Annotated in this window: 44 protein-coding genes and 2 pseudogenes (1 of these 46 running past the window's edge); 22 read left to right on the top strand and 24 right to left on the bottom strand. The window is 38.2% G+C overall.

Features of this window, described 5'->3' with window-relative positions; genetic code table 11:
- Positions 1-131, top strand: the 3' portion of a protein-coding gene (locus QSH13_RS09695; protein ID WP_109395975.1) for an iron ABC transporter ATP-binding protein. Its footprint begins 625 nt before the window's first position; only the last 131 of its 756 coding nucleotides appear in the window; its start codon lies off the left edge, out of view; it ends in the stop codon at positions 129-131.
- Positions 132-195: 64 nt separating this feature from the next.
- On the opposite strand, the gene QSH13_RS09690 is transcribed toward QSH13_RS09695, so the two are convergent.
- Complete coding sequence (locus QSH13_RS09690; protein ID WP_196543840.1) at positions 196-750, bottom strand: TetR/AcrR family transcriptional regulator; 555 nt, start codon at positions 748-750, stop codon at positions 196-198.
- 85 nt (positions 751-835) lie between these two features.
- On the opposite strand from QSH13_RS09690, the gene QSH13_RS09685 reads away from it, so the two are divergent.
- Entirely contained in the window at positions 836-2323 is a 1488-nt protein-coding gene (locus QSH13_RS09685) for an MFS transporter (protein WP_286039100.1), read from the top strand.
- A 73-nt stretch (positions 2324-2396) separates the two neighbouring features.
- Here QSH13_RS09685 and QSH13_RS09680 read toward each other — a convergent pair whose 3' ends face one another.
- The 4 genes from QSH13_RS09680 to QSH13_RS09665 all read right to left on the bottom strand — a co-directional run bounded on the left by QSH13_RS09680 (position 2397) and on the right by QSH13_RS09665 (position 9188).
- Entirely contained in the window at positions 2397-3908 is a 1512-nt protein-coding gene (locus QSH13_RS09680) for a basic amino acid/polyamine antiporter (RefSeq protein WP_109395978.1), read from the bottom strand.
- Between the two features lie 84 nt (positions 3909-3992).
- On the bottom strand, positions 3993-6365 hold the full coding sequence (locus QSH13_RS09675; RefSeq protein ID WP_109406739.1) for an Orn/Lys/Arg family decarboxylase: 2373 nt from the start codon (positions 6363-6365) through the stop codon (positions 3993-3995).
- Between the two features lie 96 nt (positions 6366-6461).
- Positions 6462-7922: a basic amino acid/polyamine antiporter gene (locus QSH13_RS09670; protein WP_109406738.1), complete on the bottom strand. Its 1461-nt coding sequence runs from the start codon at positions 7920-7922 to the stop codon at positions 6462-6464.
- Positions 7923-8402: 480 nt separating this feature from the next.
- Positions 8403-9188 carry an AraC family transcriptional regulator gene (locus tag QSH13_RS09665; RefSeq protein ID WP_109395981.1) on the bottom strand — a complete coding sequence of 262 codons (786 nt, stop codon included), beginning with the start codon at positions 9186-9188 and terminating at the stop codon, positions 8403-8405.
- A gap of 445 nt (positions 9189-9633) precedes the next feature.
- On the opposite strand from QSH13_RS09665, the gene QSH13_RS09660 reads away from it, so the two are divergent.
- From QSH13_RS09660 to QSH13_RS09645, 4 genes are all read left to right on the top strand, one after another.
- On the top strand, positions 9634-12054 hold the full coding sequence (locus QSH13_RS09660) for a DMSO/selenate family reductase complex A subunit (RefSeq protein WP_286039101.1): 2421 nt from the start codon (positions 9634-9636) through the stop codon (positions 12052-12054).
- Positions 12051-12692 carry a DMSO/selenate family reductase complex B subunit gene (locus tag QSH13_RS09655; RefSeq protein ID WP_109406736.1) on the top strand — a complete coding sequence of 214 codons (642 nt, stop codon included), beginning with the start codon at positions 12051-12053 and terminating at the stop codon, positions 12690-12692. The genes QSH13_RS09660 and QSH13_RS09655 overlap by 4 nt, the downstream gene beginning before the upstream one ends.
- Positions 12689-13588, top strand: coding sequence for a dimethyl sulfoxide reductase anchor subunit family protein (locus QSH13_RS09650; RefSeq protein ID WP_196543844.1), 900 nt, complete (start codon positions 12689-12691; stop codon positions 13586-13588). Before QSH13_RS09655 ends, QSH13_RS09650 begins: the two co-directional genes overlap by 4 nt.
- 79 nt (positions 13589-13667) lie before the next feature.
- On the top strand, positions 13668-14237 hold the full coding sequence (locus tag QSH13_RS09645) for a molecular chaperone TorD family protein (RefSeq protein WP_196543845.1): 570 nt from the start codon (positions 13668-13670) through the stop codon (positions 14235-14237).
- Positions 14238-14336: 99 nt separating this feature from the next.
- On the opposite strand, the gene norR is transcribed toward QSH13_RS09645, so the two are convergent.
- Entirely contained in the window at positions 14337-15851 is a 1515-nt protein-coding gene (norR, locus tag QSH13_RS09640) for a nitric oxide reductase transcriptional regulator NorR (protein WP_286039102.1), read from the bottom strand.
- Between the two features lie 92 nt (positions 15852-15943).
- On the opposite strand from norR, the pseudogene QSH13_RS09635 reads away from it, so the two are divergent.
- Positions 15944-16018 (top strand): annotated as a pseudogene (locus tag QSH13_RS09635) (iron-sulfur cluster repair protein YtfE); the annotation flags it as partial.
- A 57-nt stretch (positions 16019-16075) separates the two neighbouring features.
- Here the strand turns inward: QSH13_RS09635 and QSH13_RS09630 are convergent.
- Positions 16076-18283 carry an extracellular solute-binding protein gene (locus tag QSH13_RS09630; RefSeq protein ID WP_109395987.1) on the bottom strand — a complete coding sequence of 736 codons (2208 nt, stop codon included), beginning with the start codon at positions 18281-18283 and terminating at the stop codon, positions 16076-16078.
- A gap of 345 nt (positions 18284-18628) precedes the next feature.
- Here QSH13_RS09630 and QSH13_RS09625 point away from each other — a divergent pair, with 345 nt between their 5' ends.
- The 3 genes from QSH13_RS09625 to QSH13_RS09615 are packed head-to-tail and all read left to right on the top strand — an operon-like array spanning position 18629 to position 21464.
- Positions 18629-19450 carry an MBL fold metallo-hydrolase gene (locus QSH13_RS09625; protein ID WP_109395988.1) on the top strand — a complete coding sequence of 274 codons (822 nt, stop codon included), beginning with the start codon at positions 18629-18631 and terminating at the stop codon, positions 19448-19450.
- Between the two features lie 13 nt (positions 19451-19463).
- Positions 19464-20711 carry an MFS transporter gene (locus tag QSH13_RS09620; protein WP_261191330.1) on the top strand — a complete coding sequence of 416 codons (1248 nt, stop codon included), beginning with the start codon at positions 19464-19466 and terminating at the stop codon, positions 20709-20711.
- A gap of 39 nt (positions 20712-20750) precedes the next feature.
- Positions 20751-21464 carry an MgtC/SapB family protein gene (locus QSH13_RS09615; protein ID WP_109395990.1) on the top strand — a complete coding sequence of 238 codons (714 nt, stop codon included), beginning with the start codon at positions 20751-20753 and terminating at the stop codon, positions 21462-21464.
- A 105-nt stretch (positions 21465-21569) separates the two neighbouring features.
- Here the strand turns inward: QSH13_RS09615 and QSH13_RS09610 are convergent, their stop codons facing one another.
- Entirely contained in the window at positions 21570-22517 is a 948-nt protein-coding gene (locus QSH13_RS09610; RefSeq protein ID WP_286039496.1) for a DUF3427 domain-containing protein, read from the bottom strand.
- Positions 22518-22621: 104 nt separating this feature from the next.
- On the opposite strand from QSH13_RS09610, the gene QSH13_RS18555 reads away from it, so the two are divergent.
- Positions 22622-22798 (top strand): DNA cytosine methyltransferase, encoded by a 177-nt coding sequence (locus tag QSH13_RS18555; protein ID WP_109406732.1) that lies wholly within the window; start codon positions 22622-22624, stop codon positions 22796-22798.
- Between the two features lie 123 nt (positions 22799-22921).
- On the opposite strand, the gene QSH13_RS09605 is transcribed toward QSH13_RS18555, so the two are convergent.
- The 8 genes from QSH13_RS09605 to QSH13_RS09570 form a co-directional block, all read right to left on the bottom strand.
- Positions 22922-24901: an acyltransferase family protein gene (locus QSH13_RS09605; RefSeq protein WP_286039104.1), complete on the bottom strand. Its 1980-nt coding sequence runs from the start codon at positions 24899-24901 to the stop codon at positions 22922-22924.
- A gap of 101 nt (positions 24902-25002) precedes the next feature.
- Positions 25003-25719, bottom strand: a complete 717-nt coding sequence (locus QSH13_RS09600; RefSeq protein WP_286039105.1) for a hypothetical protein — start codon at positions 25717-25719, stop codon at positions 25003-25005.
- Positions 25720-25900: 181 nt separating this feature from the next.
- Positions 25901-26791, bottom strand: coding sequence for a dihydrodipicolinate synthase family protein (locus tag QSH13_RS09595; RefSeq protein WP_109406729.1), 891 nt, complete (start codon positions 26789-26791; stop codon positions 25901-25903).
- Positions 26792-26963: 172 nt separating this feature from the next.
- Positions 26964-27851, bottom strand: coding sequence for a MurR/RpiR family transcriptional regulator (locus QSH13_RS09590; protein WP_109395996.1), 888 nt, complete (start codon positions 27849-27851; stop codon positions 26964-26966).
- A gap of 188 nt (positions 27852-28039) precedes the next feature.
- A complete protein-coding gene (nanQ, locus tag QSH13_RS09585; RefSeq protein ID WP_185901455.1) occupies positions 28040-28513 on the bottom strand; it encodes an N-acetylneuraminate anomerase in 474 nt (157 codons plus the stop codon).
- 10 nt (positions 28514-28523) lie between these two features.
- The gene (locus QSH13_RS09580; protein WP_109395998.1) at positions 28524-30017 is read right to left on the bottom strand and encodes a sodium:solute symporter family protein; all 1494 of its coding nucleotides are present in this window, start codon (positions 30015-30017) and stop codon (positions 28524-28526) included.
- Between the two features lie 51 nt (positions 30018-30068).
- Positions 30069-30938 carry an N-acetylmannosamine kinase gene (gene nanK / locus QSH13_RS09575; protein WP_109395999.1) on the bottom strand — a complete coding sequence of 290 codons (870 nt, stop codon included), beginning with the start codon at positions 30936-30938 and terminating at the stop codon, positions 30069-30071.
- Positions 30935-31633 (bottom strand): N-acetylmannosamine-6-phosphate 2-epimerase, encoded by a 699-nt coding sequence (locus QSH13_RS09570; RefSeq protein ID WP_109406726.1) that lies wholly within the window; start codon positions 31631-31633, stop codon positions 30935-30937. Before QSH13_RS09570 ends, nanK begins: the two co-directional genes overlap by 4 nt.
- Before the next feature lie 924 nt (positions 31634-32557).
- Between QSH13_RS09570 and QSH13_RS09565 the strand changes: the two genes are divergently transcribed.
- A complete protein-coding gene (locus QSH13_RS09565; protein ID WP_286039106.1) occupies positions 32558-33874 on the top strand; it encodes a sodium-dependent transporter in 1317 nt (438 codons plus the stop codon).
- A gap of 73 nt (positions 33875-33947) precedes the next feature.
- Here the strand turns inward: QSH13_RS09565 and QSH13_RS09560 are convergent, their stop codons facing one another.
- From QSH13_RS09560 to QSH13_RS09545, 4 genes are all read right to left on the bottom strand, one after another.
- Entirely contained in the window at positions 33948-35318 is a 1371-nt protein-coding gene (locus QSH13_RS09560) for a class-II fumarase/aspartase family protein (RefSeq protein WP_109396002.1), read from the bottom strand.
- 11 nt (positions 35319-35329) lie between these two features.
- Positions 35330-36886, bottom strand: a complete 1557-nt coding sequence (locus QSH13_RS09555) for a PTS transporter subunit EIIC (RefSeq protein WP_109396003.1) — start codon at positions 36884-36886, stop codon at positions 35330-35332.
- Between the two features lie 333 nt (positions 36887-37219).
- Positions 37220-37960 (bottom strand): MurR/RpiR family transcriptional regulator, encoded by a 741-nt coding sequence (locus tag QSH13_RS09550; protein ID WP_109396004.1) that lies wholly within the window; start codon positions 37958-37960, stop codon positions 37220-37222.
- Positions 37961-38156: 196 nt separating this feature from the next.
- Positions 38157-38402, bottom strand: a complete 246-nt coding sequence (locus tag QSH13_RS09545; RefSeq protein ID WP_109396005.1) for a DUF2543 family protein — start codon at positions 38400-38402, stop codon at positions 38157-38159.
- 124 nt (positions 38403-38526) lie between these two features.
- On the opposite strand from QSH13_RS09545, the gene QSH13_RS09540 reads away from it, so the two are divergent.
- Positions 38527-39234 (top strand): RluA family pseudouridine synthase, encoded by a 708-nt coding sequence (locus QSH13_RS09540; protein WP_286039107.1) that lies wholly within the window; start codon positions 38527-38529, stop codon positions 39232-39234.
- A 10-nt stretch (positions 39235-39244) separates the two neighbouring features.
- Here QSH13_RS09540 and QSH13_RS09535 read toward each other — a convergent pair whose 3' ends face one another.
- On the bottom strand, positions 39245-39727 hold the full coding sequence (locus QSH13_RS09535; protein ID WP_109396007.1) for a cold-shock protein: 483 nt from the start codon (positions 39725-39727) through the stop codon (positions 39245-39247).
- Between the two features lie 103 nt (positions 39728-39830).
- Complete coding sequence (locus QSH13_RS09530) at positions 39831-40364, bottom strand: DUF2058 domain-containing protein (RefSeq protein ID WP_109396008.1); 534 nt, start codon at positions 40362-40364, stop codon at positions 39831-39833.
- A gap of 185 nt (positions 40365-40549) precedes the next feature.
- Here QSH13_RS09530 and yajD point away from each other — a divergent pair, with 185 nt between their 5' ends.
- The 9 genes from yajD (at position 40550) to QSH13_RS09485 (ending at position 57053) form a co-directional block, all read left to right on the top strand.
- Positions 40550-40897: an HNH nuclease YajD gene (gene yajD / locus QSH13_RS09525; protein WP_069369463.1), complete on the top strand. Its 348-nt coding sequence runs from the start codon at positions 40550-40552 to the stop codon at positions 40895-40897.
- A 687-nt stretch (positions 40898-41584) separates the two neighbouring features.
- Positions 41585-43291: a ShlB/FhaC/HecB family hemolysin secretion/activation protein gene (locus tag QSH13_RS09520; protein ID WP_286039108.1), complete on the top strand. Its 1707-nt coding sequence runs from the start codon at positions 41585-41587 to the stop codon at positions 43289-43291.
- A 79-nt stretch (positions 43292-43370) separates the two neighbouring features.
- A complete protein-coding gene (locus QSH13_RS09515) occupies positions 43371-54080 on the top strand; it encodes a hemagglutinin repeat-containing protein (RefSeq protein ID WP_286039109.1) in 10710 nt (3569 codons plus the stop codon).
- 8 nt (positions 54081-54088) lie between these two features.
- Positions 54089-54454, top strand: coding sequence for a ribonuclease toxin immunity protein CdiI (gene cdiI, locus QSH13_RS09510; protein WP_109400734.1), 366 nt, complete (start codon positions 54089-54091; stop codon positions 54452-54454).
- Positions 54455-54685: 231 nt separating this feature from the next.
- Positions 54686-55570 carry a tRNase toxin domain-containing protein gene (locus QSH13_RS09505; RefSeq protein ID WP_196544851.1) on the top strand — a complete coding sequence of 295 codons (885 nt, stop codon included), beginning with the start codon at positions 54686-54688 and terminating at the stop codon, positions 55568-55570.
- Between the two features lie 16 nt (positions 55571-55586).
- The gene (locus QSH13_RS09500) at positions 55587-55814 is read left to right on the top strand and encodes a hypothetical protein (protein WP_196544850.1); all 228 of its coding nucleotides are present in this window, start codon (positions 55587-55589) and stop codon (positions 55812-55814) included.
- 103 nt (positions 55815-55917) lie between these two features.
- Entirely contained in the window at positions 55918-56124 is a 207-nt protein-coding gene (locus QSH13_RS09495; RefSeq protein WP_286039110.1) for a MafI family immunity protein, read from the top strand.
- 106 nt (positions 56125-56230) lie between these two features.
- Positions 56231-56719 (top strand): VENN motif pre-toxin domain-containing protein, encoded by a 489-nt coding sequence (locus tag QSH13_RS09490; protein WP_286039111.1) that lies wholly within the window; start codon positions 56231-56233, stop codon positions 56717-56719.
- The gene (locus QSH13_RS09485) at positions 56691-57053 is read left to right on the top strand and encodes a YibL family ribosome-associated protein (protein ID WP_286039112.1); all 363 of its coding nucleotides are present in this window, start codon (positions 56691-56693) and stop codon (positions 57051-57053) included. The genes QSH13_RS09490 and QSH13_RS09485 overlap by 29 nt, the downstream gene beginning before the upstream one ends.
- A 184-nt stretch (positions 57054-57237) precedes the next feature.
- On the opposite strand, the pseudogene QSH13_RS09480 reads toward QSH13_RS09485, so the two are convergent.
- Both QSH13_RS09480 and QSH13_RS09475 read right to left on the bottom strand, forming a co-directional pair.
- A pseudogene (locus tag QSH13_RS09480) lies at positions 57238-57432 on the bottom strand (hydroxyacid dehydrogenase); the annotation flags it as partial.
- A 73-nt stretch (positions 57433-57505) separates the two neighbouring features.
- The coding region (locus tag QSH13_RS09475) for a transposase (RefSeq protein WP_249718557.1) at positions 57506-57671 on the bottom strand (166 nt) is incomplete at its 5' end.

Below are 57671 nucleotides of genomic sequence, written 5' to 3'. Positions count from 1 at the left end.
TGCGTAACGGACAACTGTATTATCACGGTTCACCAAAAGAGATCATGAAAGCGGATATTATTGAAGATATTTTCGATACACCCGTTGACGTTAAAGAGCTCGATAATAAACTCATTGCTATGTATTACTAATTCCATTTAGCTCAATTATCTTCAATAAAAAGCATGTTGTTCTTCTCATTAACAACATGCTTTTTTATTGCCCTTTCTCTTGCTGAAGTAACTCTGAATCAATATCTTCAAAGATAGATTGCCATTCATTATCATCGATATCCATTAATCCAAAATAACGCAATAAAAAGGTACCTTCTGTCGCTAAAAATGCCAATCGAGCACGTTTTCCGGCTTCTGTTGTCGTATCTACACCTGCTAATCGTTGCTGATACCACTCTTTTGTACTTTGTAAATATTCAGGCGTTTGTAGCAATGCAGCCATCAAACTCGCGCCTTTGGCAAAAGAGACTTTATCGTGATGATGTGTGGCGTGAATATGTGCAGTGACTCGATTATCAGGTGAGTTATTATCTTCAACGATTTTTTTAAATTGCGTTTCATAACTGCCTTCCCAGTGTTCAAACATGGCATCAATCATTGCCTCTTTACTGCTAAAACAGTATTGAACCCCTCCTTTTGAGATCCCCATTTTTTTGGCAACAGTATCAATCGTTAATGCAGCTGCCCCTTGCTCCATCACAATGTCGAAGATAGCTTCTAACAATTTTTCTCTATCAATGGTTCTTTGACGCCCCATAAAAAACCCCTTTTCAATACGACCGTATGGATTTATATTGTAGCCGTTAATAAAAATAATACACATAAAAATAACTGAGATTTCTATGATAAAAGATTATAAACGTTGGATAGTATTACTTCTGGTATCTAGCATGCTGTTTCTCATTGTTGTAGATGTAACCGTGCTTTATACCGCATTGCCACGTTTAACTCATGATTTAAACGCAAGTGCATCAGAAAAACTTTGGATAATGAATGCTTATCCATTAATTGTTGCCGGATTATTACCCGCAGCAGGTATGCTCACAGACAGAATAGGTCATAAAACATTATTTATTAGTGGATTACCGCTATTTGCGCTCGCTTCATTGTGTGCCGCATTTTCACCCACAGCAACCTCATTAATTGCTTCTCGAGGTTTTTTAGCTGTGGGGGCAGCAATGAGTATGCCAGCAACACTATCAATAGTGCGTCAAGTTTTTAGCGATCCACAAGAGCGCGCTATTGCCATTGGTATTTGGTCTGCAGTTGCATCTGGCGGTGCAGCTTTAGGGCCCTTAATTGGCGGTATTTTATTAAATAACTTCTGGTGGGGTTCTGTCTTTTTAATTAACGTCCCTATTGTTCTTTTGGTGTTGCCGTTTTCTATTTGGCTTATCCCTAAGTTTTCAGGACATGGTGATCATAAAATTGATTATTTAAGCTCAGTACTCATTTTAGTGGGTTTGATCAGTGCCATTTATGCCTTAAAAGAGATAGGAAAACCTTATACACAGTGGAGTGAAGCTACGACTGCCACCCTTATTGCCGTCGCCTTTCTCACTCTATTTACTCTACGTCAACGTAAACAAACTCACCCAATGATTGACTTTAGGCTATTTAAAAATCGTTTTTTTAGTATTGGTATTTTAATGGCTGTACTTTCTATGGTGATCATAGTGGGCATTGAATTATTGCTTAGTCAACGTCTACAGCTTGTTGCCGGTTTTACCCCACTTAACGCAGCGCTGGTCATTTTACCTATTCCTATTGGTTCTGTACTTGCTTCGCCATTGGCAGGTTATTTCTTGGTGCGTTTAGGTGAAGTTCGCTTAATTATTGCTGGATTTATGCTCACTTTAGTGGGAAATCTGTGGTTAATTGCCGTTTATCAAACAACATCACCCATGGTGTTAATGGGTAGCTTATTCTTAATTGGCTTTGGTTTAGGTATTATTTTTACCACCGCATCGACGTCAATTATGTTGAGTGTTGCCGATAGGCAAGCAGGAATGGCCGCATCAATTGAAGATGTCGCTTATGAGCTAGGTAGTGTGATTGGTGTGACATTTATGGGCAGTTTGATGAGTACGGTATATACCTTAAAACTGGTATTACCTAATTCATTAACCGTTGATGAGGCGGTATATGATAGTTTAGATGAAGCGCTTATTGTGGCAGAAAAATTGCCAATTGACGTGGCTTCTCTTGTAATATCCCAAGCAAATTTAGCCTTTGAAAATGCCTTTTTCGTCGTATTAATCGCCACAGCAATTATTACAGCACTTAGTTTGATTTTTTTACCTTATTGCTTACGTAGCACAGTAAGATAAAATGCACTTAATGATAAATAACCTCACGCAATATAATGGTGCGTGAGGTTATTAACTGCAATATTAAGTGATATTAAAGCGTAATAATTCCTTTCATTAATAACCCTACTACGACGACATCAAGCAATAATAAAATGGCTAAATAAAGTATCTCTTTTGCTTGGAAAATAGGTTTATTATCATGTTTTTCTTTACGTGACCAAATAAAAATGGGCAATCCGCAAGTTAACAAAATAGGCACTAACGCCACATACTGAATTTGGCTTGCATACAAAATAAAGAGACAGAAAATAACACCTAATACACCACTCAATAATGCTAATTGTCTTCCCGTTTTTGCATATTGATCATATTGGCGATTAATACAAATCTTGGTGATATAAAGTGTTGTAGTAATATAGGCAGGAACAACCATTAACGCGCTAATGTTATACATTGTATTCCACGCATTATTAGAAAAATAAACTAATAGCATTGCCGCCTGCATAACAATACTACTTACCCACAATGATGTATTTGCCGCTTGATTTTTATTCGTACGAGCAAAGACCTTAGGAAATGCGCCCTTTTGACCTGCAACCATTGGGATTTCAGCACATAACATTGTCCATGCTAACCACCCCGCTAATACAGAAATAATCAACCCAACATTCATTAGCCAATCTCCCCAATTTCCAACAACTTTCGCTAATACACCCGCTGTTGATGGATTACTTAATTGAGCTAATTGTGTTTGAGGCATAACACCAAAGGGTAATACTGATAATAGAATATAAATAATTAATGCCAATAAAAATCCTAATAAGGTTGCTTTACCCACATCTTTCTTATTTTTTGCTCTACCCGATAAAACAACAGCACCTTCCACACCAATAAATGACCACAATGTTACCGTCATCGGTGCCAAGATTTGTGACATTAACGATACAGGCTCTGACTTATTACCAACAGTGCTCATGATTTGAGGAGATGTTCCCCAAAAATTACTAAATAATTGGTAATAATCAATAAGAACACCAAGCACAATAACAAATAAAATCAATGGCACTAATTTAGCAATGGTTCCGAGTGTATTAACAAAGCCCGCGACTTTCGTTCCTGATAACACTAAAAAGTTATAGCCCCAAATTAAAATAGAACCACAGATAATCGAATTTAAGTTATTACCGTCAGTAAAGACACCGGGGAAAAACTGATCAAATGCATCCATCAAGATAACGGCAAATGCCACATTACCAAATGCAGTCATTAACCAATAACCCCAAGCCACATTAAATCCAATAAAAGAACCAAAACCCTCTTGTGCATACATATATACACCTGCCTGAAGGTCGGGTCTTAAATCCGATAACAAGCGAAATGCATTAGCAATAAAATAAACGCCAATACCCGCAATAATCCATGCAATAAGCACAGGACCTATTGCTGAGCTTGCTGCGGTATTTTGTGGCAAGCTAAACACACCACCACCTAACATTGAACCTACAACAATTGCAATGAGTGCCAATAAGCCCAATTTTGCACCACTATTTCCCGTTGTATTCGTGGCGTTACTTGATGATGTTATTTCAGATTTGTTCGCCATAAAAAACCTCTTATCTCCAGATAATCCTATCTGGCACTTTAATCAGTGCCAGATATTTTGATAAAATTGTTATCTCGTTATTGATTATTGACGGCCTTTCTTAATAGCAGAAACATGGCGTTTAAATTTTATATGTGAAGGCAACACTTTCGCCTCGCGTTCATCTTCAACAATGGCTCTAACCCAAAAATCTCCGTTTTCATCTACATTAATTCCCTGAATTTCATGCTCAAATCCTGGGAATTCTTTATCAAAGTTCTGTAATGCTTTAAGGTAACCAATAATACCTTGATCCCCTTTAGGTAGGCGTTCACCAGGCATAAGTACAGGAATTCCTGGTGGGTAAGGGACTAACATAGTCGCAGAAATACGGCCTGAAAAATCATCTAGAGGGATATGCTCTGCTTTATAACGAACCACTTTTTGGTAAGCATCAGCAGGGGACATTACAGGTGTAGGGTCAGTATTTACCGCCTCACTAATATGTTTCATTAAATCCAACTCATCCATCTTATTGTGCATAGTTTGGCAAAGTTGTTTTAATGTCATTTTTGCATATTTAGGAGACGCTTCTTTAAGTGATGGGATTGCTTCTGTCGCTAACGCATTTGAATCATAGAGTTTTTTAAAGGTGAGTAAACTTTCTAATAGTGTTCCCCATTTTCCTTTTGTCACTCCGACAGAGAACAGAATTAAAATGGTGTAATCTCCTGTTCTTGCGATCTCAATACGACGATCATCTAAAAATTTCGTGATGATATAACCAGGAATACCCATTTTTTGGTATTGGCCATCCGCGGTAATTCCGGGGCAAGTTATCGTCACTTTCACAGGATCTAGCATACTGTCGCTATCGGCAATATCTTCATCAGAAAAACCATGCCATTTATCACCCGCTTTTAATGTCCAGCAATCTGACTCTTGGCTTAACAGATCAAGAGGCGCTTGCTCAAAACTGTGGCTTTCACCTGTTTTCGGATCACGAACTTGGGTCGGTTGTAATACATCAAAGAACCACTCTGATTCACCATTCTGTTCTTTTAATTGACGTTTGACAGAGACAACCGCCTTACGAAAACCAATGGCTTCTTCAATCGATTCCTGTACTAAAGATAGACCTGATTCACCTTTCATCATACCAACAGCAACATCAATAGAAGCAATAATTGGGTAATAAGGCGATGTTGTGCCATGCATCATAAATGAGTCATTAAAGTCATCAAAATTTAAAGGTGCACGATCACTTTTCTTCACATGGATCATCGATGCCATAGAGAGTGATGGCAACATTTTATGTGTTGATTGCACTGCAAAAATGGTAGGACGGTTTGGCATATCCTCAGCAACATCCATCGCAAAACGATTTTTATACAGAGGATGAAAACGCGCATAAGCATACCATGCTTCATCAAAATGAATACGAGGTACACTGACGGCTAAATTCTTTACGACATCATTGACATTGTAACAAAAACCATCATAAGTACAGTTGGTAACCACGGCATAAGTAGGCTCCGTACTAACGGCACCTTCTGCTAGCGGGCTCTCTTTTATCAGTTGACTAATACTTGCTTGTGATAATCGTTTGGTTGGAATAGGGCCAATTAATCCATATCCATTACGTGTTGGTTTCAAATAAACAGGGCGTCCTTGTGAAAGCGTCAAACCATGATTAAGCGATTTATGGCAGTTTCTATCAACGACTACGATTTCATTAGCGCCTACAGCACCTTGAGCAACAATACGGTTAGAGCCTGATGAGCCAGACACACCATAAAATGTCCAATCAGCACCGAATAGCTCTGCGGCAATTTCTTCTGATGTTTTTGATGGACCGGCATGAATAAGATAATCACCCATTTCAGCCGTAGCGACACCAATATCCGCCCGCATCATATTTTCACCAAAGAAATTAATAAACTCGATGCCAATAGGATGTTTCAAATATGCCATACCGCCCATATGCCCAGGGCAATCCCAGTAATAATCACCATCCTCAGTGAAATTTTTTAATGTTTTAAAATAAGGCGGTAAAAGGCTTTCTGCATAGCGATGGATTAACGTATAAATGCGATTCGCCGTAAATGTAGCTGTTTCTGAATAAAGATAGATATATTCGCTAACTTCTTTGAGAATATTGATAGAGACATTATCTGTAATATTTTCTTCGGAGATTAATAATATCGGTGTATCTGAATTTCTCTGTCTGAATAATGAAATAAAACCTTCGGCTTCTATATTCATTTTGGGATTGTTATTATCCCAAAAAATACCAATAGCACTATATTTTGGGCTTTCTTTTATATATTTAATGCCATGATGAATATTATCTGCAATTTGGGCTACAAATCCACGTTCAGCAATTGCTTTTTGTAAAGATGTTAATGCCTGTTTAGCCGGGCTATCTTCTTTTAGCCCAGATGAAGAGACAAATAATACATTATGATTAAATTTCACGGACACCTCCATAGGTATCAAATACCTATATTTATTAGGTTTACATTACTCATTTTACTTCACAAAAAATAAGTTAGTCATTTCACAATAATCAAATTAAAATTTAATAAAATCATTCAAATATAAAATAATAGTTAATATGTCCAGCATGATAATAAAAATAAAGAACATGCGTTCTGTGGGCGTAAATATCACTTTTTTCTCTTGGTATCGAGACCACACAAAGAGGGGAATACCCAAAGTCAGTAAAATAGGAACCATTGCTAAATACTTTATTTCACAGGCATAAAACATAAATAGACAAAAGGCTAATCCAATAAAACCACTAACCAAGGCTGAGATTTTTCCTTTATCTGCATATTTAGAAAAATCACCTGATAAGCAGAGTTGTAATAAATATGCAGAAGAAGTTAAATAAGCAGGTAAAACCATTAATGCGGAAATGGCTAACATTGTTAACCAAGCATTATTGGAGAAATAAACAACAAAGACGACTAACTGCATAAATAGGCTACTGACCCAAAGTGATACGCTAGCAGCGCCATTTTCATTTTTAGTGGCAAAGGCTTTCGGGAAAGTTCCATTCTGAGCCGCGGCCATAGGAATTTCAGCACAAATCATTGTCCACGCTAACCAACTGGTTAATACGGAAACCAAAACGCCGATATTAATTAACCATTCCCCCCAATCTCCTGACACTGTTTTTAATATTCCTGCCGTAGATGGGGTTGGTATCATGCTCAATGTTTTTTGAGATAAAACACCAAAAGGTAATATTGAAATAAAAATACAAATAATAAGTGAGACGATAAAGCCGATCAAAGTGGCTTTACTCACATCTTTCTTATTTCGAGCGCGTCCAGATAACGCAACAGCGCCTTCTACACCGATAAAACACCACAAAGCAACATCGAGTGGCGCTAATATTTGTTCTGAAATAGAACCCAGATTATCAGCGGGTATAGAGGCAGAATTTCCCCAAAAATTATTGGTGAGTTCTTCATAATTAAGAAAATAAACGAGAATAAAAACAAAAATACTTAAAGGAATTAACTTAGCAAATGTACCAATAATATTAATTGCACCCGCTAGCTTTGTACCAGATAAAACAAGGTAATTAAATCCCCAGATGAGAATGGAGGCACCAATAATAGAAGGAATATTATTTCCCCCCTTAAAATCACCAGGTAAAAAATAATTTAAAGTATCCATAACCATAATAGCAAAAGCAACATTGCTAAATATGGTCATTAACCAATAGCCCCACGCCACAATAAAAGCGACAAAAGATCCAAATCCTTCACGAGCATACATATAAATACCCGCTTGAAGATCTGGACGAACGTCAGATAGCACCATAAAAATGCGAGCAATAAAATACATACCAAAACCACAAATAAGCCAAGCAACAATAACTGGACCGACTTCCGATGTTGCAGCCATATTTTGTGGTAGACCATCAACACCACTGCCTATCATTGAACTAATGACGATAGCAACAAGTGCAAGCAAGCCTATTTTTTGGCTTGTATTGTTATTAGAAGCACCCTTTGACATATTATTATTAACCCTATTGCAACAATAATTTTATTAAAACTATTAGTTAATTTTTAATTATAGTTAAATATAAAAATGATACAGGTTTTATCCTATATATCACTGTAATAATGATGTGTATAACCTATTTAAGATGAACAATCGTATACTATGTGATAATTATTTAATCATCTTGCGATAAAAAATAACAAACAAAAAAACTAAAAAATAGATATAAGTCAAAAAAAATACTCACATAAGAATAATTATAATTTATTCATTGTGTTAGACATAAAAAACTAATTATTATTAATCTTATTAAGATGATTATAATTGTATATTTAAACCTTTATAAAAAAGTCACCATATAAAAAATTCAAGTAGTTAAAGACAAAAAACCTTATTTAAAAATAATCTACATAGTTAATATTACTTACGTATTAATATGTAGATATTTATATTAAGAATATACTTTTTAAATAGGTGTTCTTAATTTGGATATTAAAAACAATCTATATTTAATCCATCCATACTAAAGTGAGAAGGCGATTGCCCCATCTGCTTTTTAAACATCGTTGAGAAAGAGCCAGCGCTGTTATAACCCAAATCAAAAGCAATTTCGGTGATCCCACGACCGGATAAGATTTGTGTTAATGAATTCAACAAACAGACTTGTTGTCGCCATTGTGAAAATGACATCCCTGTTTGTTGACGGAAAAAACGACTAAAAGAGCGCTCACTTTTATGTAATTTATCTGCCCACTGTTGAGGTAAAGAATCTATTTTAGGATCACGAATAAAATCACGGCATAATTTCGCTAATTTACTGTCTTGCGGAATAGGTGCAAAAAACGGTAACGGTTTTGCTTTCGCTAATTCACATAAAATTAGCTGCATTAAAAAGCCATCTCTCCCTTTTTTATCATATTCTGCGGGCACATCTACCGCTTCAAGCAATAGTTGACGAAAAAGAGGAGAAACACTGACCACTTCACATTGTTTGCTATGACGAGGTGCTGCTGAAGGCTCAATATACAAGCTTCGGGTGCTCACATCTAACATACGAGTTTCATGCCCAGTTTCTGGCGGGATCCAAACGCCACAAGACGGTGGAATAACCCACTCACCATCATCTGTACTCACTTCAATTAAACCTGTGGCAGGGTATAAAAACTGAGCTCGGCGATGTTGATGAGTTTCTAACAACGTATTGGGCAAATAGTCTGTACCCAGCGCAATAACATCTCGGTCAAGTGAATCAACGCTTTTTAAAGGTACATTTCTCACAATTTAGGTCGCTCTCTTTCTATTTTCGTTCTTTTAATATAGCAGTTATCCCACACTCTACACACCAGCAAATAATGACCTATATAATTAAAATCGCTATATATTTAAATAAACAATGCAAGTGACTTATATGAAATTTCAACCTTCTTGATATCTATTTAATAAATTCTATTAACAATCAAAAAACGCGCTTTTAACACACCTCGGAAATAGGCTGAAATTCAAATGTCATTGTCTGGTTTTAGAATGTTGGCAAAAGATTAATCAACTACTATCCCTCTCGCAGAGGTGATTTAGAGCACTCTGCAATTATCTATGCATTCAATAATAATGCAGCGGATACCAGACATTCCCTTTATTCATAGCCTAGAAAAATCACGCACATTCTTTATATCAAGTATCGGGTATATCGGGATCCGCCTATTATGTTTAAGGTAGAGTTCATATGAGCAATCAGTCCGATCACGATAGTGATACAAAGAGTATTCTCAACAATGTTAGCCGCCGTCACTTTATTCAAGCGAGCTCAGCATTAGTCACCCTTCCTTTTCTCGCATCAAACTCTTTTGCTGCGACAACAGATAACGCTATCCCAGTAAAATCAATAATGACCGAAGAGGGTGAACGCGTTGTTTCAACTTGCAGTAGCTTTGACTGTGGCGGTAAATGTGATATTCGAGCCCATGTAAAAGATGGCAAAGTCACCCAAATTAGTACACGCCCTGATGCTGACTTAGATGAAGAAATGCCAATTATGCGTGCCTGTGTACGAGGCCGTGGTTATCGTAAATTTGTCTATCACCCAGACCGCTTAAAATACCCAATGAAACGTGTAGGTAAACGTGGTGAAGGCAAATTTGAACGTATCACGTGGGAAGAAGCGACCACGCTTATTGCACAAAATATGCAACGTATTAATGATCAATATGGCCCTGCATCACGTTTTGTTAGCTTAAGCACAGGTGTTACGGGGGGGATTTTCTCAGGTGCGAATATGTTACGTCGCCTGTTTAATATCACTGGGGGGTTTTTGGAGAACTATCACTCTGTCAGTAACGGTAATACTCTTGCTGTCACCCCTTATACTTACGGCACCGCCGCCAGTGGTAGTACACTCGACACGTTAGAAGATACCCCGCTTGTCATTTTATGGGGTCATAACCCTAACGAAACTATTTTTGGCCATTCAAACCATTTCTTCCAAAAAATGAAGAAAAACGGCACTAAATTTATTGTCGTTGACCCACGTTATTCTGATACCGCCTCTTCTTTAGCTGATCAGTGGATCCCATTACTGCCAACAACAGATAATGCCATGATGGATGCGATGATGTATGTCATCGTCAGTGAGAACCTGCACGATCAAGCATTTATCGATAAATACACTATTGGCTTTGATGAACACCAAATGCCAGAAGGTGTAGGTAAAAATGAATCTTTAGTTGCCTATTTGATGGGTAAAAAAGATGGCATTAAGAAAACCCCTGAATGGGCAGAACCTATCACTAAAGTGCCTGCGGATACTATCCGCCAATTAGCCCGTGAATATGCTTCGACAAAACCAGCGGCATTAATACAAGGCTGGGGTCCTCAGCGCCATATTTGTGGTGAACGGACGGCGCGTGGGGCAACATTACTTGCCACTATTACCGGTAATGTGGGTGTTCGTGGTGGTTGGGCTGCTGGTTATGGTATGGCATTAAACTCTGAACTGCGTAAAACCATCGCGGGACCAAGTCTATTAACCAATCCAGTAAAAGCGAAAATCAATATCACCAACTGGGTACAAGCATGTGAAGATAAAAATTTAGTCACACCTGAGAATGGGTTACTGAATGCCGAGAAACTTGATACGGAAATCAAGATGATTTTCTCAATGGCCGGTAACTACATGACAAACCAAAATACCGATATTCTTCATGCCGCGAAAGTACTTGAAGATGAATCGAAAGTAGAATTTATTGTTTGTAGTGATCTCTATCTGACACCAAGTGCAAAATACGCCGATATTTTACTGCCAGAAACTAGCTTCTTAGAACGCTGGAACATCGGTGGTACATGGAGTTATGGCGACTATATTATTCTTTCTGAAAAAGTGATTGAACCTGAATTTGAGCGTCGCACTGACTACGATTGGTTACGTGAAGTTGCCAATAAATTAGGGGTGGGCGAACAATTTAGCGAAGGTAAAGAGACAGACCGCGATTGGATTGAATATTTAGTCAATGACGCCAGTGTTAAACGCCCTGAAGACGGTATTCCAACCTTTAAAGAGCTATTGGTTAAACGCCGTCATCTACTAAAACATCGTCCTCATACTCAAAATGTGGCGTTTGAGAAAAATATCCAAGATATCGAGAATAACCCATTCCCAACGCCATCAGGCAAAATTGAAATTTTCTCTAAACGCTTATATGACATGAATAATGTCGATATTCCTGCACTCTCTCATTATGTACCCGCCATTGAGGGCCCTGAAGATAGGTTAACAGATAAATTCCCGTTACAACTTATCACATGGAAAGGGCGTAACCGCGCAAACTCGACGCAATTTGCCAACCCGTGGTTACAAGAAGTACAACGCCAAGAGCTCTGGTTAAATCCGCTAGATGCCGAAGATAGAAACATAAAAGAAGGCGAAAAAGTCAAAGTATATAACGATCGTGGGGTAACGATGGTTCCCGTCAAATTAACACAACGAATTATGCCTGGTGTCGTCGCCTTGCAAGCAGGTGCTTGGTGGCAACCTGATGCAAAAGGTATAGATCAAGGTGGATGTGCCAACGTATTAACATCATCCCGTAGCACCGCAATGGCACACGGCAATGCTCACCAAACATTATTGGTCGAGGTAGCAAAAGCATGAGTAAATTTATCGTTTATCCCGCTGTAAGTAGCAAGCAGTTAGGATTTTATATCGACAGCGCTCGCTGTTCAGGTTGTAAAGCGTGTCAGGTGGCTTGCAAAGATAAAAACAATCTTGATGTTGGACGAAAATTTCGTCGTGTCTATGAAATCACGGGTGGTGGTTATACCCGTAATCCTAAAGGTGCGCTGATCAATAATGTCTTTGCTTACACGTTATCCATCTCTTGTAATCATTGTGACGACCCGATTTGCGTTAAAAACTGTCCAACAACAGCAATGCATAAGCGTGAAGGTGACGGCATCGTCATGGTAGATACAGATAAATGTGTCGGTTGTGGTGCTTGCGCGTGGTCTTGCCCTTATGGGGCGCCACAGATGAACCCTGAAACCAAACAGATGTCAAAATGCGATTTTTGCATCGATTTGCAACAAAAAGGTGAACAACCGGTTTGTGTCGCCACTTGTCCACTAGGTGCAATCCAATTTGGCCCTATTGATGAACTCCGTGAACGCTATGGTGATTTAGATTATGTCACGGGTTTACCTTCCCCTGAAATAACACATCCCAACCTTGTTATTAACCCACATCAGGGTGCCAATAATGACGGAATTAATAATAAGGGAGAAAGAAAATGAATGAATGGTCATTATTAATCTTCACATTTATGATGAATGCGGCCATTGGTCTTGCGTTAACAACAGGGCTTTTTGCGCGTCGCCTTTCTCATTATCTCAATACAGAAAGCTACTATCGCTTTATGCTATTGGCCTTATTTATTATTTGTGGGTTAGCAGGTTTAGGCTCTATTGCCTCAATCACTCACTTAGGTGTGCCATTAAATGCTCCTAATGCGATTAGAAATGTTTTTTCTGCTTGGCTAAGTCGTGAAGTTGCCATCACAGCTATTTTTGTTGGTTGTCTAGGTTTAACCTTTTTATGGCTCTGGCGCACTCGCAAACTCTCAATGCTGTTATTAAGTACCAGTATTCTGATCGGGCTATTTGATATTTATTGTATGGCATCGATTTATCGCCATACCTCTATTTTGACATGGATGAACCCTAACACTTACATCATGTTCTTCGGGGCGATGTTAACACTTGGTGCCGCTATTTTCTTTTTGTTGCTCAAAGTATTACAACGCATAGGCAGTAAGTTAGGTATTGAAATACCACAAGACTCTTTCCCAATGCGCTGGAAATGGCAATTATGGGGAATAATGGCATTTAGCTTAATCGGTCGACTACTGTATCAACCTTTTTATGAGCAATATTTAACTAGCACGCTCTATAGCCAAAAATCGGTGACATTTCCGTTATCACCTATTCAAGTCTATTACTCCATTGGTTCGTTACGGACGACATGCTGGATCTTAGCCACCTTTGCAGTATTGGCTTGTGGCTATAGTTTAGTGAAATTCCTAACACCCAAAAACCAAGATAAATCAACAGAGTCTATCTTTGCGCTTGGCTGTGTGATCGCAATTATCGCTGACTTTATGTTGCGCTATGTTTTCTACTCAATTCACTAGTTGTCATTGAGCAAGTCGTTTAAATAATAAAAAAACAAACCTCATTAATTGGGGTTTGTTTAAGGAAGTATCAAAAATTATGAGCAGACTCTCTTATTATGCAGCTGCATTTAATTTATTGGGAATTTGTTATTTATTCCCACCAGATGATGACACCAATAAAACTGCACTCAACTTTTTTAAAACAGGGGATTTTATCACGCAGTGGCCTTGTAAAATTGAAAGCCATCTGTGTGAACGTTTAATTGATTCCGTTTCTATCGATACAGAGCAATTAAAAACCCAATGGCAAAATCTTTTTATTGGCCCCAATGCGTTGCCCGCTCCTCCTTGGGGTTCGGTCTATTTAGATCCTGAAGGTTTATTACAAGGGGACTCTACCCTTGCACTGAGTGAATTTTTAAAACGAGAACGTTTAAAAATAAACACGCCTTTTCCAGAGCCTGTTGATCATATTGGTTTGATGTTATTTCAAGTTGCGGTATTGGCATCAGAAAAAAGAGAAGACGCGGTTAATGAATTACTTTCCCTTCATTTGACCACCTGGCTACCTCACTATTTAAATAAATTAAAAATGAGTGGGTATAGCCAATTTTATAGCACGTTAACAGAACTGGTAACCATCACGGTGAACGCATTCAGAAAATAGAAACTTATTAACAAATTATCATCCTAACATAATTACTTAAGGTAATTTGGACCACGCACCCAAATTACCTTTTTTCATTTAGACATTCTTTTTAGATTATTATGATTTTAATCCTAAACGTTTTGTTAAACGACGTAGGTTAGCCGGATCAAGTGATAATTCTCGTGCAGTAGCCGCCCAATTTTGGTTATTACGCAACAATGCTTGTTTAATTAAACTTCGCTGAAATTCATCAGTTGCTTCTTTTAAATTATTTTCTTCAGAAGCTAGGTGCTGAGAAACAGAGTGAACTGAATTTTCTGTACCTAAAGCAAAATGACTAACTTGTAAAATAAGACTGCCTGTCTTATTCCCTGCCCTCGCTAATACGATTGCTCGATGAATAGTATGTTCTAATTCACGCACATTCCCTGGCCAAGAATAGTGCAATAAATAAAGGCGTAATTCAGGACTAATAATCACTTGAGTAAGGTTAAAACGCTGACGATATTGCTCACAGAAATAACCCACTAATAGCAAAATATCTTCGTCTCTTTCTCGTAATGGCGGAACATGCAAAGGAAAGATACTTAAACGATGGAAAAGATCGGCACGGAAATTTCCCGCTAATACCTCCTCCCATAAATCACAATTTGTTGCTGCTAATACACGCACATTAACGCGTAAATTGCGATCATCACCAATTCGTTGAATATCACCATATTGTAAGACACGAAGTAATTTTGCTTGGAGAGATAATGATAACTCCCCTATCTCATCAAGAAATAGCGTTCCATTATCCGCCATTTCAAATTTACCGCTACGATGACTAATTGCGCCGGTAAAAGCCCCTTTCACATGACCAAATAATTCACTTTCTGCCACACTCTCAGGAAGTGCTGCGCAATTTAAATAGACTAACGAATTATCTGCACGATGAGACATTTCATGAATGGCTTTTACCACCAGCTCTTTACCGGTTCCTGTTTCGCCACTCACTAAAATATTCATCTCTGCGGGTGCAACAATTTCTATCTCTTTTTTCAGTTGCATCATCGAAGGCGATAAACCAATAATTTCTGTTTTTACTGTCGGCTTAAACGTATTGATTGGTGTAAATAACATATTTTGATTTTCGAGTTGCTCAATCAATAACGCATTATTTAATGCCCCAGAAGTTAATGTCGCAATTAACCTAAGCTCCTCATCACTAAAAGTATCAAACTGATGAGGATCCATTCCATCGAGTGTTAAAGTGCCAATTAAATCTTGTCCTGCAAATAGCGGTAACCCCACACAAGCATGAACTTTTAAATGTTCTCTATCTGGAATAAGGCCATCATAAGGATCCGGTAAATCACTGTCTGCAGGGAAACGTACCACATCCCCTGCTCGCGCTATAGTTTCAAGACGAGGATGCCCTTCTAGTAAAAAACGACGCCCTAATACATCAGGTACAAGGCCATCTATGGCTAATGGGATAAACTGGTGAGGCTCATAACGAAGTAGTGCTGCAGCATCGCAATTTAGTACTTGTCGAAGTGTAGTTACCAGTCGCTTAAACCTATCTTGATGACCAACACCTTTTTGTAATTCAATGGCAATGTTAGCCAACACATCAACAGAAAAGCCCATAAAAACACCTCATAGTCATTATGACCGTTATTATGGTCATTTTGACATAGTAAAACGCCCATGCGCCATTAGCCTGACGCATGATGACCTATTTAACCGACAATTTAATGGATCATATTAGCTTAGAAAACAACTTATTATTTCCAAGAGCATTAGCTGGCGAGTGATAGTTCATACACAGGAGATCTCATCCCCCCTGCTATTTTTGTGACCACAAGCAAACCCTACCGTTCACCTTGAGTATCTATTAACAAACGCTGATTTATATATTCGATAGTCTCGTCTATGGTCATAATATTATTAACGACATTAGTAATACCTTGTCCGATAATAATTTCGGCTTGGCGTAAATTAAATAACTTACCATTAGGTACCGAAGATTCTCGTATTCCCTTATTAATTTCTTGATAAGCCAATGTCATCCATGGATAACGATGACTAATTTCTTGATTATGATTGAAATTTTGATGATTACTGTTTCCACCTAATAAAATAAGGTGATCCATTACTATTGGGGAATAAAGCCAACGATAAAATTGCTCTGCATATTGTGATTTTTGGCTATAACGCGAAACCCCTAATACGCCACCGCCTAATTGTGGAATACTTCCGGGTACAGGTGCAAAACCTATTTTAGGTAAAATATTACTATGAGCGACATCGTTAAATAAATTCATATAAGCGATCAGCATTGCAAGATGCCCTTGCTCAAATTGCCTAACCGACTCACTCCACCACTTATTATGAATATTCTCAGTGATCGACAACTGTTTTAAATACTCTTCTAATATTTCACCCGCTAAAGGCATTTTTAATCTAGGAATATTATCGTTTCCTATTAAACACCCACCTTTGGCGTAATAACGTAATAGATATTCTGTTGCAATCAACCCCGCACTACCCAATGTTGTTGAAGCGCCCATTGGTCGACTTAATTGCCCTTCTTCATGTTGTTCAGTAAAAAACTGCGTCACATTATCATATTCTTCAAATGTTGTTGGTACGGTTAATTCATTACCTGTTTTCTCGTAATACATTCTTTTTAAAATAGGATCTTCAAACAAGTCTTTTCGATAAAACAGAAGTTGCGCACTGGCATCAAAAGGCATCGCATAAGCAACATTATTTACTAAACTAAATTTCTGCTGAGTAGGTAGTGAAAAATTATTTAATAAGTCCGTTAGCCCATTACCAATCTTATCTAATGGCTGTAATATTCTTTCAGCAAACCAAGGAAAACAGGCCATATCAATACGCAATAAATCATAATAGGGATGCAAATGTAACTGGCTTAAAATTTGATAAACTTCATCGTAAGGATGTATTGCTAAATTAACTTTAATCCCTGTTTGACGATAAAAATGAGGTAACAGCTTTTTTAATGCGCTAGTTGAAGGACTAGGTAAAATCAGTAAATTAAGACTTATATCCGCTTTATCCTCACTCATAACGGCCGGCGTTAAAGTATAAAGATGGTCACTTTGATTACGCACACAAGTCACATTAGTTCCAGTTATTTCACTTTCGTCTTCTACTTGCATTAATGCATCTACGACTTCTAATCCAAGTTGAGCGTAATTCATAGGAAAGTAATACAACCCTTTTAATACAGGTGGAATATTATCGCTCAATGCAAAAATAGGAGGACAATCATTATGACTACCGAAATAACTCGCTTGCGTTAAATAACGTGCTTTCTCTATATCTTGAGCAATAAATATGTCTGGGATTTGCTCCAGAGAAAAGAAATCAAACGCAATTTTATAACTCTCTTCATCTGATGCACAAAGCACCACATTTTTTTTATTGGGAGCCGTTTCTAAAAGTCGATGTTGTAATTGAGTGGCAAAGTTTTGATTATTTAAATAATCGCTACTCCCCATAAAAATACCCACTAATTTACCTGGCGTTTTTGCAATTTGTTGACAAATTGCTTCGGCTGCTTGGGTAAAATCAAGCGTGAAGAATTTTTGCGTATTAAGTGGCTGACGATAAACAAATGCAACTTGAGAAGGGGGTAATTTTAACGTGTCAAAATAGATATTGGCATCTTTAAGACAGCTAACGGTGATCACTTGTTTATAGCCACCCGCAGCAATTTTCTGTAATGCCTCTAATTCCGTTGTTTCAAGATCGTCTGTTAAAAAAAGATCGTAAGTAACCTCGGTGAAATGAGCAATAGACTGCCTTAGCGAATTAAAGAAAACCGCATATTTTTCAGAAACTAATTGGGGTAAAAGTATCGCAATTTTATGGCTCTTACTGGTTCTTAACAGTTGAGCCTGTGTATTTAATTGATAACCCATTTGTTTGGCGGCTTGATACACGGCTTCAATTTTCTCAACACTTACATTTCCACGTTTATTCAATACGTTAGAAACCGTTCCATGAGAGACACCTGCTAATTTTGCAATATCTTTAATCGTTGCCATTGACCTTTTTCCATCTCAATTTCTGCTTTCACTAGCATACCTGAATTATTTATCGCGACTACTGCTAATTGATTTGAACGTTCCATTTAAAAGTTGTTTATAAAACAAGCTCTTGTTACTTATGGTAAATAAATAATTATCAATCTCAATTGAAAAATATAACAATATTAATCAATAAGATAACAAATTTAATTTGAATAAGATCACTGATCTGATCTTCATTTATTGGCAAACAACCTCCACCATTTTATTATTGGAACGTTCAAATTCATCTATACCTTATAGATAGCCAACACCAGATAATTAATAAAATCATAATAAAACAATAGGATAAGGGGATTTCTTATGAAACTTCATTTTTTAGGGACGGCTGCCTCAGAAGGCATACCCAATCCCTTCTGCCGTTGTGAACACTGCCTGAAAGCAAGAGAAATGGGTGGGAAAGATATCAGAACTCACTCTTCTGCCATTGTCGATGACATTATGTTAATCGACGTATCACCTACATTTAGTTATCAATTAATGCGTGATGGAATGGATGCCACTCATTTTGAGAGCCTTCTATTCACTCACACGCATCCTGATCATTTCAATGTTGGCGATCTGTTTAGTCGAATGGAAGGTTATGGTTTCGAAATTAACCATCCCCTTCATATTTTTGGTAATGATCGCGCAATTAATGGCTGTATCGAAGTTTTACCTGGTTACAGCAAAGAGCGTTTTGCTTTTCACTGCTTAATTCCTTTTGTTACTGTCGAAAGAAACGGTTATAAAATTACGCCATTGCTGGCTAATCATGCTAAATGGGAACTCTGCTATGTTTATCATATCGAGAAAGATGGCAAGGTGATTTTCTATGGTCATGATTCTGGTTGGTTCCCTGAATTGACATGGAAATGGTTAGAAAACAAACCTCTTGATATTGTTGTTTTTGAATGTACTTATGGACTCAATGGTAAAGATCGTACTGATAATCATATGAGTCTAGAAACCGTATTTGCAGCGAAAGAAAAACTACAACAGCAAGGTTGTTTACATCAAGATACACAAATTGCCGTTTCACATATTTCACATAGTGGTAAATTGCTTCATCACGAATTAGAAGCTGTTTGTGCTCCTCACAATATCCGCGTTGCCTACGACGGGTTAACGTTAGAAACAAATTAAGAGGAGAACGATGATGGATATGAAAATAACCTCTCGCTTACTGATTATGATGTTTGTGCAATATTTTATGCAAGGTGCATGGAATATGACCATGGGGCTAGTATTAAGTAGCTATGGTATGGCAAGCATTATTGGTAATGCCTACGCTTTATTAGGCGTCGCAACAATTATCTCCCCATTATTTATTGGTATGGTGGCTGACCGTTTCTTTGCTTCACAAAAAGTCATGGGCATCCTTCATTTAATTAATGCCGCAGTCATTATTTGTGTTCCTCAATTTATTGAAGCACAAAATAGCGGTATGACTTTATTTTTAATTTTCATTATTGGACTATTGTTTTATCCAACAACTGCGCTTTCGAATAGTATTAGTTTCTCTCATATTAACGGCGTGAAATACTTCCCTATTATTCGTGTATTCGGTACGTTCGGCTTTATGGCTATCGGATTTATATTAGGTGAAATGGGCTTCTCTGGTAGTACTATGACTTGGTATATCGCTTCGGCTGTGGGAGTTTTACTCGGTTTCTACTGCTTTACTTTACCTAATACACCACCTAAAGCGAAAGGTAAGCCATTCTCTGCTCGTGATGTTTTATGTTTAGATGCACTTTCATTATTTAAAGATCGTTATTTTGCTATCTTAATGTTTAGTATCTTTATTTTAATGATCCCTAAAACGGCTTATTCCGCTTATATTCCGGTATTTATTAAAGCATTAGGTTTTAATAATGCAGCGTCTATTATGCAAATCGGTATAGCTTGTGAAGTGCTGTTTATGTTTGTGTTGTCATTCTTCTTGATGAAGTTTGGCTTCAAAATCACACTACTTTTAGGTGCTGTTAGCTGGATCATTCGCTCAATATTCTTCTCTTATGCAGCGGTAAATACCGAGTTTTATTTTATCGTTATCGGATTAATGTTGCAGGGATTATGTTGGGACTTCTTCTTTACTGCTGGTGATATCTATGTTGACCGCAAAGCCAAACCAGAAATTCGTGCTCAAGCACAAGGTCTACGCTTTATTGTCTCTAATGGTTTCGGCTTATTATTTGCTTCCACTATTTGTGGTCAAATCTTTAATTCAACCGTAACAGAAACAGGCGATGCAGCTTTACCACAATGGTCAACATTCTGGATATACCCAGCAATCGTTGCCGCCGTTGTAAGCATATTCTTTATCTTCTTCTTTAAAGATGACGTGAGTAAAAAGAAAAATAACGAAGATAAAAAAGCACAAGAAAGTATTGCAACACCCTAGTTTTAAAATAAAGGAATAAGCCAACGTTAGGAGCAAACCATGAATGCATTAATACAGTTTGTTGACAGCATTGGCCCTTTATCACTTTCAAGTATCGCTAAATTACTGGCCGCCTTTATTTTGGGCGGCCTTATTGGCTTAGAGCGTGAATCAAAGGGGAAACCAGTCGGTTTTAAAACCTGTGTTATTATTGCTGTTGCCAGTTGTTTATTAACCATTGTTTCTATTCAATCCGCGGAATATTACGCCAATATCTCCGATAATATTCGTAGTGATCCCATGAGATTAGCCGCGCAAATTATCAGTGGTGTCGGCTTTCTTGGCGCGGGTGTTATATTGCATCGACGTGATGATGCTATTTCAGGCCTGACAACAGCCGCCATTGTATGGGCATCAGCGGGTGTTGGTATTGCTTGTGGCTCAGGTTTTTATTGGCATGCCATGATTGTGACCGTTCTCTTTTTTATGGCTATTCAACTTAGCCCGCAAGTGGTGCTCTTTCAGATGAAAAATCAACGTTTAGGTAAGATAAAAGTGCGTATGTTATTTACTCATGAAAGTGGTGTTCCTCTGTTAATTGAGTATTTAAAAAGCCATAAAAACGTGATTGAAAATCTGACTATTCGCGATATCAAAAAAGAACGCGTTGAAGTGAATTTAAAACTGTTAGTGAGACAAAAAATTACCTTACCTGAATTTTATTGTTCATTAAAACAGCTTGAACATGTTCATTCAGTTTCTCTTGATCATTAATATATTTAAAAATAAAAAGTGCGCTTTATTTTAGAATAACAACACTCTTTTTTATTGCGCACATTTTTTGATTATTAATTTATTTTAACTACATCTATTTATGAATTATTTTTTACTAAGATGATAACGATAGACAGTAGCTTCTAAAAACTTTTCTTCTGGTTTCCAGTTTTTAATAATATTAACAGAACCACCATCAGCATAATAATTACCATCTTCTTGTAGAAAAATATTGATATTATTTACAATATATAAATCTGTTTCACACTCATCTGAACAAGCTGATGCAACCTCATTACTAGTAACATAAACCGCACTACCTTCTGTCGTCGTGCCTTTAACTTCAACACGCCTAATCGTATCATTTTTATGACATTCTAAATCATAAGGACTATTAGAAGAGGTATCTAATACTTCAAAGCCTTGCTGTTCATAATGTTCTATTGCCTTATTCATTGCATACAACTCAATTACCTTTTTCTTTTTAACATCAGCAACTCGACCTTGATAGCTTAATTTTTCTTTTTTCAATATCTCGGGAAGTTTATTATCAATATCTAAAGTATCTATTTTTTCCCAGGCATAAATAGCACTTAATGCTTTATTGGGTTTTTTCTGATAATCAAGTACATCATATAAGACTTGAACTGGTTTATTGCCATTATGTTCTATATAAGACAGTCGACCGATATAAATAAAAGGTTGGCTACTACTTTTTATTTTTTCATGAGTTCGAACAAATAAAATAACTGTTTCTCCAGTAAAAATTTTTCTCATATGAGGTGTTTCTATTGTATTTTTATTCTGAGACTCCCAGTGAAACTTTTTACCATTATCAAGAAATATATCATTATATTTGTGACTGCTTTCTTTACCGCTTTTATCCAATGTGACAAATAAAACAATACAATTATTAAAACTTGTTATTCCCGTTATCTCCTTATTATTATTCAAAGGTCTTACATTAGCTGTTACCAAAGCTTCATTTTTACTATATGCATTTCCAACAACCAAGTTTTTGTAATCAAATACTTCATCTTTTCGCTGCATCATAGAACCTTATTAGATAATTTATATATTGCTAATTATATTAGCCCAAATATATCAATCATCAAAATAAGAGGGTTAGATCTATAAAAAATTTATACATATTGTGACTGAACACCATCAGAAAACTGACACCAAGAGAGTGCGTTAACTTTCAAGGTTATCCAGCTGACTATAAATCACCCAAAGATATGAGTAATGCTAATTTATATAAACAAGCTGGAAATAGTGTTGTAGTGCCAGTTATTGAACGAATCGCACAACAGATAAAATTAGCGCTAGGGTAAACTGTAATAGTTTTGAAATTAAAATCCCAAATCTCAATTTTCTAAACCAATTATTATGGCCGTAAGACAAAGCGCGATAAAACGTTTATTTTATCGCGCTTTGTCTTAACAGAAATCTATTTACTATTCTTTATTTTTTAATGGATTAGCAAAGCGTTCTAGGTACATCATGCCAAAGATTGTTGAAGCATAATCTGTAATATGTCCTACATCTCGATAAACCGGTACACCGTCTATATCGGTTAAGCAGACATTTTTATCACACTGTACATCTTTAGGATCAATGATAATTAAAGTTGGATAGTCCTTTTTTAATTTAGCAAATAATTGATTCATCCATGTATTCCCCTCACCTTTATAGTCTTTCGGGTTACAGTTGTTATCTGCAAAATCTTTTCTTAATTTTGCATTTTCATAAAAACAGGTCATAAAACCACTTGGCATAGAATTGACTGTTTTAATAAAAACGGGCTTGGCCCCTGTGGCAATAATAATATCAAGTGCCTCACGCATCGCTTTTTCAACACGTTGACGAGACGCTTCGACGGTTCTCACATCACCTAATTTATTAATCACATGATTTGACGCGTAGTTATTCCAAACTTGTCCAAATATTACATAATCAAAGTGGCTATTCTTGATAAGTTGATAATATTTCACCGTCTGATCGTAACAACGTTGATAAACTGCATTTTTATGATTAGACCAGTCATAAAGGTAAATATTAGGAAGTGTAATACATGATGAAGTTGCTTGAGCATATACATCTATCTTGGCGTCTTTACCTAATATATCCATAAAGCCCCAATAATGATTTGCATGAGAATCACCAAATAAAAAAGCTTTTCTCTGACTTCCCACTGCACCAATATGGCACATTTTATCTGGATCTGAGGCTTCAAAATTCATACATTTAGTTCGATTAGGATAATCAAACTGGTTCAATTTAGCTTCTAAATTAACGTAATTTTGCCCAAGCCTTGCTCCAATGCCTTGATATTTTTCATTTAATGCATTTAACCCAAATGCGCATAAAATAGGAATAATTAACAAAAGTGTGATGGAATATTTAAAGGCTAAGCGTTTTCTTCTAAACGGCTTTTCAATAAGAAAATAAGAAGTTATTGAGAGTAATAAGGTTAATGCTAACAGTGATCCTTTCTCTAGTTCTGTATTAAACACTCCAATATAACGTGCAACTGCAAATAATGGCCAATGCCATAAATAGAGTGAATAAGATAATAACCCGACGATCACGATCGGCTTTAATGAAAGTATTTTTTTTATAATACTCTCATGCTGCCCGGTATAAATAATAAGTGCAGCACCAAGACAAACATACAACGTATTAAAGTTCGGATAACCTGCAATAATATCGTTTTGAAATGCGACCCAAACAATAACACCTAGCGCAATTAAACTAATAACATCATTTATTCTTCGATTAAGTTTTATCTTTGTTGGGAAATAGGCAACACATGCACCCAACATAAACTCAAAGATCCGCGTACTAAAATAGTAGTAATTTTTCGGTTGATCTTTTTGATAATAAAACACAAAAACAAACGAAATAACAGTAAATAACGCCACCAAATAAAAATGATTAACGAAGCCTTTTACGTTGATTTTATGCAGAAAATAAAGTGCAAAAGGTAAGAACAGATACCACTGCCACTCTATTGCTAAAGACCATGTATGCAATAACGGTAAAAAGAGTGCATCTTGTGCGGCATAGCTGGTTGTCACTCTCGCAAAATATTTATTAGAGAGAAAGGCTGAGGCGTATTTTTCGCTATTTGTAATATCTAAGTAATCGCTAGGAAGGTAAAAAAGCCCTGAAATCACTAAAACAGCGATTAATACAACTAGATAAAGTGGTTGTAATCGCCATAATCGACGATTATAAAAATCATGAAATGAAAAATTACCTTGAGATAATGAAGTTTTAATTATCAGCGAGATCAAAAAACCAGAGATCACAAAGAAAATATCGACGCCAATAAATCCAGAAGGAATTAAGTGATTATCTAAATGGAAAAGGATAACTAGAATAACAGCGACTGCTCTTAAACCATCTATATCTGCACGATATTTTACATTCATAATTTAAACACATAATCCGAATAAAAAGAATCGCTGGATTATATACCAATTAGCCATATCGCTTTAGTCACAAAAAGAAGAAGATTATTTAATATTGACTATTAATAACACCTAAATGGCCATAATTGATTAAACTCCATCGTTAAACCCAATTGCACTTCAGATGAAAGTGAACCTTTGCTCACCACAAATTTGGGATGCCGAATAACGATAGGGGTATTAATATCATAAAGTATTAATGATGATCGGCTTAGTTCTAACTCATCATAAAGTGTCTTCATTTCTGCTGATGACGTATTTTCACATAATCGCCCAAGCGTGATATGAATAATATTTTTATGAAGAGTGTTATCAATGGGGATCTGCTGATAAATATTTTGTCTAAATTGTTCTAACTCCTTTGAAATACCCGTTAATATCACACTGCCGTTGGATGTTAGGACAACATTATTAAATAAAATTTCAATTCGTTTTGTTTGATTAAAGATTTTTGCAATCTCATGGCACCATGACAATAATACGGGACGTTGCAGTTTAAACTGTTCATTTTGTTGATTAAAAATCGTTAATAATGTGGAGTGATATTCTTGTGGCTGAGCAAATTCAATAAATGGAAACTTAAGTGCAAGTTGATCACAATAAGCCATTAGTTTCTGACTAAAGGGAATAAAGCTTTCCTCAATTTCAGGCTGAGAAATCATTAATTGCCCCATATTTAAACTGATATCAATAATACTTTCATCATTAATTTGTTGTTGCCAACTTTCACCTGTTGCCAATTTTTTAAGTGTTGCTTGTGTCAGAAATTCGTATGCCATCCGCACACCTTAATTAAGAATAAAATAATCACTCATACTTTGGTTTGAATGACATTTAAAATCAAGTTTTAGAGCAGATAATAAAAAAGTGGCTTTCTTCTGAAAGCCACTGTCACATCAAAGGGGGAGTGATGTTAAAAGATGAGTCTATCTATAAATAATTCAATTAAAACTAAATGGATTACAGAAAATTAGCCGCTTTAAACTTCGCTAATGCATCGGCTTTTTGAGCTGCCGTCATTGGGCGTAATGGACGACGAGGATCACCCACATCAATACCATGTAGTTGCATCGCCACTTTTCCTGCTGCAACACCACCGTATTCGACTAGCACACGAATAATCGCAATCACTTTATCCATGCAAGCTGTAACACCTTCATGATCACCGGCTTTAAATTTCTCAATAATTTCAAGGTATAATGGCGCAGCATAGTTATATGTACTGCCGACAGCACTTGATGCACCGCAGGCTAATCCCGCAGGAATAAATTCATCAACACCAAATGGAACGTCATACTTTCCGCCATCTACACGTAAGCAACGCTGGAATTCATACATATCAGGGGAGTTAAATTTCATACCTGATAGATTTGGGATCACTTTCCCCGCGGCTTGTAGGAATTTTTCCATATCAATACTTAAGCCTGACATGGTGGAGTGATAATAATAAAAACCTTTAGATGGGGCGCTAGTTGCAGCCAGACGACAATATTCAACAAGATCATCAACATTGCCCGGTTTAAAGAAACAAGGACCAATAACGGATGTTGCTTTGATATCTAGTGTTTCAGCATGGCGAGTAAGTTCTACTGTATCAGCAATACTGAGTGCACCTGTATGAATAATAAGATCAAGCTTACCTTGACTGGCATTAACCCAACGTTCAGCCACTTTCTTACGTTCTTCAACAGAACAATGAATGCCTTCACCTGTTGTTCCTAATACATAAGCACCTGTCACACCGCTTGCAATTAGGTGTTCTGCTATTTCATCAATGACAGGGTAATTAACGCTTCCATCTGCTGCAAAAGGAGTATGAGGTGCGGCAATCAGTCCAGAGAGTTTGTTCATGATAACTTCCTTTGGAGGTTAATTTCTTTTGTGATATTTTTATGGAGCTTAACTCTATATTAAGGAGCAATACTTCAGAACGCAATAACGAAATCAGCATTAAAGGAAGAGAAAAATGAAAGTGTGATCTTTAGCCAATTTCCACTAAAGAACACACAATGTAGAGATAAACTTATGAGGAATGAGTCTGTTGTAGCGCATTCAATGTTCGTAATTTTTGCTCTTTAACCATGTCAGGCTGAGCTTGCACTAATAACGTATAAAGAAGATCTAATACAAAGAGCTGTGCTGTTTTTGTACCAATAGAGTCACCTTGCAGTTTCCCTTGTCGGTTACCATTAATTAAATAGTGATCAGCATACTCCATAATTTGTGAGCCTAAATTATGAGTCAACGCGATCGTGCTCGCTCCAGCTTCTTTAGCTAATTTAAGAGCATGAACAGTTTCAGAAGAATTACCTGAATGGCTAATTCCAATAGCAACATCACCTGGTTTTAATAACGATGCTTGCATATACATAAAGTGGTTATTTGTAACAGCATCAACACGATAACCAATTCGCATAAGCTTATTTTTTAAATCTTCGGCTGTAATTCCTGAAGAACCTACACCACAAATAAAAATATAATTTGCAGATAATAAAGCATTTACAGCATATTGAACTTGCTTCATATCGAGCAGATTCAATGTCTCTGATAGTACGTTATTAATCGTTGCTTGAAGTTTTAAGCCAATGGTATGGATATCGTCTTGATGGGTTACTTCTGCATCCAGAATAGGTGACTCTTCATTATCAGAGGTCGCCATTTCAATCGCCAAATCCATTTTAAAATCTTGAAACCCTTTATAACCCAATGTACGACAAAAGCGCACAACAGTTGCTTCACCTGCTTTTGTCGCTTGTGAAAGTTGAGCAATAGAGAGCTGGGTAACTTCTGTAGGATGAAACAGGATATAGTCTGCAATACGCTGAGATACTCGCGTTAGGCTATTTTTCATTGCGCCTAGCGTATCAAGTATTTTACCCGGTTTTAATCGGGTCGTTGCCTGTTCTGTCATGGAGATTATCCTTGGTTGCAGAAGATACACGGGAAAAATTCTGCCAACAAGAGTACCAATTCCAACCGGTTAAAAAAAGCCTTGCTAATACAATAATGTGATAATAAAAAACGCTTTATTCCTCAATGTCATCAGTTTACAACGTACTGATACATCAGAAATAAAGCGCTTAATAAAAACAGTCATTGTTAGTCAGTCAATACGGAAACATCTAGCTTAACAACAACTTTCTTCAGTGTATTTGCTCCCATTTCAGCCGAAACTCCTGGTTTATGAGGTTCATAAGGCATAAAAACAGCAAACATATTTGGGGTTAGCGCTAAGGTCTGTTGACCAATTATTGTATCGGTTAGTTGATAATCATCAGCCTCATTATAAGGTGTCACATCTTGAGCTGATCCCTGTATACCAAAATCAATAATTTCTTCACCACTAAGCAATATTTGAATATCAATATAACGCTGATGTAATTCAGCTCGCTTCTGTTCCCGAGGCTGCGTTTCAAACGTCATCACATTCATAAATAACGTTTCACCATCAATTTTATAACTACCCGGAGCAAGTGAAGCAGGATCAAGTGTTAATGCTTTTTCCATCGCGTCACGCAACGCGGGATTCATTTCTGGCATCGTAGCCAAATCGGATATATGTCCAAATAACATAGATTATTCCCTATTCATTTCCTGACGTTTCACTATCATCTAATGAAATTTGTTTTGCTGATGCGAAAAGCGGTGCGGTAATTGCTCCCGCAATAACAACAGACATTGCGCCAATCACTCCGTAAAAGAAGAAATTAAGATCACTGCCATAACGTGCAACTAAGACGGCAATAATACTGACAATGATCCCGACAACTGCGCTACCTGCATTCGCGCGTTTAACAAAAATACCTAGCATAAACAAACCTGTCATTGGGCCACCCATTAAACCAAGCAGGCTATTAAAGGCATCCCAAATTTCGGATTCATCAGATAAAACTAACCAGATTGCTGCTAAGCTACTGAAGACACCGGCAACAATAATAACTAATCTTGCGACTTTCATTTTTTGTTCGGCACTGCGTTCAGATTTACTTAAACGAGTGTAAATATCAGAGTTAAAACAACTTGAGATACTGTTTAAGCTACTCGAAATACTAGATTGAGCTGCAGCAAAAATAGCGGCAATAATTAATCCAGCAATACCAACAGGTAATTCAGTCACAACGAACAGAGGTAAAATTCCCCCGGTATTAAAACCTTCAGGTAAAAAATTAGGATTCTGTTTGTAATACACAAACAAGGCAGACCCAATAGCAAAGAAAAAGATAGGAATAGTGGCAATTAATTTCGCATTTGTGATTAGTGTACGTTTTGTTTCTTCAATAGAATCCGTCACAATATAACGCTGCACAACATCCTGACTTGCTGTAAACTGTTGAATATTCGCGAATAAAAATCCGATCATCAAAACAGGAATAGTGCTATCAGTCCAACTCCAACGTAATTGAGTCGTAGGAAAGAATTTATCGGCTTGTGATGTCACCGTGAAAATTTCGCCAATTCCGCCATCAACTTTAAAGCAGATCATAATAAAAATAAGAACAGCGCCACCTGAAAGCAATAATCCTTGAATAACGTCAGTCCAAATAACGCCTTCAATTCCGCCCATCCAAGTATAAATAATACAGAGCAAGCTAATCAGTACGATTAAAACAACAGGGTCAATGCCCATAAAAGGACGTAAAGCAAGCACGGTTAAATAAGTAATAATGGCAACTCGTCCAATATGAAATAACATAAATGAAAGGCTGGCAAATAAACGACTGCGTATATCAAAACGTGCTTCTAAATATTCATAAGCCGAAGTGATTTTTAATTTTCTAAAGAAAGGAATATAAAAATAAAAAACTAAAGGCAAAATAATAATGCCCAAGTATTGTCCGATTATAAAAGTCCAGTCAGAGGTGTAGGCTTTTGCTGGGATTGACATAAAAGTAATGGAACTTAAAGTGGTCGCAAAGACAGAAATCCCTGCGGCCCAACCAGGAACTCGCCCTCCTCCACGAAAATAATCATCTGCTGTTTTTTGGCGTTTAGAGAAATAAACACCGACGAGTAACATAGCCGCCAAATAACCAAACAACACTGCATAGTTAATAAAACCAAAATCATGTAATTGCATTTTGTAGTCCTGCCATATATAGGGTAAAAGGTAATTTTTTCGACAGTTCTTTTATTGCTCTCTAGCCCAAAGGACAGCGCCCCAAAGCCCGGCATCATGATGATAATGAGCCGATAATATTGGCACTTGTAATGCGACTGGTTGTTTTAATTGGGCGGCTTGAACAAGTTCGATATATCCCTTTGCCAGCCCGACACTTCCCCCAAGAACGACACAATCAGCATCCGTTATTGCTTTAATATCGGTCACCAAATTTGCAATGGTGTTTGCTGAACGTTCAATAATAGCTTTTGCTTGTGAGTTTCCTTGATGAAAGGCAGCAAAAATCGCTTTTGCATCTTTTCCAGCAAGTTCCTGAGTCGCTTGCGACGCAATTGCACGACCAGAAGCAATAGCTTCAACACAGCCATAGCGACCACAACCACAAAGCGGACCATCAGGATCGGCAAGCGTGTGACCTAAATGACCAGCAATACCTCGTTTTCCTGTAAAAAGTTGTCCTTGCTGGATAACACCACCACCAACACCTGTTGATACGGTGATAAATGCCATATCAGATATCGTTTCACGACGATGATCATATTCAGCCCATGTCGCTGCTTGAGCATCGTTGAGTAGCCAACAAGGTAATCCTGTGAGTTCAAAGAGTGTTTCTTTTAAAGGAAAATCTTTTAGCCCACCTAAATTATCAGGATTCAATGCGGTCAAAATGCCATTACAAATAATCCCTGTTGATGCGACAGCAATGCTATCTGCATAACTTTTTAGTGGCGTAGTAATAGCAACTAAGGCGTCATAAAGCTGCGTTGGTGATGCACTTGCTGGTGTAGCTATCTGAGTACGTTGTGTTAATTGGTTATCTCGGCTAATTAATGCTGCCGAGATCTTGGTTCCTCCAATATCAATTGCTAATGTATTCATTTATCTAACTCCTGCTGCCACTTTAATGCCCGAACAAACCAGTCACAGACATGCTCAAGGCGGGTTAATGCAGAGCCTACCGTAACAGCCCAAGCACCTGCTTGCATTCCTCTTGCAGCTATCATTGGTGTGTTATAACGCCCTTCAGCAATCACTCGACATCCCTTTTCAGCCAATGCAGTAACCAGCGGTAAATCTGGCAATTCTGGTATTTCGCCACCGGTATAACCCGACATAGTTGAACCAATAAATTCAGTGCCCAACTGTTGGCAATACATACCTTCCTCAAAGGTGGCACAATCTGCCATCGCCAATTTCCCTGAACGATGAATATGAGCTAATAACGTTTTCACGGGTACAGGACGCACACGATCAGTGCCATCAAAAGCAATAATATCGGCGCCTGCTTTAACCAAGTCATCAATATCACTAAGCCACGGAGTGATCCTCACGGGGCTATCAGGTAAATCACGCTTTACAATGCCAATAATCGGTACATCAATAAGAGGACGAGTTGCTCTTAAGTTATCAATCCCCTCAATACGCACAGCGACTGCTCCCGCATTTACCGCTGCTTGAGCCATTGCTGCAACAATCTCTGGCTTATCCATTGGGCTATTATCAACAGGCTGGCAAGACACAATTAATCCACCTTTTTGTTGAATATCTTTAGTCATCTTTTCAATTAGCGCCATTTTGAACTCACTGCCCTCTCTTTTGAAATGTAACTCCAAATAATAATATTTTACGGAGTTTAATTTCTCAAATAGAAAAACAGTAATTTGTGAAGAAGATCAAACAATAACCAGCACCTTGTAACTGATTGATAAATATATAAAATAAAGCGTGGAATGATGTTCACACCACGCTTTCTCTTATTTATTCTGCTTTGCTTAACTTAAATTAGAAATGGAACATCTGACAATCATCACTGAGAAGGCTTACAGCCATATCGCCAACTTCAATATTAAGGAGTGAAAGTACTGTTGCTTTGATAAGAACAAGCGAGGTTATACTTATAATTACGTTTTTTATTATTATATTTTATGGCGTCGCATATATTTGGATATGATCATATTCCACTTTAAAGTTATTAAATTTATATATAACTAAAAATTTAATAAAACATTCTCTGCAATAACATTTATTACCTGCCTTCTTCATAAAAATTGACTTAGCTTCCAATTGTGTATTTTTTTAAAATTAGCCCTAATAACAAGAAAGATAAACCTCGCTGATTAGCACTTATTTTAAAAATAGAGCTTTCTTTAATTTATTTTTGTGATATAAAAAAAGGGTCGCGTTAGCAGTGACATCCACAAAATCACTGCATTTAACCATATTCATATCAATAAAGAGCAAAAGAATGAAAGCACATGTCAACATTTTACGACTACTAAGCCTAAACCTACTACTTCGTTAGGTGGCTAAGCTTATTCATCTTTTGCAAAAGCCACCAGCAAGGTGGCTTTTTTGTCTGTAGCCTTCTGGTGGAGCTGTTTTTAGGGGAGTTCTATGATGTATAGTTTCACCACAAGGATTAAAAGTTGCAGTAACTTACCAACAACCTACTGTTTGGCAATGACCTCCATAACACACATGATTCAACAGGGGGAAAAATGAGCCAACAATGGACATCACGAATCGGCCATATCTTAGCAGCCGCAGGCTCTGCAATCGGTATTGGCGCAATCTGGAAGTTTTCTTATGTTGCCGCCAGTAATGGGGGAGGCGCATTCTTAATCGTCTTCTTATTATTTAGTTTTGTAATCGGACTTGCGGTATTACTGGCTGAAAATATTTTGGGTAGTAGCACACACGCTGAAGCCGTTAACGCATTTAAAAAAATGATGGGACGCAATTGGGTCATCATTGGCGTTATTGGTGTATTCAGTTCATGGTGTATTTATAGTTTCTATAGTGTTGTCGGTGGTTGGACAATTGGCTATACCGTTATGGCGGCAACAGGTCAGTTGAATATTACTGATAGCGCTGCATTAACAGGTATTTTTACCCGCTTTATTAGTGATCCTTTATGGCCTATTTTGGCTCACCTTACCTTTGCAGGATTAACCTGCTTTGTGGTTTTAGCTGGTGTACAGCGCGGGTTAGAAAAAGCCGTTAAAATCATGATGCCACTGTTATTTATCATTATGATTTTATTGATTATTGTTGGCATCAGCTTACCGGGTTCTTCTGAAGGTTTAAAATTATTCTTATATCCTGATTTCAGTAAGTTAACACCTCAAGGCGTATTAGATGCATTAGGATTAGCTTTCTTCTCACTGTCTATCGGTTTAGGTATTCACATCACTTATAGTGCTTATTTAGCAGATAATAAAGGTATCGCTAACTCCAGTATGTGGGTCGTTATTCTGTCTTGTATGGTGTGTGTACTTGCCGGATTAATGATCTTCCCTGCATTATCTGCCGCAGGCTTAGAACCCAATGCTGGCCCAGGTTTAACCTTTATGACGATGCCAGTTTATTTTGCCAACTTGCCCGGTGGTAATATTTTAGCAGTGACTTTCTTTGTCTTGTTATTAATGGCGGCGTTAACCTCTGCAATTTCATTACTGGAGCATATCGTCGCTTATGTGCAGATGCGTTTTCAATGGACTCGTCGCCGTGCTGGCTTAGTCGTTACCGCCTCTATTATGTTGATGGGTATTCCTGTTTCATTATCTTTCGGACCGATGAGTGACGTGACTCTGGGGGGCAAAACCGTCTTCGATGTATTGGATTACCTGACTTCTAATATTTTGATGCCTCTATTTGGTATTGCAATGTGTTTAATCTTTGGTTGGTCACGTAGAGCAAATGCATTTATCCCTGAAAATATCACGGGCTTAAAACGTCAAAGCTTATTATTGGTATGGCGTTATATTGGTCCAATTTGTATCGGTATTATTTTAGTGCATGGATTGATTGGTTAATTATCCATACAAAAAAGAGTCACTCGAATGAGTGACTCTTTAATTAACGGATACTTATAGATACTTGATAATTTTATTTATAACTCTGTTTAATTTCTTGAGAAATCGCTAACCCACGTTTTGCTTCTTTTTCAGCAAGTTCAACGGATAAGCCGATATAAGAACGAGGATCTAGCATTGCTTTAATTTCATCTGCATTAAAGGTAGCGCTAATAATTTCATTCTTCATTAGGTTAGTGTAAAAATCCTCACCATCGGCTGCGGTTTTAATAGCTTCTTCATATAACAGTGAATGCGCTTTATCTTTACCTAATTTTTCTGCCATTTTCATCATAACGTATTCGGTATTATCTAATCCCTTATTTCTCATCACGTTATGTAGCATTCTCTCTTCATGAGGAACAATGGTTCTTGAAAGCTCTTCCGTTCTTAATAGAATTTCTGTTGTTAATTCTAATGCTTCTTCAATTAAACCATCGAATAACATATAAGAACTGCTGTCACCTTCATAAGGTCTTACCGCAGAGTACATCCCCACATTAGGTAATGAGTACAGTTTCTGTGAGTTAGCAATAATTCCTTTCGCTAATTTTGGATTAATTTTATGGGGCATCGTGCTACTCCCCACAGTACCTTTGGTAAATCCTTCAGAAACCTCTGCAATCTCTTCTAACGTGGTGCTATAAACTTCTTCACCAATTTTATGGCAGATATTTGCCATCAATGCCAAGTTCATCATGTACTCTAATTTATGCGTACTTAGGTTACGTGATGGAACTTCCATCGCTTGCATACCCACTAATTCAGCAACGCGTTTTTGTACTTTCATCCCCACTTCAGGCATTGAGTTAAAAGCACCTACTGCGCCCCCCATCATGATAGTGAATACACGCTTTTCACTCTCTTTCATTCGTTGGTAGCAATCAATAAAATCACTGATCCAAACCGACACTTTATAGCCGTAAGTAATCGGAATAGCATGACGACCGTGCGTTCTACCTGCCATTACCATATGTTTGGTTCTTTCAGCAAGATTAGATAAGTTTTCGATGATTTCGCTTAACAACAACATAAATTTGTTGTGTACAGTTTTCATCATATACAGCTGTGAACTTTGCTGTATATTTTGAGTGGTAATGCCGTAGTGCACATATTTACCACTCTCTTCAGAGCATGCATTCACCAAGACTTTTAAGAAAGGCACAAAACCATGACCGATTTTTTGATAAATACGGTTCATCTCTTCAAAATCAATATTCTCAATAATCGCCTTTTCTTTAATTTCATCTGCGGCAGACTGTGGAATAAAACCGTATTCAGCTTGTGCTTGCGCTAACATTGCTTCAAACATCAACCAAGTTGAATATTTAGCTTCATTGGACAGCAGATTTTTTATACCGCGATCGTCGATTGTTTTGCTTTTAGAATCGTATAACGCTCTCATCATGTATCCTTTTATTTCTTCATTGCTTCATCAACAGCATTGCGAACAAATTCGACTTTAGGGCCATAAACGACATGGACATGGTTTGCTGCCGGAAAGAAGAATGCTGTACATCCAGACTCCAACATTAATTCTTTATCTATTTGATTAACTTCATTAATATCGATACGTAATCGTGTAATACAGTTATCAACATTACGAATATTTTGTTTGCCACCTAACGCTTGGATTAAAATTTCTGCAATTTCGCCATAACGTTTTTCTTTGATTAGCGTATTTTTCATATTGCTTGATTCTTCTCTACCTGGCGTTTTGATATCAAATTTGACGATAGCCCAGTAGAAAATGAAGTAGGTCACAACAGCCAGTCCGCTACCAATCAGCACTAAGAAGATCCAGTTAGTGTGTTCGTACAGTAAACCAAAGATAGTGAAGTCAAAGACTGTGCCTCGGATATAACCGATCGCTACACCCGCAAAAGAGAGCAGAACGGCACCAATACCGACGATAATCGCATAAATTAAATAAAGTAACGGTGCGATAAAGACGAAGGTAAATTCAAGAGGTTCTGTGACGTTACCTAACATGGCAGTTAAGACCATCGTTACCAGCATCGACTTAACTTCAGCACGATTCTCTTTTTTCGAAGTTTTATAAATCGCTAATGCAATTGCAGGGAACAGGAACAGTGTCACTAGCATCTGCTGCTGAGCCATAAAACGTGTCAGGCTTGGCATCATTGCCCAATATTCACTACTTGGTCCTTGGTTAAATAACACTTCTGTCATTGCTGGAACAACACCTACATAGGTTTGCCCATCAATCACATAAGAACCACCCGCTTCGGTAAATCTAAATAAAACGTTCCAGACGTGGTGTAAACCAAATGGGATAAATAGACGCTCACCACCTGCGGTAAAGAACGGTCCTACAGGACTTAAGAAGACAGCCGAGAGCTTAGTTAAGCCCATGACTAAGACTTCCCAAATAAATGGCAATAATGCTCCTACGCCAATCATCAGTCCGACCATAATAATGGCGACAGATTTTTTCCCTGAGAAAAAGGCAAATGCCGTTGGTAATTCAAGGTTATAGAATTTATCCGTTGCCCATGCGGCAATTAATCCCGTGATAATTCCTCCCGCGGCACTGATATTCATGGTTTGTATACCAAGTACCTTGATTTGCCCCACCTGTGTCATAATCGCAGGATCAGCAAGTTTTCCAGTCAATACCAGCCAGATATTGATAGTACTTATCAAGGTTAAATAGCCGACAACGGAGGCAAAGACCGCGATCCCCTTATCTTTGTGGCTCATACCATACGCCACACCCATTGCAAATAAGAGAGGTATATTGTCAAACACAACACCAGCAATAGAACGGATACTCACTAATAAAGCATTGACTGTTTCATTCCCTAAAAAAGGAAAGCGTGCAATCATATAAGACTGAACTAAAGCACCGCTGATCCCTAAGATCATACCAATAGGTGCCAATACGCCGATAGGTAGAAGTAGAGTTCTACCAAAGCGCTGAATAGATTCGCTGAACTTTTTCCTGGCCATATTTTTTTCCTTATGACTTCTCGAATATAAAAGAATTACCGAGGTACTCTATCTTAGGGATTATAGGAAATGAATGACGCGCTGGTTTTAAATATTATCTCAGGTCACAACTTATGACTTAGGTCTTTTTATTAATGTTCAAATTAATCAATAATGATGAATAAATGATTTTATTCTATTAAATAATATTTATTTGAGAACAGAGAAGTAAGATTGAAAAGAAAGACTATTTTAGAATAAATGATGATTATTCTAACGGGATATATTAATACTATTCACGCTTTAATAATTAAAAGAGGATTTAATAAATCATATAGATGATGTTATCTCTTTTTAAAGTAGATTTTCCAGCTCATTAATTAATAAATCTACCAGCATAAAAAAGCCAATGCGGGATTTGGTATCATCTTTTTTTGTATCATGATTATCTGCAAAACAAAATAGAGCATGTGTTGCGTAACTAGTTAATTCATTAGTATTAAATGCTGTCATGCTAATGATATTGGCATCTTTTAACTGCACAATTTTTGCTGTCTCAATGATTTTCTTGGTTCCCCCAGAAAGGGAGATAAAGATAACCGTGTCATCTTCATTAACAAGACGCGTAAACGAGTCAGATAAGTTGTAATCATTAATAAAAAAGCAATGTAGACCTAATGCAAACAATAGGTGTTCAAGATAATACCCTACGGCTTTGCTTGTGCCTCTTGCAACAATAAAAATATTCCTAGAATGGCGTAAGGTTTTTGCACACTCCTGAATTTGTTCTTCGTTAATTAAGGTAAATGTTTTATGAATGTTTTTTTCTAACTGTTTTTTATAAGACGCCACATTAGTCTTTTCGACTTTATTTCTGGTCAAAATATAATTATTAATTTGGAATTTAAGCTCTTTAAATCCACTAAATCCTAATTTTTGCGATAAATTAATGATCACCGTTTTTGATACAAAGGTTTTGGCGACCAGATCATTAATATTTAAATACGGAATATCCGCAATATTATCGGTGAGATATTTTAATACTTTTTTTTCGCTGATCGTTAAATTGTCATAATTTTTTAAAAAATCCAGCATATCTCACCCAATAAATTCATCTAAAGCATTCTATGAAAACAACTAACATCAAAAAAGCAGTTCTGTTCTTTCTGCGAGTTTATGTGAAATAAAGTGCATAATGAGTATACGTTAAATCATACAGTTATGTAGGAGCAGAGTGATAATTTGTGAAATAGGATAATATTGGGCCCATATTTAATGAACCCAATACGTGTTATTCATTACCCCAACGATTAAGAAACATGGCGATATCATCAATGCGTTTTTTATCAATACCCGCTTCTTCTGCCATCTCTTGCTGAGCGCTCTCACTAATCTCTTCATTATTCATTAATCGGGTGAGTAGCAACTGGAAATAGAGAGCAAGCGCATCTTCTTCTGTCTTCGCAACAGGCTCTATCGATTCCATTGCATACTCTTCAACCATATCATAATATTTAAAGTGAATTTCATTGTTCATAAGTTGTTCCCAAGAATTAACGTTTATATTCGTCATACTTAAATTAATAAGAGTATATCTCTACATTCGCCTGATAACCTAAAATTCGCTATCATCCACTCTCTTCTTTTTTGCGGATAAGCTGATGTCTACGATTATCGATACTTTTATTGCCCCACCTTGCCATGATGAAATCGAGATCCTTTATCAAGACGAGCACTTAATACTTATCAATAAACCGACAGGGCTATTGAGCTTATCAGGAAAAAATCCACAAAATATCGACTCAGTACATTATCGATTAGTGAAGCTATTTCCTGAATGTACTCTTGTTCATCGACTTGATTTTGGCACATCTGGGTTAATGGTTGTGGCACGCAATAAGTCAATCAATGCTCTTTTGTGTCAGCAATTTAGCCAGCGTACTGTAACCAAAGTATACAACGCACTACTGTGTGGACATATAGATGAGAATGAAGGAATAATCGATGCGCCAATAGCAAAAGATCCGGCTCTGTTTCCGCGTATGTCGATTTGCCCTGTTAATGGCAAGCCTGCACGCTCTCGTTATCAGGTTATTGAGCGTTTTTATCATACATTAGAAGATGGAACATTATTGCCTTTAACACGCGTACAATTCACGCCTGAAACAGGGAGAACTCATCAACTTCGTATTCACAGCCAGTTTATCGGGCATCCTATTTTAGGTTGTGATTTATATGATGAGTATGACGGAGGTTTAATTAAAGAAACTAAACGGACTCAACGACTTATGCTTCATGCAAGTGAACTTCATTTTATTCACCCCATTAGCCAAGTGCCAATAAAAGCGTGCAGTGAGAGCCCGTTTTAAATAACAAGATTTACAGTTTAAGCGCTTTTACTGTTTCATCGATATCAAGTTCATCTTCAGTAAAAACAATTTCTGTTCCGTGCATTGTGGTGATCGCAAGTTTTCTCAACGTGCGCATATTATTGGCATTATCCGCTGATTTAGGTCTGATGCTATTCATTAAAGTACCGACAGAAAGTACAGTGTTTTCTTTATTGATATGCGTATCAGCAGATACTTCCTCACTATAAATTCGAAATGATTTAATGGATGTTAACTTAATTCGCTCACCAGCAATATAAACATACTTGCTATCAGGGATCACTTTCACAGCGTAAGCAGATAGGCCTTTAGTATTTGTGGTTGGTTCAAACGTGACGTTTGCATCTGTCTTTATCAAAGCAGGGTTGGCAACTTTAATCACATGAAAATAACGGTTATCACCGTTTTCATCTTTAATAAATCCAAAACCTTTATCTTCAAACCACTTTGTGATTATTCCGTTCATTGCCATTATTATCGCCTACTTAGTCATTTATCTACAAAAATTTCCTGATGCAGTATAAAGCACAATGCTTATACAGACTATGCCTGTGAGCGAATAAGCACTTTGCTTATTACCACATCAAATCATCTGGGATTTTAAAATCAGCATAAGGATCGTCTTCATCTTGTTCTGTCTCGCTAAGCGCGTTATTTAACAAGATACAGTCCACATCTCTTTGTGTAATTTTATCCGCTACACTTGCTGGAATAATTGCGTATTCCATTTTACCTACACTATCCAGACGAGCAATGGCAAGACGCCCACTAATCAATTGAGATTGTGTCAGTTTATCCACCACGATGTTTTTAATCACATTATTGTCAGTGAAGTTAAAATCAATATCACCTTTTGCTGGCGTAATTCTATTCATCTCAATCAGTTGCTTAACTTGCGCTTTATATTCTTTAGATAAAGCTGCTTGTTTTTGTTGTTCACTAAGCAGTTTATCGCGCTCAAGTTGGGCTTTTTTATTTTCTTCTACGGCTTCTCTTGCTTCTCGCGCTTGAACACGTGATTTTTTTGCCGTTCTTTGGACTTTTGCCATTTTTTTACTAGTCACAAGCCCTGCTTTTAACATCTGCTCTTGTAAGGTAAGTTTTGCCATTTTTATGCCTAAATTTGCTCAATCATTTTTGAAATTATACCTGTAATTTCCAAGAGTGCATCAGATTGTAAGATTGGTGGTTTATTAGAAAAAATAGGCCTTGTGAGATTTGAACCTATCCATGTATTTAGAGTATATTGGAAAAACTATCACCAAATCTTCTCTTATAACAGGTAATACTAACAATGGCTCTGATCCCAAAAAACTATGCACGTTTAGAAAGTGGTTACCGTGAAAAAGCACTGAAAATCTACCCATGGGTATGCGGACGTTGTGCGCGCGAGTTTGTCTACTCGAACTTACGTGAACTAACCGTTCATCATATTGATCACGACCATACCAATAATCCAGAAGACGGCAGTAACTGGGAGTTATTGTGTCTATTTTGCCATGATCATGAACACTCTAAATACACCGAAGCAGACCAATACGGCACAACCGTTATCGCCGGTGAAGATGCACAAGATGATATTGGTGCAGCAACCTATAATCCTTTTGCTGATTTAAAGTCGATGCTCAATAAGAAAAAATAGTATTAGTAATATCTGCAAATAATATAAAAATAACGCTGTTGATTTAGTGAATATAATAAAAATAGTAAGGCTCCTCTTTTTACTGATCTATTTCAGTAAGCCTTCCTATATTCTAGCACTCAACATTTTATCCATATTTAATTATCATAATGAAGTTTTTAACACTCATTTTATTAAAAAATAATTGGCAAATTAAATTCATTTAAATAACCAGATAACCAATACCATTAAAGAGTTATTTTCATTAGAAAACACAATCAATTTATTAAATAGAAAACCAATCACTCTACATCAAAAAAACCTTTGTTTTCTTTATATTAATTGGATCACATCTCAATATTTCTATATAACTTCTTAAATAAATTAATAATAAGTGCAATTAATTATGAACACCATAAAAGAAAACTATTTAAATAGTTTATTAACTTATAAGAAAACAATAAGATAAATTTAAACTCATTAGCAATATAATAAATCTCAAAATTTCAAATCAATACAAAATTACCTTGATTTCTTCATACTCACTTAGCTAAATTAAAACCAAGGAAAATCTAATTAAGTTATTATTTTAAATATTTATGGCATTACTTCTTATATATTAGCGATAAATAACATCACCATTTCATTACTGCTTGATATATAAAACTATTGGCTAACAATTAGCATTATTAGGAAGTTATTCAAACAATGAATAAACAACGTTATTTAAAATTGGGACTGTTCTTTTTTTATTTTTTATCTATTCCGTTAATTGCAGAGCCATATACTTCCCCTACACCGGCAGAACAAGCCGTGTCGATTGATGTTCGAGAACAACAGCGCCAACAAGAACGTGAACAAATATTACAACAGCAAAATAGACCCAATGTTGATACTCGCCTTTCTCACTCAGATATCGAACTTCCTGACTACCCTCTTAATGAAAAACCCTGTTTTTTGATTAATACCCTTACGCTTGAAGGCGAAGCTTCTCATGATTTCCAATGGGCACTAAAAGCGGTAAATGACGCTAAAGATCATTGCCTTGGTGGACAGGGTATTTTGTTAGTCGTGAACAAAATTCAAAATGAAATATTATCAAAAGGCTATGTCACCACTCGAGTTATGGTACAAGAGCAAGATCTTACACAAGGTCATTTAACGCTCACACTACAACCCGGTCGTATTGATACCATTCGTTTTGAAGATAATGTCTCGTGGCGTGCTCGTTTATGGAATGCGATCCCCACATCATCAGGCAATATTATTAACTTACGTGATATTGAACAAGGGCTGGAAAATTTTAAACGGGTACCGAATGTCACAGCAAATATTCAAATTGTCCCCGGCAAAGAAGATGCCACCAGTGATTTAGTGGTGAGTTGGCAAGAACAGCGCCCTGTACGGCTAAGTTTGGGGTTAGATGATAGCGGTTCAAAAAGCACTGGCCGTTATTTAGGTTCGGCGACATTGGCCATTGATGCACCTTTCTCTCAAAACGATCTGTTCTATGCCAATATCAGTAAAGATTACTTTGATCATGGTCCTTTTGGTAATCGCTCATATACGTTTAATTATTTTATTCCCGTAGGATATTGGTCATTTTCCGCAAATTATAACCATTATACCTATCACCAAAATATTCCTAACGCTAATGAAGTACTTCGTTATAGCGGCAAAAGTGACAATGCACAATTTACGGTGTCACGACTGCTATTCCGTAATCAATTTCATAAAACCACCCTGAATATACGTGCTTATCGTAAACATTCGACCAATGCCGTCAATGAGATTGATATTGACCAACAACATCGTCGTACCGCGGGATGGGAAATTGGGCTCAATCAACGCAGTTACTTCGGTACTTCTACATTAGATACCAACATTAACTGGCGTCGAGGTACAGCGGCATTTCATGCATTGCCCGCACCAGAAGAAGCAACTGATAGCGGCAGTGCAAGAACAGGTCTGTTTTTAGGTGATATCAATTTTAATCAGCCTTTTTCTTTGGGTAAGCAGCCTTGGCGCTGGAACACCTCATTACGTGGTCAATGGAGTCAACACGCGTTAACGCCACAAGACCGCATGGCGATTGGTGGGCGTTATACCGTGCGCGGTTTTGATGGCGAGCAAAACCTATCGGGTGAAAAAGCCCTGCTTTGGCGCAATGACATTGCGTGGAACCTGTTTTCTCAAGGACAAGAGCTCTATTTAGGTATCGACTATGGTCGAGTTGAAGGACAAAACACACGCTACCTCGTGGGACACCAATTAGCGGGTACAGCATTGGGTTTACGCGGCTCACTATGGTCTCGAATAAGTTATGACGTTTTTGTGGGTACACCACTTTATAAACCCGAAGGGTTCCATACTTCAGGTGCGACCACTGGTTTTACTCTTAATGTAGAGATTTAGTCTTTCTGTGGCAGTTATTCCCTTGGTTTAACTAATCCTTTCTCTTTTTTTTGGATTGTTGATTTTAAAGGTATTATTTATGAATAAGCATTGTTATCGCCTTATCTTCAGCCGTACCCATGGGGAATTACGTGTTGTTTCAGAATTAACCAAAAGTTGTAGTGCTGAAGCAGGACAAACAAGGGGCTCCCAAGGTGTACGTTTATGGGTAACACTACGTCGCACCATATTGTTATTATGGCTAGTTTTAGGCAGCAATAGTGCATTGGCTGATGGTATTATTGCCGATAATCGAGCACCTCAAAATCAACGTCCTGATGTTATTAATACGCAAAATGGTCTACAACAAGTCAATATTGTTGCCCCCAATAGTGCAGGCATATCTCATAACCAATACCGTCAATTTGATGTTGAGCAAAAAGGGGCAATCTTAAATAACTCTGTGGTAATGACGTCAACACAAACCGCAGGCATGATCCAAGGAAATCCTAATTTAAATTCCAATACAGCCCCTGCTCGTGTCATTCTCAACGAAATTAACAGTAATAATCCTAGCCAGATAAAAGGTTTTCTTGAAGTTGCTGGTAGTAAAGCACAAGTGATTGTTGCCAACCCAGCAGGCATTATTTGTAATGGCTGTGGCACCATCAATGCAGGAAGAATGACCTTAACAACAGGTAAACCCCAGCTCGATAGTGACGGAAGTCTAGTGGGTTACCAAGTTGAACGAGGCGTGATCCGCATTGAGGGGGGTGGCTTAAATGGTGATAGCCGCCATGATACTCAATATGTGGATTTATTAGCGAGAGCAGTAGAAATCAATGCCGGAGTATGGGCAAAAGAAAAAATTGATGTCGTTGCCGGTCGCAATAATATCGATGCACAAAATAAAGCTACCGCACTGAATAATAAAGAAAATAAAGACAGCAACATTCAACCGGAATTTGCCATTGATATGGGACAAATGGGGGGAATGTACAGCGGTCAAATTCGCATGGTGGGTACTGAAGATGGCGTTGGTGTTCGCAATCAAGCAGGTCACTTGCAAGCCGATAAAACCTTAACCGTTACCAGTAATGGACAATTAGTTTGGCAATCGACTAAAGCACAAGAAGCCATCACCCAAGCAGGTAGCAATATCATGTTATTGGCAAAAGGTGATATGACACACCAAGGTAAATTACATAGCGGTGGTGCATTACATGTTGAAAGCCAAGCAGGTGCGCTTATTCAATCAGGCACACTAGCCGCAGCGCGAGATGTCACCTTAACCGCTAAAAAAGAGATACAGACACAAGGTAATTTACTTGCTGGCAGCAATCTAAATAGCCAAATCAACCAAGATGCCAACCTTACCTTAAGCAGTGAAAATAATATTCGCGCTAATGGTCATTTGCTCAGTAAAAAAGAGATTAATGCAACAGCGAAGAATGTCGATTTAAGTCAAAGCCAAATTGCGGCATCGACGTTAACACTGAATGCCACACAAGGTGACGTGCGTTTAAATAACACGCAAATTGACACCAATAAAACAAATATTGTAGCAACAGGAGATATCTCGTCTCGACAGGCACAAATTAAAACCCAAAACTGGGATATCAATACCAATAATCTCTTTAACCAAAAAGGAATTTGGACACAAACGGGAAAAAGCGAAAGTGGTTTAGCATTACGCGGACAACTGGATAATACCGAGGGCAGCATTGAAGCCTATCAATTAAAACTCAATGCTGGCAGTCTACATAATCAAAACGGCCGTTTAGTTACACTTAATAGCGCAAAACAACATTGGCAATTTCAGGGTGAACTCAATAATCAGCAGGGCATATTAGGTAATAATGGCGCACTTACTCTCGATGCGAATACTATTAATAACCAATCAGGTGACATTAAAAGCCAATCGGAATTAACGCTAACAACAAAATCAGGCATTGATAATCAAAAAGGTCGCTTACTTTCAGGTCATGAGTTGGTTTTAAATACCAATAATATAATTAATAACCAATTAGGTACGATCAATAGTCGCCAAGTCGAGATTAAAACAGGCTCACTAAATAACACTCAAGGACAATTAGTTAGCCAAGACGCACTTACGCTTTCAACCACAAAAGCACTGAATAATAGCCAAGGCATTATCGCAGCAGGTAAAGCATTAACCTTATCCACACAAGGCGATTTGAATAATAAAAAAGGAACGATCCAAAGTGAAAATTTATTTAATCTCTTCGCAAAAAATATCGATAACCAAGAAGGACAACTACTTTCTAGTAAAAATATGGCATTAACAACGGAGACGTTAATGTCTGATAAAGGCAATATCAGTGCAAAAACACTTTCGCTTCAAGCCAACACCATCCGTAATATTGCTGGAAAGATCATTGGGCAAGAGAAGCTCGATATCACGGCAAATAAGTCGCTTGATAATACACTTGGCACAATACTGACGAATAAAGATCTGTCTCTTACCAATAGCGGCGATATTAATAATCAACAAGGTATTTTACAAAGTGGTGGCAATGCCAAAATTGAAGCCCAAAATCTTCAAAATAGCCAAGGAAAAATACTTGCTGGGCAACAAATCACACTAAATAGCCAAGAAAAACTCGATAACCAAACTGGCGAAATTAGCGCTAAATCACTTGTTATTACGACAAACCAATTAGCCAATCAGCAAGGTAAACTTGTTGCGACTCAAAACCTTGAGTTGACCTCTCATCAATCCATCAATAATACCCTTGGCTTGCTTGAAGCAGGTCAACATCTCATGGCAAAAACGCACGGCATTTGGAATAACCAACGCGGTGTTACACAAGCTGAAAGTCAGGTAGTAGCTCACGCTAATACGCTTGATAATACAGAGGGATATTTACAATCAGCAGATGCTCTCACCTTAAATACTGACGGCAATGTAATTAATACCGCAGGTAAAATCACCGCGCAGCAAACATTAGATTGGCAAGGCGCTGAAACCAGCCAATTTAATAACAATAACGGGATAGTACACAGTCATGGCGCTTTAACCTTCAAGGGCGGTCAATTAACCAATCAACAACAAGGTAATATTGTTAGCCTAAAAGCATTACAACTCTGGTTAAAAAACGATTTACTCAACCAAGACGGTAAACTCACTAGTCATGAAAATACCTTAATTAAGGCAAATAATGTTATTAACACTCAAGGTGAGATAAATGCATTAAATCAGTTAGATATTCAGTTGGTTAATCAACTGGATAATCGTCAAGGCCGCCTTTTTAGCCAATCATCACAATACTTACAAGCGGCTAATATTCTTAATATAAAAGGTTGGATAGGCAGTTTGGGCAGTTGGTCTGCTAAAACAGCTATTTTTAATAACCAAGCTGGGCAAATTCAAAGCCAAAAAGCAACGAATTTAACAGGTAATATCTTTAATAATAACAACGGTATTTTCCAATCCAACGATAATATTGATTTGCGTATTGCAAATAATATTAACAATACACAAGGCAAAATCAGTGCACAAAAAGCGATTAATGCACGAGGTGAACTGCCTCAAAGTAAAATTGATTCTATCCTCAATCAATCAGGGCAATGGTTAACTGGAAATACACTGACATTACTTGCAAAAAATATCGATAATTCACTGCAAGGCTTGCTGTATAGCCAAAAACAGATGCAGCTTCTGGTTGAAAATGAACTAGATAATCGCCAAGGAAAATTACAAAGCGCAGACGCTCTCTTATTAACGGCAAAATCACTACAAAATCAATCGGGGTCAATTGATAGTCAACAGGCTATTACCCTAACCTTATCGGGTTTATTGAATAACACCCTTGGTAAAATTAGAAGTCATCAACATCAATCAATTCACGCTTCCCAAGTACAAAATCAGCAAGGGCAATTAGTTTCAACACAAGCGCTAAATATTAAAACAACCCAATTTGATAACCACAATAACGGCATCTTAAGTAGCCAAGGAATATTAAATCTCACTACAGATACGTTAAACAACCGTGATAATGGTTTGATTTGGGGCACAACTCGAAATGAGATTTCTGCAAAAAACATCGATAACACACAAGGACGACTACAAAGTAACGACCGGTTATCACTGATAAATCTGACTTCGCTTGATAACCAACAAGGGAATATTTTAGCCAATGACAGCATTGAGATTAATGCCAAAAATCCTCCTTTCACTTCACCATTAGTTTTATTAAATCAACAAGGTGTAATCCAAAGTGGTAATAAACTCACGGTTAATACGCAGACCATCGATAATCAAGGTGGAACCTTACAAAGTCAAAATGCATTAACACTGACTGCGGCACAAGACTATATACAACGAGCTGGCGATATACTAAGTAGTAATCATTCACTCTCCCTTTCTATTACAGGCGCTTTTACAAACTTAACCCACTGGTTACTACCCAGTGAGTTAACAATAAAGAGCGCACAGTTTACCAACCAAGGCTCACTCGTCAGTAAAGCGCTTACTCTCACAAGCGATATTGCGCGCAACACCGGACGTCTTGAAGCAGATGATTTTGCTTTTAAGATAAATCGGTTGGATAACACGGCAACCTTAATGGGCGATAACGCAGTGATCAACGCGAACGTTATCGATAACAAAGGAAAAGATGCCGTTATCGCCATGACACAATCGTCGGATTTAACAGCGCGCGACAGCATAACTAATCATAGCGGTGCGATGATTTACAGTGGTGACAAATTATCACTATCAAGCGTACTGATTGAAAATAAAGCAAGTGTGATAGAAGCCGAAGGTGATATTTCGCTTAGTGCGAAGCAACTAAATAACTTACGTGAAGGCTTAAGTATTGAGCGAGAAGCTGAAACCAGTCATTACCGTTGGCATCGTTATAACTATTATTGGCGCTCTTTTGAAGTTGAGCATCATAACGATAGTCGCCAAATGGCACCAACGACTCAACAACTCACTTTTAAAAATGAGCAAGCTGCTATCGACAACCCATATGGTACGCTACTTGAAATTGACCCAAATAATAAACGAGCGCAAGTTAGGGTTAAAAACAATAAGGGGCAATTGACTGATATTTGGGTCAACTATCTCGCGTTAAAACCCAACAGTGATGGTAGTTATGCCATGACTTTCTATGAAACACGAGGTCATGCTAACCGCCAGAAAAATACACCAACCCCTTACCATAATACGGTGTGGCGTGAGCACAATCGTGGCTACAATGAAATTTGGGCTCCTGAACAACACCTTGATATCGATAATCTTCTTTATGTTAGTGACTATAGCGGCTTAAGAGAACGAACCGTATTTGGAACCGCCACTCGCGATAAATTGATTTCTGAAGGCATCGAAGCTCGTATTCTTTCCGGTGGAAAGATGAAAGTGAATGTTTCTGAGGTGCTTTTCAATGATGCGAGTACAATTATTTCAACGGGGAATCAATCCATTGAAGGTAGCGGAAAACTTGAGAACAAAGCCTATTCCGTTAATGAACATCGCCAAGAAAAGATTGTTGATCATTATGATATTAGTGGAAATCATTGGTACCCTTCATTTGATCATGATGAAACCACCGCATTAACTCCCATTGATAGCGTTATTTCAGGAAATGGTAATGTCACCATCAAAGGCATTTCCATTACCAACACCACGGTTAATGCGGCACAAATTAATGACATTGAAGCCGCATTAAAAGCAGTAGATGCGCAACGTGCTGAATTTGCACATAATCCCCTCGCCTTTCAGATCGAGGGGGCAAATAAACAGGAAGTGAATACTGATTTTATTGTCAGCGATAAAACAACGTTAACTCATTCTGATGCAACCTCACCACTCGAACGCCCTCTTTTACCTGCTGAAATTGCACTGACTGAAAAACAACATTTAGGCAATATCGCCACCGAGATCCCCAATAACGGACTCTTTCGACAACATTTATCGCCAGATAGCCCATTCTTAATTGTTACTGATGAGCGTTTTACTCGCCGCAGTAAATTTATTAGTAGTGATTATCTGCTCTCTCGTGTGGATTATTCACCTTCTCAAGTGCATAAACGATTAGGTGATGGAGCCTACGAACAACGCCTTGTTCGTGAACAGGTTTTAAAATTAACTGGACGCCCTTCTCTTTATGAAGGGGATGCGATGACGCAGTATCAATTCTTAATGAACAATGGTGCTAACGTCGCCAGTGATTTTAATTTACGCCCCGGAGTGTCATTAACGCCTGAACAAATTGCGGCATTACAACAAGATATCGTTTGGTTAGTCAGTGAATCGGTGGATACCGCACAAGGCTCACAAACGGTGTTAGTACCAAAAGTATACTTAGCAAATAAAACCTTAAACTTACTCAGCAGTGGTGCCATTGTCAGTGGTAATAATTTACATCTTTCTGCCAATAGCGTGAATAATGCTGGGCAACTACTGGCAAATAAAGGCATCGACATTGATGCCAAACAATTTGCACATCAAGGTGGCGATATTCATGCAGAAAACATTAATATTCAAGCTGATAGCATTACACTGAGTACCCATTTACAAGACGCCTTACGCCAAGCGTCATTAAGTGGCAGCAATATTTCGTTAAAAGGCAATGATATTCAGCTACAAGGCGCAAAACTGGATGCATTAAACGATATCAATCTCAATGCCCGTGATAATTTAGCCATCACCACCGCAAGAAGTACGCATTCAGGGGAAATTAGTGTGATTTCCGGCGCAATGGGTAATCGCACCAGTGACGGAATAGAACCAGCAGGAGAACACCGTCTCGCCCAAATAAGTGGTGAATGGCAACGCGCTCAAGGCAGCGAACTTAATGCTGGTGGTGATCTCAATTTAACCGCAGGAAAAGATATCACCTTGCAAGGTAGCCAAGCCAAAGCGAGTGAACAACTTACCGTCAATGCTGGCGATAGTCTCAATATTATTGCCGATAGCACCATCACCAAAACGCATCTTGAAGCCAATAGTAGTACCTCTTCTGTTAGCAATACTCGCGAAGAAGAACGTCTGCTATTAAGCACCTTAAGTGGCGATAAAGGGGTGATATTAAATGCAGGTAATGCACTCACAACACAAGGTGCTCAAGTTGATAGTCAAGAGAGCAAAATCAGTATTAACGCGCAGCATATTGATATTCATGCAGCAAATCAGCATCTTGAAGATCAAGATAACGAGCAAGTTAACAGTGGCAGTAAACGTAGTGACCGTGTGGTTGAAACCTCGCAAAATAGTGTTACTGGTAGCACGTTTAGTGGGCAACAAGGTGTCGATATTGTCGCACATAAGCATGATATCAATGTTACAGGCAGTACACTGCACAGTGAAAAGGGGGCAATTGATTTAACAGCTAAACAAAATATCACCCTTAATAGCGCAACAGAAACACAGAGTGAGTTTCTAGAACAACATTCAAATAGCAAAGGCTTTTTAAGCTCAAGCAGTACCCACATTGTCCAACATAACCACGTTACACGCGAACAAGGTAGCGTTATCAGTGGTGAACAAGTCAATATCAATGCAGGTAAGGATATTCAAGTTAGCGGCTCTTCCGTTGTGGCAGAAAATGATGTCACGCTAAAAGCGGGCAATAATGTAGATATTGTTGCAGCAACAGAAACGGATTCGCATTACTTACTGGAAGAGAAAAAGCGCAGGGGTGTCTTTAGTAATGGCGGTATTGGTTTCACCATCGGTCAGCAATCTTCTCGTCATCAAGTCGATGAACAAGGTACCACACAAAGCCAAAGCGCCAGCACCATTGGCAGTACCCAAGGTAATGTCAATATTACCGCCAATGATAAATTGCATATTGGTGGTGCTGATATTGTCGCCAATAAAGAGATCAATTTGACGGGTGATAGCGTTCAAATCGACCCCGGTTTTGATAAACGTACCCGTGAAGAGACCTTTGAGTCGAAACAAAGTGGCTTAAGTGTAGCGTTATCAGGCACCGTAGGCAGTGCACTCAATACGGCGGTGAGTACCGCACAACAAGCGAGAAAAGAGAGCGATGGTCGCTTAAGTGCACTACAAGGGACTAAAGCCGCACTCTCTGGTGTGCAAGCAGGACTTGCTTATCAACAAGACAGTTTAACTTCACAAGCCGCCGCCGCGAAAAATGCAGAAACAGGTGTGAAAGCCGGTGATGACGGCGCTGAAAAAGGCGCGACAAATACCATTGGTGTGAGCGTCTCTTATGGTAGCCAATCTTCGAAAAGCGAGACACACACTGAAAGTGCCGTTTCTCAAGGCAGTACACTCAATGCAGGGCAAAACCTCTCAATTACCGCCACAGGTAAAAATAAAGAGAAAACCAGCGGTGATATTGCCATTGAAGGAAGCCAACTTAAAGCAGGTAACGAAATCACCTTAAATGCGGCACAAGATATCCATCTCTCATCTGCGCAAAATAGTGAAAGCACTCAAAGCAAAAATAGCAGCAAAGGCGGCAGTGTAGGGGTTGGCTTAGGCGTAGGTGAAGGCGGTGCTGGTGTTAATCTTTCAGCTAGCGTAAATGCCGGTAAAGGTCGCGAGAATAGCAATGGCGTCACTCACACAGAAACCACCTTAAATGCCGGTAAGCAAGTGAATCTTACCAGCGAGCGCGATACAACGCTTAAAGGGGCACAAGTCAGCGGTGAACAGATCACGGCTAATGTGGGGCGTAATCTCACCCTAGAAAGTCAGCAAGATCGCGACCATTATGATGCCAAACAGCAAAATATTAGCCTTGGCGGCGGTTATACTCTCGGCTCTGGTAATCCAACCCTTAATTTTAGTGCGAGTAAAGACAAGCTACACAGCAATTACGACAGCGTTAAAGAGCAAACTGGGCTGTTTGCTGGCAAAGAGGGCTTTGATGTTAAGGTAAAAGAGCATACTCAGCTTGATGGCGCAGTGATTGCATCAACTGCCGATAAAGACAAAAACAGCCTTGAAACGGGCACGTTAGGCTGGAACGATATCCACAATAAAGCCGAGTTTGAAGCCTCACACAGTGGTGTCTCAATGAGTACCGGTGGACCTGTAGGCAAAGATCTGCTGAATAACATGGTCGGTGGATTACTATCGAACGCGAATAACCAAGATAATGCGCAAGGCACAACCAAAACCGCGGTTTCTGATGGTAAATGGCTTATTCGTGATACCGACAATCAAACCCAAAATATCACCCAATTAAGCCGCGATACTGAACATGCCAATGACGGCAGTATCAACCCGATCTTTGATAAAGATAAAGAGCAAAATCGCTTAAAACAAGCCCAGCTAATTGGCGAAATCGGCAATCAGGCGATGGATATTATTCGCACCCAAGGGGATATCGTGGGCTTAAAACAAGCACAAGCAAAACATCCAAACTTGAGTGTGAATGAGCTGCGTGAAACCAAAGAGTACAACCACGCGATGGAACGCTTTGGTACAGGCAGTGATTTACAAAAAGCCGCCCAAGCGGTGACGGGGACATTAACCGCATTATCTGGCAATAATCTTGCTGGTGCATTAGCCAGTGGGGCATCACCTTATCTCGCCACTGAAATCAAGGAACGGACTACAGTCGATGGTGAAGTCAATATCGCCGCGAATGCGTTAGCGCATACGATTTTAGGCGCAGTGACTGCCGAGCTGAATAATCAATCGGCTGTAGCTGGCGGTTTAGGCGCTGGCGGCGGTGAATTAGCCGCTAGAGTTATCGCCTCAAACCTCTACCCTAATAAAACAATCAGCGAACTTACTGAAAACGAAAAACAGCAAGTCAGCGCATTAAGCCAACTCGCCGCCGGGCTTGCGGGCGGAATATCAACCGGTAATATAGAAGGTGCTATTACCGCCGCACAAACAGGGAAAAATGCGGTTGAGAATAATTTTTTCAAACCCAAAGATCTACCACCGGGTATGGCTAGTTACGGGCAATCCGTATCATCATTAGCGATTTCAATGGCACAAAATGATAACAGTATAGATGAAATCAATGCAGCCTTAACGAAAGCAGTAAAAGGAACACACCCAGAGGGGCAAGATCCAGCACTTGGAATTTTAATCGCGTGGGGTAATTTGACAGGTATTCCGCTTGATGTATTTTTAACACAGCAGGAAATGACACCTGAAAAAGCTGCTGAAATATTAAGCAACACACCACCAACAACAGAAGCGAAAACACTTCAATTTGTGGCAGCGAAAGTTTATTTAGCATTTGCAAAAAGCGGTAAGGAAATTCCAAGTTGGGATGCAGGAATAGGTCAATATCGCTTTAAAGATACAGGTAAAGTGATTGATGTTAAGCATCCTAATGGTAAGTCTGATGGGAACTCATTGCCTTATGGAAAAGATGTAACTGTGGCAGTTACATTTCCTGACGGTATACACTTTCAAATAGAATTACCGAAACATTTGGCAACAATGGATAAATTTACCCAAAAAGCAGGGGTTTCAGGTGCTCATAACGCAGATGTGTTTTATAGCGCAGCCAAAGACAAAGGTTTACAGATTATTAGTGAAACGCCTACAGGCGTGAAAGGGATTACTCAAATTGAGTATAGGATACCGACAAAGGATGCAGCAGGAAATTTAACTGGTAACTATAAGGGTAGTGGCGCGGAGCCATTTAAGAAAACAGTTTATGACCCGAAAATCTATACCGACCAAAAAATGCTAGATTTAGGACAACAGGCGGCAGCTAAAGGTTATAAAGATGCGATGGCAAGTAAAAGTGGTCAAGCTAATGCAACAGTTGATGGTGTTACCTTTAGAATATATGTCGATAAATCAACGGGAATTGTAAAAAACTTTCATCCTAATTAAGAGGTAATATGATAAAAGAGCTTTTTAATCAACATGATATTGATAACGGTGTAAATATTATTGTTGCATCATATTTTGATCGTATGTATGAGGATGGTGATTTTTTGAAAGCTATAGAATTACTCTCTCAAAGAGGAGCACTAAATACAGATGGAGCATATTGTCATTTCCCTGACATGGATAATTATGATGAAACTGAACATTTTGAAGGTGTTGAGTTTGCTATTGGGTATCCTCCAACAGAAGAAGATACCGTCATTGTAACTGAAGAAACTTGTTATCATTACGTCAGATTAGCCTGTGAAAAGTATTTAAAACTTCACCCTGAAGCTCAGACGAGTATAAATAACTTACTATCAAAAATGCCAATGTAATAAAATAGAAGAAAGATGCTAATAATAGTTAGGGGTCTTCTTTATCCACATCTACATCACTCCTCAGCCAACTGGATAATCAACCGTCTGGCTTGGCGAGTGAGGGTGTAGTGCCTACCCACCTCAAATCCCAGTTCGTTTGACCACTTCTTCTTTAACTGTCAGTGTTTTTACATCAACGCCATTTAACTAAAAATCACACTGTGTCTGTAGCAAACAGATAGCGCCTATATCAAACAAAGACAACTTTTAAACAGACACCTTTATATAGAAGGTGCTGTTACCGCCGCACAAACAGGGAAAAATGCGGTTGAGAATAACCTGATGGGGGGTACTGAAGATGGGCAAGTTAAGTTTGCTCAAGCCCATGTCAGCGATATGATGTCTTGTTCAAGCAATCCTTCAGGAGATGCTTGTATTCGCGGTCAAGCCGTTGATAGTGCGTTAAAATTAGCATTAGTATCTGGCTTGGGGGCTAATGCTCTAATTGTTGTTGCAGATACAGCTGCCGCAGGTTGTTTGACGAACCCTGTACTTTGTGCAAATGAAGTGGGCACCTTCATTATTGAAACATTAGGTGCAGAGGCGGCTCCCGCAGGTATCGCGATTACAGGTACGGCTGGCGTTACGGCTAAACTGACAAAAGAACAACTCGTTGAACTTGCCTCTTTACAGGCTGTCGCTAAAAAAGATGGTGTTGAAGTTACGCCAGAAATTGTGAATAAGGTAATTACTGGAAAGGGAACGAGTGGTTCAGCAGGCGCAGAACAAGCGAATAATGCTGCAAATAATGCACTACCTAACGTCGATCAACTTAGCCAAGCGGCTGCTTCAGCAAACAGAAATGGCCTGACCGATGCTGGACGTGCTTTACAAAAACACGGTGGTCGGGAAGGTAGTGTATACACCTATACAGATCAGAAAGCAGCAACCTTGAATAAGGAAGCACAGAATATTGTTAATGACATTTTGACAACACCAGGAACAAAAATAGAATCTCGATATATCACTGAAAATAAGCAGCGGATCAAAGTCATTGAGGCTACAGCACCTGATGGTAGAGCGTTGAGATTTAATGAGGATGGCAGCAAGCTAATCGGGTTTAGAGAGCCATAAAATATAGGAGGATGTAATGTTAGAATATAGTGTTGGTAGTTCAATGAACAGAGACGATCTCTATGCCGAATTATCATTTAATCGGGTTCAGTTTGCAGAGATATGTTTATCTGAGGATAGAAAATCAGTAAATATAATTATTTACCCTGATCCAGAAAATATTTTTACCTTTGACTATAACGAATTTTTACAACTAATAGAAAAAGCAAAGGAACGTCTTTTACAGTTGGAGGCGTTAGGCTAAGTAGCTAGATAAACAATAAAAGATACCAGTTAACGGCTAGGATCTAGCCTTAATCTAGCGGTTAAATCACAGCTTAGGCCGTGCCTGCTTCTGTTCATACATCGTGCTGAGCAGGCCATCAATATGCTGCTCGGTAAGGCTTAACTCGTTGAGAATAGCCAGAACACTTTTTTTTGATCGCTTAGATGCTGAGTTATTACAAGATGCAATTAATTACATAGAATATGATGAAAAAGGCCTAGCATTTGAAACTATTTGTGACCATATCAGTGAATATAACATCCCCATAACATCGGAGGAATATCTATAGCAGTTGATATTGCTATTACAGCGACAGGAAAAACAAAGCACAACATAGTGGTGATATTGCCATTGAAGGAAGCCAAAACGAAATCACCTTAAATGCGGCACAAGCGGTGACAGGTGCATTAACCGCATTATCCGGCAATAATCTTGCTGGTGCATTAGCCAGTGGGGCATCACCTTATCTCGCCACTGAAATCAAAAAATTGACTACCGTTAATGGTGAAGTGAATATCGCCGCAAATGCTCTAGCACATACAATTTTAGGCGCAGTGACCGCCGAGCTGAATAATCAATCGGCTGTGGCTGGAGGTTTAGGCGCTGGTGGCGGTGAATTAGCCGCTAGAGTTATCGCCTCAAACCTCTACCCTAATAAAGCAATCAGCGAACTTACTGAAAGCGAAAAACAGCAAGTCAGCGCATTAAGCCAACTTGCCGGAGGAATATCAACCAGTAATGGAGTTTTCCTTAATAAGAAATTTATTCCCGCTCAGCCAACTAGAGTCCCTTTTCACTCTCTTACACAGAATGGTGTATACTTGCCGGCAAGAAATTTATTCACGGTTATTAATAATGAAAGAAATCGAAAAAACACAAATTAAACTTCTTAGCGACCGTTTAGACCTTATTCGCCACAAAATGGCAAATATCTCACTGACGGAAGAAGCAGAAAAATACGCAGAGTTTGAGAAAGAAAAAGCGGCACTGGAAACTGAAATCGTTCATCTGAAAGAAGTGCGTAACAAAAAACTAAGCAAAGAAGTACAGAAGTTGGTGGGTATGCCATTCAAACGCATCATCACTAAGAGAGAACAAGCGGATATTGGCAAACTGAAAAAAGCAGTGCGAGGACTGATCATTGTCCATCCAATGACGGCATTAGGTCGCGAAATGGGATTGGATGGTATGACCGGTTTTTCTAAGACTGATTTTTAGTTAGAAAATTAATCCACCTAAAACCTATAATGACCCACTAATACTGGCTGGTTCTTAATATACTTTTCATTGTTATGAACCATCAGTAAATAATTAGCCTTCAATATTTACTATCTCCACTTCTGGCACAGAGCTGATCCTGACAATTGGAGTTAATATAAAAAAGAATAGAATAACTCCTTTTTTACCTACCTCTTTTCAGCAAATCTTTCAGCGCAGCAATATTCGCCCTCGCCCCTTCTGCCTCTTTTAATTGACGACGCTTTTAAGCATAGATATCAAATATCTCTTTGGCTTTTTCATCTGCGGCTTTCTTACTCATTCCACCAGCGCCTTGTAATACTTCACGATCGTTGAAACTTAAAAACTGATCCAGCTTAGCGAAAAACGCCGTAAACTCTCGCCCAATGCGGGCGGGGATATAAGGCGAAAAGCCCGCAGGGCTTTAAAGATCAATCAGACGTTGACTGACTCTGAACGTAGGCTCTGAACGTTTCAATCGTTGCCCCTCCGGTGCTACAGACAAAGTACGATCTCGACCACAAAAGCCCCGTTTTACTTTGCATCCGTAAATGTGTGTTTTGCTGCCGGAGCAGGCGCGACGATACTGATTTCAGA

The organism is Proteus faecis, assembly GCF_030286765.1.
In the GTDB taxonomy this organism is placed as follows: domain Bacteria; phylum Pseudomonadota; class Gammaproteobacteria; order Enterobacterales; family Enterobacteriaceae; genus Proteus; species Proteus faecis.
Note: the sequence above shows the minus strand (reverse complement) of the source record. Positions and strands in the feature narration are given on the sequence as shown.

What these genes read in the sequence shown, in the direction of transcription:
- QSH13_RS09690 (WP_196543840.1), bottom strand. Translation starts at nt 750, where the DNA reads ATGGGGCGTCAAAGAACCATTGATAGAGAAAAATTGTTAGAAGCTATC.
- QSH13_RS09685 (WP_286039100.1), top strand. Translation starts at nt 836, where the DNA reads ATGATAAAAGATTATAAACGTTGGATAGTATTACTTCTGGTATCTAGC.
- QSH13_RS09680 (WP_109395978.1), bottom strand. Translation starts at nt 3,908, where the DNA reads ATGGCGAACAAATCTGAAATAACATCATCAAGTAACGCCACGAATACA.
- QSH13_RS09670 (WP_109406738.1), bottom strand. Translation starts at nt 7,922, where the DNA reads ATGTCAAAGGGTGCTTCTAATAACAATACAAGCCAAAAAATAGGCTTG.
- QSH13_RS09660 (WP_286039101.1), top strand. Translation starts at nt 9,634, where the DNA reads ATGAGCAATCAGTCCGATCACGATAGTGATACAAAGAGTATTCTCAAC.
- QSH13_RS09655 (WP_109406736.1), top strand. Translation starts at nt 12,051, where the DNA reads ATGAGTAAATTTATCGTTTATCCCGCTGTAAGTAGCAAGCAGTTAGGA.
- QSH13_RS09650 (WP_196543844.1), top strand. Translation starts at nt 12,689, where the DNA reads ATGAATGAATGGTCATTATTAATCTTCACATTTATGATGAATGCGGCC.
- QSH13_RS09645 (WP_196543845.1), top strand. Translation starts at nt 13,668, where the DNA reads ATGAGCAGACTCTCTTATTATGCAGCTGCATTTAATTTATTGGGAATT.
- norR (WP_286039102.1), bottom strand. Translation starts at nt 15,851, where the DNA reads ATGGGCTTTTCTGTTGATGTGTTGGCTAACATTGCCATTGAATTACAA.
- QSH13_RS09630 (WP_109395987.1), bottom strand. Translation starts at nt 18,283, where the DNA reads ATGGCAACGATTAAAGATATTGCAAAATTAGCAGGTGTCTCTCATGGA.
- QSH13_RS09625 (WP_109395988.1), top strand. Translation starts at nt 18,629, where the DNA reads ATGAAACTTCATTTTTTAGGGACGGCTGCCTCAGAAGGCATACCCAAT.
- QSH13_RS09620 (WP_261191330.1), top strand. Translation starts at nt 19,464, where the DNA reads ATGGATATGAAAATAACCTCTCGCTTACTGATTATGATGTTTGTGCAA.
- QSH13_RS09615 (WP_109395990.1), top strand. Translation starts at nt 20,751, where the DNA reads ATGAATGCATTAATACAGTTTGTTGACAGCATTGGCCCTTTATCACTT.
- QSH13_RS09610 (WP_286039496.1), bottom strand. Translation starts at nt 22,517, where the DNA reads ATGATGCAGCGAAAAGATGAAGTATTTGATTACAAAAACTTGGTTGTT.
- QSH13_RS09605 (WP_286039104.1), bottom strand. Translation starts at nt 24,901, where the DNA reads ATGAATGTAAAATATCGTGCAGATATAGATGGTTTAAGAGCAGTCGCT.
- QSH13_RS09600 (WP_286039105.1), bottom strand. Translation starts at nt 25,719, where the DNA reads ATGGCATACGAATTTCTGACACAAGCAACACTTAAAAAATTGGCAACA.
- QSH13_RS09595 (WP_109406729.1), bottom strand. Translation starts at nt 26,791, where the DNA reads ATGAACAAACTCTCTGGACTGATTGCCGCACCTCATACTCCTTTTGCA.
- QSH13_RS09590 (WP_109395996.1), bottom strand. Translation starts at nt 27,851, where the DNA reads ATGACAGAACAGGCAACGACCCGATTAAAACCGGGTAAAATACTTGAT.
- nanQ (WP_185901455.1), bottom strand. Translation starts at nt 28,513, where the DNA reads ATGTTATTTGGACATATATCCGATTTGGCTACGATGCCAGAAATGAAT.
- QSH13_RS09580 (WP_109395998.1), bottom strand. Translation starts at nt 30,017, where the DNA reads ATGCAATTACATGATTTTGGTTTTATTAACTATGCAGTGTTGTTTGGT.
- nanK (WP_109395999.1), bottom strand. Translation starts at nt 30,938, where the DNA reads ATGAATACATTAGCAATTGATATTGGAGGAACCAAGATCTCGGCAGCA.
- QSH13_RS09570 (WP_109406726.1), bottom strand. Translation starts at nt 31,633, where the DNA reads ATGGCGCTAATTGAAAAGATGACTAAAGATATTCAACAAAAAGGTGGA.
- QSH13_RS09565 (WP_286039106.1), top strand. Translation starts at nt 32,558, where the DNA reads ATGAGCCAACAATGGACATCACGAATCGGCCATATCTTAGCAGCCGCA.
- QSH13_RS09560 (WP_109396002.1), bottom strand. Translation starts at nt 35,318, where the DNA reads ATGAGAGCGTTATACGATTCTAAAAGCAAAACAATCGACGATCGCGGT.
- QSH13_RS09555 (WP_109396003.1), bottom strand. Translation starts at nt 36,886, where the DNA reads ATGGCCAGGAAAAAGTTCAGCGAATCTATTCAGCGCTTTGGTAGAACT.
- QSH13_RS09550 (WP_109396004.1), bottom strand. Translation starts at nt 37,960, where the DNA reads ATGCTGGATTTTTTAAAAAATTATGACAATTTAACGATCAGCGAAAAA.
- QSH13_RS09545 (WP_109396005.1), bottom strand. Translation starts at nt 38,402, where the DNA reads ATGAACAATGAAATTCACTTTAAATATTATGATATGGTTGAAGAGTAT.
- QSH13_RS09540 (WP_286039107.1), top strand. Translation starts at nt 38,527, where the DNA reads ATGTCTACGATTATCGATACTTTTATTGCCCCACCTTGCCATGATGAA.
- QSH13_RS09535 (WP_109396007.1), bottom strand. Translation starts at nt 39,727, where the DNA reads ATGGCAATGAACGGAATAATCACAAAGTGGTTTGAAGATAAAGGTTTT.
- QSH13_RS09530 (WP_109396008.1), bottom strand. Translation starts at nt 40,364, where the DNA reads ATGGCAAAACTTACCTTACAAGAGCAGATGTTAAAAGCAGGGCTTGTG.
- yajD (WP_069369463.1), top strand. Translation starts at nt 40,550, where the DNA reads ATGGCTCTGATCCCAAAAAACTATGCACGTTTAGAAAGTGGTTACCGT.
- QSH13_RS09520 (WP_286039108.1), top strand. Translation starts at nt 41,585, where the DNA reads ATGAATAAACAACGTTATTTAAAATTGGGACTGTTCTTTTTTTATTTT.
- QSH13_RS09515 (WP_286039109.1), top strand. Translation starts at nt 43,371, where the DNA reads ATGAATAAGCATTGTTATCGCCTTATCTTCAGCCGTACCCATGGGGAA.
- cdiI (WP_109400734.1), top strand. Translation starts at nt 54,089, where the DNA reads ATGATAAAAGAGCTTTTTAATCAACATGATATTGATAACGGTGTAAAT.
- QSH13_RS09500 (WP_196544850.1), top strand. Translation starts at nt 55,587, where the DNA reads ATGTTAGAATATAGTGTTGGTAGTTCAATGAACAGAGACGATCTCTAT.
- QSH13_RS09485 (WP_286039112.1), top strand. Translation starts at nt 56,691, where the DNA reads ATGAAAGAAATCGAAAAAACACAAATTAAACTTCTTAGCGACCGTTTA.